This window comes from Streptomyces poonensis (assembly GCF_014650915.1).
GTDB classification, from domain to species: Bacteria; Actinomycetota; Actinomycetes; order Streptomycetales; family Streptomycetaceae; genus Streptomyces; species Streptomyces poonensis.
Window position 1 is genome coordinate 169,964 of sequence record NZ_BMVW01000010.1, and the last position, 56,406, is coordinate 226,369.

Below are 56,406 nucleotides of genomic sequence, written 5' to 3' on the forward strand. Positions count from 1 at the left end.
CCGGGCCTGCCCGGAGGCGGTGGCGTGCTGCGTCACCGCCGGGGCTTCGGGGGTGTACGGGGCCAGTTCGTCAAGCAGCGCCCGGAGTGCTGCTGTCTCCTCGGGATGCGCTACGAGCAATCGCCGCATGCGGCCCTGCCACTCTGCACCCAGTTCGCCGCGCGATTCGAGGTCACCGTCGACCTGTGCAGCCAGTAAGTCTCTCCGAGCTACCTCGAGTTCGGCGGCAATTGCCTCAGCCCGCTCCGGCTCGACACGGCGCCACAACGAAGCAATACCGTCCCTGACGCGTTCCCACGCTTCGGTCGTTAACAAGGTGACCAGGGTTGTACCTGCGGTACCCGCCAGCACAGCCAACTCCGGATCCACGAGCCCGCCCCCCTCTAGCCGGCATTCCCTGTTGCCCCAGACTAGTCAGCGGATCAAGCGACTGCACGCCTCACGGGGTGCCTCGTCATGGGTGATTTCGACGAGGTTGTCCGTAACTAGGCCTGTACGTGCGCTGGTTGGATGCGAGTAACAAGTGATCCTCGGGGGGCTTGGTAGTGACATAAGTGATCAAGTGGGGTCACTATGTCCTCGTGGGAGAGCGAGTGATAGGTCACATAGAGGGCATTGTCCCCGGTGCGGACTTCCATCGCCGGGTGGATGTCAAGCGAGCCAATCTGCACCGCGACACGATGCGAGGCATCTCATGGCTTGCGGACGAAGATGGCAGTGATGTAGCAGACGCCATCGTACTGAATGGGGGGTATGAGGACGACGAAGACGACTGGACTTCGATCCGATACACGGGGGCATCACCCGACAAGGATAAAAGTCCGGATGGTAAGAGGCTCATACGTAGCCAATCTTGGGAGTACCGGGACAATGCTGCGCTGAAGCGTAGCTTTGAGCGGGGTTATCCTGTACGGATAATCCGTGGACCTAATGGTGACCGGCGGTACTCGCTGGCTGATCGCTACAGATACGACGGTCTCTACCGGATCACAGATGTCAGGACCGCTGTATCTCGATCGGCTGCACCAGACGGTTCGCCTATTAAGATATGTCAGTTCGATTTGGAACGCCTCCCTAGCCCCGAACAGGAGTTGACGAGTGCGGAACGCGTTGCTGCCCAGGTCCTGGAGCGGCAGGAAGGCTTTGTACGTGACGAGCTGAAGCATGCCAATGGCGAGCAGGGTGCGGCCTTGGAAGGGGAGAAGTTCCCTAAAATACGCGCTACACGGGTCCAGCGCATCGTGCGTGACGCTGCCGCGGCGCGGCGTATCAAGGACCTCTACAACGATGAGTGTCAGGCTTGTGGTCTGCGAATAGTTGGTTCAGATGCAAAACCGTACAGCGAGGGCGCGCATATAAAGCCTCTCGGTAAGCCGCACGGCGGTCCTGATGTTGAGCGAAACATACTTTGCCTTTGCCCCAACTGTCATGTGCGACTCGATATTGGTGCCATTGTTATAGCTGACGACTGGTCAATCGTTGTGCGTGTGGCAGTGCCTGGTGAGAGAATTCTTCCGAAGCTTAAGATGCACCGGGAACACAAAGTGCATCCCGAATATCTTCAGTACCATCGCGACCTGTGGGAGAAGGGAACAGGCGCTAGCGCGGATCAGTGAGGTAGCAGGTTCAGGCTAGCGACCAAGATTGGGCTTGTTCAGGGCGGGGCTGGCGGTGTGCGTCGTACCGAAGAATCGCTGAGTGCCCGTGAGAGAGGTGGTGGTCCGAAGCGTTGTGGGGCGGCCGGCGGTAAGGCTGGGTGGAAGTGGACGCGGGGCTGTTCACAGGCGGGGCCTGGTAGCGGATCTCGGGTGGGTGGACCGTCGTGCCCTCGCGGCGCGGATTCCGGAGCACCTCGCCCTCCGCACGGAGGCGCGGGCGCCCAGCAGGGACATGCCTCGGCGTACGTGTACGGCCTGGCGTATGACGTGGACGCCAAATGCGAACCATCCCGCCGCCATGAGCAGCACGATGGTCAGTCGGGGCTGTCTCATGGACAGGTTCCGGTGTCTGGCGGCGGGGCACAGGGCTGTTCAGGCAGGATGCGACGTATCCGGGAAAACTGACAGGTGCGGGACTGCTGCTTGCGTTTGCCCTCACTCAGTCAGCGTCGAACCGTGGTGTGATGCCCCCGTGCCCCGCACCACACAAGACACCAACCGCCGCATGCTCCGAGCCCGCGACGCCATGGACCGCGCCTACGCGCAGCCGCTCGACGTGCCCGCGCTGGCCCGGATCGCCCACGTGTCGGAGGCGCACTTCACGCGGACCTTCCGGGCCGTGTTCGGCGAGACGCCGCACCGCTACCTGCAGCGGCGCCGCGTCGAGCGGGCGATGTTCCTGTTGCGGGAGACGGACCACAGCGTGACGGACATCTGCTTCGAGGTGGGCTTCAACAGCACGGGGACCTTCAGCCGGACGTTCCGCGAGATCGTGGGCCGGTCGCCGAGGGAGTACCGCAAGGCGGCGGTGGCCGCGGGGGTGCCCACCTGCTTCACGATGGCGTGGACGCGGCCGAGTGCTTGACCGCGAGCACATCCGCGCCGCCCGTGAGGCCGTCCGGCAGCTGAGCAGTTTCGGATAAGTTTTCGTGGCGCCCGCCCACTAGCGTCTTCCTCATGTTCAACGCCATCACGCAGTCACAGATATACGTCCTCGACCAGGACGAGGCCCTCGACTTCTACGTCGGCAAGCTCGGCCTGGAGGTCACCGCCGACGTCGACATGGGCTTCATGCGCTGGCTGACCGTCAGCGTCCCCGGGCACCCCGAGCGTCAGGTCCTGCTGGAGAAGCCGGGTGCGCCGGCGATGTCCGAGGAGACGGCGGAGCAGGTTCGCGAGCTGGTGACCAAGGGGGCGATGGGCGGCTGGCTCATCTTCAACACGGAGGACTGCCACAAGACGTACGAGACGCTGCTGGAGCGGGGCGTCGAGTTCACCGAGGAGCCCACGGAGCGGCCGTACGGAATCGACTGCGGCCTCCGTGATCCGTTCGGGAACCGCATCCGGTTCACCCAGCCGAAGGCCTGAAGGGCCGAGCCGGGGTGATCCGTCCGGCGGGAGGCTGATCCGGCTGTTCGCGCGCGGGGGCGGGGGTGGATCTCCGATCGGGATCGGGGCCGGCATGCGGGCGCTCCGTGGCCGGAGCGCTCCGGGCGTGGCCCCCGCAACCTATTGAGTCCCGGCTTCCAGCACGCGGAGCGTGGCCGTACGCAGCTGGGCCGCGGCCTCACTCACCGTCATGCGGCCGGCTCCGACCTCGTTGCCCGCGGCGTGCCCCAGGGCTGTCACCGCCGCGACCAGCCAGGCGGCGGGCGGGCCGGGGTCGAACTCCCCCTCGGCCTGGCCCTTTTCCACCAGCCGTGTCAGTCGGGCGGCGACGGGCTCGTGCCGTGCCCGGTCGGCTTCGGCGTGGACGGGGGCCGTGCCGAGCTGGAGCAGCACGGGGTGCCGTTCGAACAGCCGCCACCCGATGTCCTGCAGTCGCAGAAGTGTGTCCAGGGCACGTCCTCCCTCGGCTTCCGCGGCGTCCATCGCCGCCATGGCCTCCTCCGTGACCCGGTCGGCCACGGCGTCCAGCAGCGCGCTACGGGTGCCGAAGTGCGCGTACACGGTCTGACGGGTCACGCCGGCTGCTGCGGCGATGGCCGCCATACCTGCGTCAGGGCGTTCGGCGAGCAGCCCGACCGCGGCGTCGAGTACGGCCTCCCGGCTGCGTACGGCGTCGGCCCGACGGCGACGCCGAGCGGCCGAGGTGTCCTCTGAAGGGGAGGCAGCTGAAGTAGACAACTCTTACAACCTTGTCAGACGTAACTGAGGTGCATATCTTACAGCTCTGTAAGGGATCGTTGGGATCGTAGCGGGGCGCAGCCCTGCCTGCCCGGCCGGAGCGTCATGCAACCTCAGGAAGACTCGAAAGTCCCGGAAACCCTGGAAGCGCTGGAAGGCAAGACACCCGAGCAGTTCATCGCCGACTTCTACACCTCCTTCACCGAAGCCGTCGTCCGCGGTGAGGAGGACCCCGTCGACCTCATGGCGCGGTTCTACACCCGGGACGTCGTACAGATCGCCGACGGCGTACGACTCGACTGGGACCGGCTCGCCGCCCACCTGCGCCCTGTACGCAAGAACCTGATCGACTTCCGGTTCGAGGTGCATGAGGCGCTGGCGGACGGCAAGAGGATCGCGGCCCGGTTCACGATTCACGCCCGGCTGCGCAAGAGCGGGCCGGTCACCACGCAGGTGTGCATGTTCGCCGAGTTCACCGCCGAAGGCCTGATGCGAAGGGCCGATCAGCTCACGCGGACGCTCGACCGAACCGAAGCACAGGACGGGGAGTAGCGCGGATGCGGATACGACTTGCCCGGGGAGTCGCCCTGTTCTCCACCGGGGCCCTCGCGGGAGCCTTCGGCTACGGAGCGGCCAATCTGGTGCCCACCTTTCGTGCCGTGCCGTTGGAGACAAGGCTCTCCTTCCACACGGAACTGATGCAGATGAACGGCATCACCATGCAGGGAGCCATGGGAGTGTCCGCGCTGAGCGCCCTGATGCTCACCGTCATGAGCCGGGGCACCGCGCGGTGGCTCGCCGGCGGGGCGACGCTGCTGGCGGTGTCGTCCTTCCTGATCACCAGGCTCGGCAACGTCCCCATCAACGGCCGGATCAAGGAGTGGGCCGTGACTTCGGCTCCCCCCGATCACGCGGAGATCCTCGCTCGCTGGGAAGCTTTCAACTACGCCCGCACCGGCGCCGCGTTCGCTGCCTTCCTCCTGCTGATCCTTCTGGTACTGCGTCAGGAACGCGTCGGACGGGACGCGGAAGACGGCCGTACGCGTCGACCTGTTGCCGTGCCATGAAGGCAGGCCGACCACCGAGTGCGGTCTGCGCGCCGGGCGGTGGGACACCTGGACGATCGGTCACGCCCGGTCTGCTGAGCCTGCCGAGATCTTCAGAGCCGCACGCCATGCGGGACTGTCGACGTAGTGGTTGTCGAAGCGTTCCGCGGACTCGGCGATCTCCTTCGGGTCGGCCTCGCCGCGCATCACCCGGCCGAGGAGGCGCAGGTAGTCGAAGCGGTTCAGGCCCGGGGCGAACACGAACAGGACGTCCGCCTCGGCGCCGGGCGCCGCCGCGAAGGCGTGCGGGGTGTGCGGCGGTACGGCCAGGAAGTCGCCCGCCTCCAGGACGGTCACCTCCTCGCCCACCAGCACCTGGAGGGAGCCGCTGATCACGAAGAACAGCTCCGTCGCCCTGGTGTGGAAGTGGGCCGGTGCTCCCACGGCCCCCTTGGCGAAGGTGGACCGGTAGCTCGTGAAGCCACTGCCGGGGGTGTCCGAGTCGGCCAGCAGGGTCATCACGCTGCTCGGGTCGGCGCAGGTCTCCGCGTCCGCATGGCGGGTCAGTACCGCCTGGGCGGGCGTCGTGGTCATGGATGCGTCGGGCGTCGTCTGAGTCGTCGTCTGCGTCATGGTCATGACCCTACGGATCCGGGTGACCCGGCAGCAGGGTCATTCCGCTGCCGTGAACGTGGGTCAATTCGGCTGCTGCCATCTGCCAGGCCGGTGTCGCGCCCGTCGGCGATGTCGCTGATCAGTGACGTCCCCTTCATCTCCCGAGGCTTAACTTGCCCCAGTAGGCGACTGTATGCTCACCGAACTCACGTCCAGGGGGGACGTGTTGGGCCGCCGAGCTCGGCGGCCGCACCAACTGAACAAGGGGGGGACGATGCCAATAGGGCACCGTCGGCCGACGCGCTTGGGTAGCGCCGTCGCCACCGTCTCGTCCGTGCTGGCGCTCACGGCGGGCGCCGCACTGTCACTGCCTTCCGACGAAGCACAAGCCGCGCAGGCCACCGCGGGCACCGCCACCGAAGGCGTTCCCACCGCGGGCACCACCGCCGTAGGCAACGACGTCGCCATACCCGTGCCCGACACCGACGTCGACCGGCGGATCAGCGTGCTGGCGAGCACCCGTATCGGCGTGCTCTACCAGGAGGAGGGCACCGACGGCTATGTGTGGAGCCAGACCGGCAAGGTCGTGCCGGCCCTGGACGGTGTGCCGGCGGAGGACATCGTCGACACCCACGACGAGTACGACCGGATCGCCTACCGCACGACAGGGGCCGACGGTCGCACCACCTTCGTCTGGTACTGGCTGAACGACGGGATCAAGCGGACCATGACCGTGCCGAGCGGCTACGAGAACCCGCGGTTGAGCAGCGGTTTCGTCGTGGTCTCGCACCGGCTTGAGGACGGTTCGTACGAGTACCGGGTGCTCAGGGGCAACGGCACGGGAGGCGCGTACGACGTCCTGGTGCGGTTGCCGGAGGGCGCGACCGCCGAGGCCGCGCCGGAGGTCCTGGCGCACGACGGCAACGATCTCGTCATCCGCTACCAGAAGGACGGCCAGGCCGCGTACGGGATCGTCAACGGGATCAGCGGTGCCGTCCAGCCGCTCCAGGCGACCGGCGCGGCGAGCAGTTTCCGGCTGACCGACTCCTGGGTGACGTGGTTCACGCGCGAGGGCGAGGACGGGATACGGATCCGGGCGCGCAGCAGCGCGGGGGGCGCACCCGGGATCCGTGCGGTGCCGACGACGTCCGAGGACAGCGAGGTCCTCACGTTCATGACGGGCGACCACCTGCTGTGGTGGGAGGGGCCCGGGTCGCCGCTGTACACCAAGCCGTTGAGCGGCGGGGAGCCAAAGGTCGCCGTGGCCGAGGCCGAGCGGGTGGCGCAGGCGGGGGAGAACGTGACCGCGGTCGGACGGGCCGTCGCCGGTGGCCCGCGTGCCCTGTACGACCTCTATCCGGACGGCACCGGCGCCCTCTTCGTCTTCGCGGAGCATGAGGTGACCCCCGTCCACCACGACGGCTCGGTGACCGCGCTGGACCTGGACCGCGGCACCGTACGCCTGCTCAACTCCCTCCGGGGCACGCAGACCCTGCACAGCCAGGACATCGGTACCGCCATGGCACCGGCCGGCGGCGCCGCCCTGACCTCCGCCGCCACCTCCGCCACCACCGGCCCGGGCCGCTTCGCCGACGGCGGTGACGAGGGCCTGGCCCAGCTGGCCACCGACCCGGCCACCGGCAAGGACGTCCTGACCACCGCCGACGACCCGGACGGCGCCATCACGCTCCCGGGGAGCGACGGCAGGATCCTCGACGCGTCCCCGCAGTACGTGCTCTACGCGGGGAACGGCGGCACGGGCCGGCAGTACGTGGTCGACATCGCCGCCGGCACCGTCGTCCGCGAGCAGGCCGCGAAGGCCGCCGCGCTCGACCACGCCACCCTGTGGACCCCGTCCACCACCGCCGGCAAGGTCGTCGCCACCAGCCTGCGCACCGGCAAGACGGTCCGCACCCTCGACATCGGCTCCGGCTGCGTCCCTGACGACCTGCGCACCAACGGCACGCTGCTGTACTGGAGCTGCGCCGCCCAGAAGAAGGCCGGCGTCAAGAACCTCGGTGGGATGGGGCAGGCGTACTCCGCACCCGTCGGCGACGTACTGCTCGGTGACGGCTTCTACGGCTACTACAACGCGGCCGAGGGGTCGATCGAGCTGAGGGAGGTCATCAACGACGTCAACCTCCCCCTCGACGAGATCACCGGCGTCGCGCCCACCGAGGCCGCCGACACCCGCGGGGTCACCTGGGCGATCGACCCCCGCTCCAACAAGGTCGCCTACCTGGGCGCGGACGGCACCGTCCACGTCGTCAGGGCGTACATGGGCATCGGGCTGCCCTCCCGGCTGTCCGTGCCCGACTCCACCGTCCCGGCGTCCTTCGCGGCCGACGGCGGTGCCGCCCGGTGGAACAGCCGGTGGTGGCTGTCCAAGCCCGCGGCCTCCTGGAAGGTGACGCTCAAGAGCGCCACCACCAAGGCCGTGGTGCGCACCTGGACGGGCGGCGCGACCCGCGGCTCGGTCGCGGTCTCCTGGGACGGCAAGGCACAGACGGACGGCGCGCTGGTGACCAACGGCTCGTACACCTGGACGCTCACCGCCGTCCCGGCCGACGGGGCCGGCGACCCGCTGTCGTCCTCCGGCACGGTGAAGGTGACCGGGGCCGCGGCCGTCCGCCGGGACCACGCCGGCTCGGACGGCATCGGAGACGTCCTGACCCTCAACTCCAAGGGCGACCTGACCATTCAGCAGGGCAACGGCAAGGGAGCCCTCTCCGGGAAGGTCTCCGGGGCCGGCTGGCCCACCTCGATCACGGCCGCCCCGTTCGGCGACCTCGACGGCGACCGCTGCAACGACGTGCTGGTCCGCTACAGCAGCGGCACGCTGCGCGGGTTCCGGCCCGGCTGCGGCAAGGCGGTGACGCCGAAGACCGCGTACACCACGCTCGGCACGGGCTTCCAGCAGTACAACGTCCTGACCTCGCCCGGCGACGTCACCGGCGACAAGCGCGCGGACCTCATCGCGCGCAACTCCAAGACGGGCGCGGTGTACCTGTACAAGGGGACCAGCTCCGGGAAGCTGTCCTCGCGGGTGAAGCTGTACGCGAACTGGAACGGCTACAAGAAGATCGTCGGTGCCGGCGACCTCAACGGCGACGGCCACGGCGATCTGCTGGTCCAGAACAAGTCCAACGAACTGTGGCGCTACGACGGCACCGGCAAGGGCCCGTTCAAGGCCCGGGTGAAGGTCGCGGGCAACTGGGGCTCGGCCTACAACGCGGTCGTCGGCGCGGGCGACCTCACCGGCGACGGCAAGGCCGACCTCGTCAGTCGTGACACCTCGGGCAACCTGTGGCGCAGCAGCGGCAACGGCAAGGGCTCCTTCGGCGCCCGCACGAAGATCGCGACCGGCTGGAAGGGCTACAAGGGGGTCTTCTAGCGAGAAGACCGGCGAGAGGGCCGGCTGGTGGCGACCCGGTCGCCACCAGCAGCGGCTTCAGCACCGGCTTCAGCACGGGCTTCAGCACGGGCTTCAGCACGGGCGTCAGGCCGTCGGCACCCCGTGGCACCCCTCGTACGCCCGCCCCGACCCGCACCAGCACTCCGTGCCCCGCTGCGGCGGCCACTCCACGGCCCGCCCCCGCGCGGCCAGCGTCGTCGCGTACTGGGGGAGCAGGGTGACGTCCGACGGGGAGGACGCCTCCGAGGCCGCGAACGCCTCGTAGGACGGGACCGTGCCCGAGACGATGCCCAGGTTCGGGGTGCCGGAGGCGGCGAGTTCGCGCAGGCTGTGCTCTATGGTCGCCAGGTGCTCCTCGTGGGAGGGGTACTCGGACGACAGGGACGGGTAGTCCGCCAGCAGCTCCGCCAGTTCGTCCGCCGGCCAGTGCAGGACCGCCACCGGGAAGGGGCGGGAGAGGGCCGTGCGGTAGGCGCCCAGTTCCGCGCGCAGGCGGCTGATCTCCGCCTCCAGTTCGGCCGGGTTGTCCGAGCCCAGGGACCAGACGCGCTTGGGGTCGTGGAGCTCGTCCAGGGACACCGACGCCGAGTGGAGCGTGTCCGCCAGGGCGTCCCACTCGTCGTGCGGCGCGCCCAGCATCCGGCGGACCCGGTGGCGGCCGAAGAGCAGCGGATGGGTGGAGTACGGGGGCTCGGCGACGTCGGTGAGGAGGAGCGTGGCCCCTTCCGTGAACGTCTCCTGCGCCGCCTCCAGTTCGTCGTGGGCCTCCAGGGCCTCCGCCGCGATCACCCAGGGGGCCGGGTCGCGCGGGGCCGAGACGCGGATGCCGTCGATGATCGCCCGCGCCTCCGCCTCATGGCCGTACTCCCACAGGTTGGACGCCTTGAGGGCGCGTACGAGGTGGGGGTGGTCCAGAGAGTCGGGGGAGGAGAGCAGACGGTCGTAGAGGGCGGAGGCGTCGGCGCGGGCGCCGGACAGCTCCAGATGGGCCGCGGCCTGGAGCAGGAGGTGTTCGGCGTCCTCGGGGTACAGACCGGCGGTTCGTTCCAGACGGGCGGCTTCGGCTTTGTGGTCGACGTTCTCGGCGGAGGTGTCGGGGCGCATGCCGACACCGTACTGCCGCCGACCGACAGAGGTGAGATATCCGCAGGCTGGTGGATGCGTGTGCCCGCCGGGCCGGTGTCCGTGCGCGCCCCTCGACCCGCGCGCGATGCGTCACGGGTCCCTACGGCCCCTCGCGCCCGTGCGGCAGTACGCTCCGGCGCCATACCCGCATGGTGCAGACGGAGGAAGGCATCCGGTATATCTGGTAGTCGTACAGGTCCAGTTGTGAGCGAATCGGGAAGGGGGGGGAAGGCAAGTAATGATCGTCTACCAGCTCTTCCACGCTCTCTTCCAGGTTCTCCTCCAAGTCCTTCTCCAGGGACTGCTCCAGGCCGGTGTGCTCGACACCGCAACCGGGACCTTCTCCGCCGCGGTCGCCCTCGCCGCCACCGCCGCGGCCGGTTCGGCCCTCGCCCTCTGCGCGCTGATCGCCTCCCGCTGCGCGCCCGCCGTGGCGCCCACGCGCGTACGGACGGCGATACGGGACCGTGAGCGCCGTACGGCGTTCCTGCCCCAACGCGATCCCGACGCCAAGGGCCGCACCCGGCCCAGGGCGCCCGGTCACGCCCTCCGGACGATCACCGCGTAGGGCATCCGCCACCACGTCACATCGCATGTCCCTGGGTGTGTCCCCGGTTGACTCCGCGCGGGTCGTCATACCGCCACTCACCACACCGGTACGACGAGACCCCCGGAGGGCTCACCCATGTCCGTTCTCCTGTCCGCCTTCGCCACCCTGGTGGAACAGCTCGCCGAGCTGCTCCAGCCGCTCTTCCACGCCTCCGCGGCCGCCGCAGCGATCGTCCTGTTCACCGCGTTCGTACGGCTTCTCGTCCTCCCGCTGTCCCGGGCCGCCGCGCGCGGGCAGCGGGTCCGGACGGCCCTGCAGCCGAAGATCGCCGAGCTCAGGAAGAAGCACGGGCGGAATCCGGAGCGACTGCGCACGGCACTCCTCGAACTGCACGCGAAGGAGAAGGTGTCGCCGCTGGCCGGCATCCTGCCCAGCCTCTGCCAGATCCCGGCGTTCTTCCTGCTCTACCACCTGTTCTCCAGCTCCACGATCGGCGGCGAGAGCAACGATCTGCTGACGCACTCGCTGTTCGCCGCGCCGCTGGGGGACCGGTGGGGCGACGCGCTCGGCGACGGGGGAGTGTTCGGCGCGGCCGGGCTCGTCTACCTCGGGCTGTTCGTGATCGTCGCTGTGGTCGCCGTCTTCAACTACACGCGGACGAAGCGGGCGTTCACCGCGAGCGCCGGAGCCACCGCGCCGGCGGGCGGCGGTGACCAGCTGCCCGGCCTCGCCACCGCCACCAAGGTCATGCCGTTCATGTCGTTCCTGACCCTCGTCACCGTGGCCGTCGTACCGCTCGCCGCCGCCCTGTACATGGTGACCAGCACGACGTGGAGCGCGGTGGAGAGGATGCTGCTGTATCCGTGATCCGTAACCCGTAACCCGTGATCCGTGATCCGTGATCCGTCGTCCGTGAGGGCATGGTTACGGTCCAGTACGTGAACCGGGTATTGCGGACTGGACCGTGACCTTGGAGGATCGTCCAAGATCGCGAGGGCGCGCCAGGCCGAGGTCGAGGGAGATGGGGATCATGAAGCTGCTGCGAGTAGGTACGGCGGGTTCGGAACGGCCCGCGCTGCTCGACGCCGAGGGGGTCCTGCGGGACCTGTCGGGCGTCGTACCGGACATCGACGGGGCGCTGCTCGCGGACGACGACGCGCTCGGGCGGGTCCGGGCGGCGGCGGACTCCGGTGAACTGCCCGTGCTCGACGGTGAGGGGCTGCGGATCGGCCCGCCCCTCGCCCGCATCGGCAAGATCGTCTGCATCGGCCTCAACTACCACGACCACGCGCGCGAGACCGGCGCCGAGCCGCCCGCCGAGCCGGTGATCTTCTTCAAGGCGGCGGACACGGTGGTCGGGCCGAACGACACGGTGCTCGTGCCGCGCGGGTCGGCCAAGACCGACTGGGAGGTCGAGCTCGCCGTCGTCATCGGGCGTACGGCCCGCTACCTCGGCTCGGCGGAGGAGGCGCTCGGGCATGTCGCGGGGTACGCGGTGGCGCACGACGTCTCGGAGCGGGAGTTCCAGATCGAGCGCGGCGGCACCTGGGACAAGGGCAAGAACTGCGAGACGTTCAACCCGCTGGGGCCGTGGCTGGTGACCGCCGACGAGGTCCCCGACCCGCAGGACCTCTCCCTGAAACTGTGGGTCAACGACGAGCTGAAGCAGGACGGCACGACCGCCGAGCAGATCTTCCCGGTCGCCGAAGTGGTGCGGTACGTCAGCCAGTTCATGACCCTGTACCCCGGGGACGTCATCAACACCGGTACGCCCGCCGGTGTCGCCATGGGCCGGCCCGAGCCGAAGCCGTATCTGCGGGCCGGTGACGTGGTCGAGCTGGAGATCGAAGGGCTGGGGCGGCAGCGGCAGCAGCTGAAGGACGCGTGAGCGCTCCGCTCGGGCGCGGTGTCTGACTGCGGGTTCGTCGGGGCTGGTCGCGCAGTTCCCCGCGCCCCTTGAGGGGCGCGGTCGGGGCGCCGCGGATCACCACGGCGCCCCGACCGCTCCGCGGTCCCGCTAGTCCCGCATCCCCTCCACCAGCCGTTCCAGCGCCTCCACCACCAGCGCGTGGTCCTGGAGCTGCGGCAGCCCGGACACCGTCACCGCGCCGATGACGCCCACGCCCTCGACGTCGATCGGGAACGAGCCGCCGTGCGCCGCGTACACGTCGGGGTCGAGGCGCGAGGAGTCCTCGAACGTCGTGCCCTTGGCGCGGAAGCGGGCGCCGACCAGGTAGGAGGCGGAGCCGTAGCGCTCCACGACCCGGCGCTTGCGGTCGATCCAGGCGTCGTTGTCCGGGCTGGAGCCGGGCAGCGCCGCGTGGAAGAGCTGCTGGCCGGCGCGGTGGATGTCGACGGCCACGGGCGCCTGCCGCTCCCGGGCCAGCTCCACCAGCAGCGAGCCGAGCGCCCACGCGTCCTCGTAGGTGAACCGGGGGAGGACGAGACGGCGCTGCTGGGCCTCCAGCTCCTCGATGCTCGGGACGATCTGCGGGGTGTTGTCGGGGGCTTCCATGCTTCCGTTTCCCATCAGAGCTGCACCACCACTCCGTCGCGGGCCGAGCGCCGGGCCGCCTCCAGGACGTCGAGCGCCGCGGCGGCCTCCAGGGCCGTCACCGGGTTGGGCGCGCCGTCGCGCAGGGCGGCGGCCACGGCCGCGTAGTACGCGGGGTAGTCGCCGGGCAGGGTCGGTACGGGCTCGCCGCCGCCGGTCAGCGGGGACTCGCCGGCGCCGACGCGGCCCCACAGCGACTCGTCCTCCACGCCCCAGTCCGGGCCGGGACGCGACCCCTCGCGCAGGGCCGCCTCCTGCGGGTCGAGACCGTACTTGACGTAGCCGGCCTGCGAGCCGAGGACGCGGAAGCGCGGGCCGAGCTGGGCCGTGGTCGCGGTGACGTAGAGGTGGGAGCGGACGCCGTTGGCGTGCGTGATCGCGACGAACGTGTCGTCGTCCGCCTCGGCGCCGGCGCGGCGGACGACCGACTCGGCGTACACCTGGATGGCCGGGCCGAACAGGACCAGCGCCTGGTCCACGACATGGCTGCCGAGGTCGTACAGCAGACCGCCGATCTCCGCCGGGTCGCCGGACTCGCGCCAGCCGCCCTTCGGCTTCGGCCGCCACCGCTCGAAACGTGACTCGAAGCGCCATACGTCGCCCAGCGCGCCCTCGGAGACGAGCTTGCGGACGGTCAGGAAGTCGTTGTCCCAGCGGCGGTTCTGGAAGACGGAGAGGAGCAGGCCGCGCTCGTCGGCGAGGCGGGCCAGCTCGCGGGCCTCGGCCGCCGTACCGGCGATCGGCTTGTCGACCACGACCGCGAGGCCGGCCTCGAGCGCGGCCGTCGCGAGGGGGACGTGCGTCTTGTTCGGCGACGCGATGACGACCAGGTCCAGCTCGCCCGCCCGCTCCCAGAGCTGGTCGGGGGAGTCGGCGAACGTCACGTCCGGGAACTCGGCGCGGGCCTGCTCCCGCCGCTCGGGGCTGGACGTGACCACGGTGTCGAGGACCAGGCCCTCGGTGGCCGCGATCAGCGGTGCGTGGAAGACGGAGCCCGCGAGGCCGTAACCGACGAGGGCCACACGGAGGGGAGCTGTGCCAGTCATGCGTTCCACTTAAGCAACGCTGTTGCCAAAGTGCAAGCGCCACGGACAATGGAAGGGTGAGCAGCGCGAACAGTGGTGGGATCGGAATGACGGGCAGGCAGCACGGCGTGAGCGCGGGGGTGAACCTGGGCGCCCTGCGCACCCACAACACCGCGCTGGTGCTCGATCTGCTGCGCACGGCCGGCCCGTCCGGGATCAGCCGGCTGGAGCTCGCCGAGCGGACCGGGCTGACCCCGCAGGCCGTCAGCAAGATAATCGCGCGGCTCCGCCTGGAGGGTCTCGCGGCGGAGGCCGGGCGCCGCACCTCGACGGGCGGCAAGCCGCGCACCGTGCTGCGCCTCCTGCCCGGGGCCGGGCACGCGGTCGGCCTGCACCTGGACCGCGACGAGCTCACCGCCGTCCTGTGCGATCTGACCGGCACCGTCGTGGCCGAACGGCGGGCGCCGCTGGACCTGGGCGCCGGGGCGGACACGGTGGTCGAGGGCGCGGCCGTCGAGGTGGAGGCGCTGCTGGCCGGGCTCTCCGGCCCCGAGCCCGCACCGGTGCTGGGCGTCGGCGTCGCCCTGCCCGGTCCGCTGGACCACACCCGGGGCGTGCTGCACCGGGTCACCGGCTTCCCCGAGTGGAGCGGGTTCCCGCTGCGGGACGTGCTGGCGCGGCGGCTGGGCACAGCGGTCGTGGTGGACAAGGACACCAACGCGGCCGCACTGGAGGTGGCGGTGCGCGGCGCGGGCCCGTCCGCCTGTCTCGCGTATCTGCACCTCGGTACGGGGCTGGGGGCCGGGCTCGTGATCGGGGGCGGTGTGCACCGGGGCGCACGGACCGGGGCCGGGGAGTTCGGCCACCAGGTCATCCAGCTGGACGGGCCGCCGTGCGAGTGCGGGAACCGGGGGTGCGTCGAGGCGCTGTGCCTCGCGGCCGTGGCCCGGGGCGACGTGGACGGAGCGGCCCGGGTGCTCGGTGCCGCCGCCGGGAACCTCGTCGCGCTGCTCGACATCGACGAGGTGCTGCTCGGTGGCCGTACCGTCGCCGCCCACGAGGAGGCCTTCGTCCGCGGGGTGGGCGCCGTCCTCGACGAGCGCGCCCGGCGCGAGGGCGCCGACCGGGCCGTACCCGTACGGGCCGCCCCCGGCGGGGCGCGCACCGTCGCGGAGGGAGCCGCCCAACTGCTGCTGGCGCCGTTGTTCGGGCGGGGTGAGGGATAGTCCAGGCCGGTCGGGGTGAGTTCAGGGGCGGCCGACGGGTGAGGTGCTCGGCCGATCGAGGGCACTTGGGCGGCCGTACGGGGTACGTGGCGCGTGGCGAGGCCGACGGCGGCGGCCGGATGGCAGGCATGAGTACATGCGACTGTTCCCGCGATCGTCCCCGCGACTGAGACTGCGCATGCCCCCGGCGCTCACCGCTGCCGCCACCGTCGTCACCGCAGCCGCCCTCGCATGCGGCCTCCCGCCCCCCGCCACCGCGGCCCCCGCCCCCACCTGCGCCGGCACCGAGGCCGGCGACTTCCCCCTCCGTGCCCGCATCCACGGCGGCCCCGCCCGCTACGAGGCCGGCGGCGGTTTCCGCACCTGGTCCCTCGCCCTCACCAACACCACGGCCCGCCCCTGCCGCGACATCCACCCGGTGATCGTCCTCGTCGACGAGGAACGCGCGCTGCGGTCCGGTGATCCGCTCCTGGAGTACTACGACGGCGACCGCCCCCACCCGGTCGCCCTCACCCGCACCGACGCGGACGAACTCGTCGGGGTCCTCGACCACAAGGGCTTCCCCGGGTTCACCGTCGCCCCGGGCCGCACGCGCACCGTCAGGCTCCGGCTCGCCGTCACCTCGGCGGCGCGCACCCCGAACGACGTCGTGGCGAACGCGGCTGTCGTCCAGCGGCGGGGCGACGACGGCGACTGGGTGGGCGAGTCGAACGACTACCGGTTCCGGATCGTCGACAGTGACGACAGCGGAGAGAGCGGAGAGAGCGAACAGAGCGGAGAGAGCGAACAAGGGGAAGAGAACGGGGACACCGGCACAAGCGGCACCCATGAGAACCACGAGGACCGCGAGAACCGCGAGAAGCGCCAGGAGTACGAGCAGCAGGAAGAGCGCCCACCCGCCGACGAACTGGCCGCTACCGGAACGACCGTGGTGGCGCACGGAGTCACGGCGCTGCTGCTCATCACCGGCACCCTGCTCATCGTCCTCTTCCGGCGACGCGGGCCCCAGTGATCCACACGAGTCATGATCAGCCCCTCCTGTTCCGGGCCACCCGTCACTAGGGTGGTGACCGTCGGTACAGAGACGTCCGGCGCCCCCTGACATCCCGCGGACGTACGGCAGGAGATCGCACATGGCAGAGCGCAAGCCCATCGAGTCGTGGCTCACCGACATGGACGGCGTGCTGATCCACGAGGGGGTGCCGATCCCGGGTGCCGACGCGTTCCTGAAGAAGCTGCGGGAGTCCGGCAGGCCCTTCCTGGTCCTCACCAACAACTCCATCTACACGCCCCGCGACCTGCACGCCCGGCTGGCCCGCATGGGCCTGGACGTCCCCGTCGAGAACATCTGGACCTCCGCCCTCGCCACCGCGAAGTTCCTCGACGACCAGCGGCCGGGCGGCACGGCGTACGTCCTCGGCGAGGCCGGTCTGACCACCGCGCTGCACGACATCGGGTACGTGCTGACGGACCAGGACCCGGACTACGTCGTGCTCGGCGAGACCCGCACGTACTCCTTCGAGGCCATGACGAAGGCGGTGCGGCTGATCCAGGGCGGTGCGCGGTTCATCGCGACCAACCCGGACGAGACCGGCCCGTCCACGGAAGGCCCGCTGCCCGCCACCGGGGCCGTCGCCGCGCTGATCACCAAGGCGACCGGACGGCAGCCGTACTTCGCGGGCAAGCCGAACCCGCTGATGATGCGCACCGGGCTGAACACGATCGGCGCCCACTCCGAGACCAGCGCGATGATCGGCGACCGCATGGACACCGATGTGCTCGCCGGCATAGAGGCCGGGATGCAGACCTTCCTGGTGCTCACGGGCGTGACCCAGCCGGGCCAGATCGAGAACTTCCCTTACCGCCCCTCCCAGGTCGTCGACTCCATCGCGGACCTGGTCGACGCGATCTGAGGGGTGTCGCACTTCAAACACGCAGCCATCCACTCGACCCGTACGGAGTAGTACCGCCTCTCCCCGGATGCGTCGCGGCGGCCGGAGGGGGAGTCTCCAGATGTCTGGAGGTTCACGATGCGTTCTCTACGGCTCACACTCGGTGCGGGTGCGGTGGTCGCCGGGATCCTGACCCCGGTGACGTACCCGCTGGTCCCGGTGGCGTACGCGGGCGACTCCGGGGCCGTCTCGGTGACGCCGTCACCGCCGGAGCCCGGCAGCGACATCCGGCTGGCCGTCAAAGGGTGCAGGGACGACACGGGCACCGCCGCCTCGGCCGCCTTCGTCGCGGACGCGCAGCTGACCGGAGGCGGCCACGACGGCGGAGGCGGCCACGACGGCAGGGGCGCCCACGACGGCAGAGGCGGTGTGCTCGTCGGGGAGACCCGCGTCCGCTCCGCGCTCAAGCCGGGCAGCTACGAGGTCCAGGTCACCTGTGACGGCCGTGAGGGCAAGGTCCGGGGGACGATCGAGATCGCGAGGAAGGCGGGCGGGGCCCGGCCGCCCGAGCCGGCTCCGGACCCGGACGCGCACCGGAACTCGCACTCGCACTCGGACTCCGGCTCGGACTCCGGCTCGGACTCCGACTCGCACTCCGCCCTTCCACCCGCCGCGCCCGCGTCCCCCGCCGCCCCCGTACGCGCGGGCGGCGGCGGTACCGCGCACCTCGCCGCGAGAGCCCGGGACAACGGTCCCGGGCTGCCGCACGCCGTGATCGGCATCGTCCTGGTGGGGGCCGCCGCGGTGGCCGTCCTGGTGCGCGGCGCGCGCCGGGGCCGCGGCTCGGAGTGACCGACAGGATGTGACCACGATGTCCGACGACCCGGAACACAGAACGCGCGGCACCGGCCGCCTCACGGCGGGCGTCGCCTGGGCCGTACTGATCCTCGGGCTCTGGCTCTGGGGTCGCGAGGTGACCGACGTACGGCGGGGCGTGTCCGCGCCGACCACGGGTGACGTGGCGGCGGTCGGGCGGCCCGCGGGCGTCGAACTGCCCTCTGCGGCCGAGCCGTTGGGCGAGGCCGCACCCCGGCGCCTCGACATCCCGTCCATGGGCGTGCGGGCGCCGGTCGTCGCGCGCGGCCTGGACGGCGACGGGGCCATCGACCCGCCGCCCTTCGACCGGGCGGGAACCGTGGGCTGGTACGCGGCCGGTACGCGACCGGGGGCGGCCGGCGCCGCGCTGTTCGTGGGGCATGTCGACACCGAGACCCGGCCCGCCGTCTTCTACAAGCTGAGCGCGCTGCGGATCGGCGAGACGATCCGGGTGGTCCGCGACGACGGGACGGTCGCCGAGTTCACCGTGGACGACGTCCAGGTGATCGGGCGGGACCGCTTCGACGCCCGGCAGGCGTACGGGGCCCGGGACGCGGAACGGTCCGAGCTCCGGCTCGTCACGTGCGGCGGTACCTACGACCGGAAGAGCCGCAGCTACACGGCGAACGTGATTGTCTCCGCGTACCTCACCGGGAGAACGACGTGACACGCGGCAGATGAACATGACACGTGGCAGATGACCGGGCCCGCCGGGCCGGTCGAACGGTTCCCGGGCGGGGTCCACCTGGCCCGATCGGCGACCCGCTCCCCCCGGAGCCGCCGACCGGGCTGGTCCTCGACCGCGCGCGCTCGGGCCGCGGGAGTAACCCGGCGCCGGCGCGGGAGGCTTGTGGGCCAATCCGGACATCGCGGATGGTGAGTCCGACCGGGGGCTGGGGCCGTCCGAAGCAACTCTAGAACGGATGGCCGCTCCGGCCTAGAGGCTGTTTGACGCCAAGTCCTCATGCGGTGGCTGTCGGTGATACCCGCAGGTGAAAGCGGTTACATTGAACGTTCTACAACTACTCGGGCGTTCGTTCGACGGTCCAGCTCACGGGCTCCGGCGAGGCCCGTCGGGCGGTCCGCCGCCGGACGCCCGGCCTGCCGCCCGTCAGGTCCGGGCACGGTTTCCAGCCACCGCGCGCCAGGCTCGCCACCCGGCGGACGCCACGGTAAGAGCTTCCTGGCAAGCCCCGGAGGGCCTCGTGAGCGAGTGCGCCGTATGTCAGGATTGGGACTTACGACAGTGCACCCAAGGGGGAGTTGGATGTACGGCAGTAGGGGGGCGACGACTCTTTCCGCGGCGGCGCGGGCGACCGTGGCGGTGGCGGGGGCGGCACTGCTGCTCATCGGCTGTTCCGGTGGCGACGGCGACGAGGGCGGCGAGAAGAACGACAACGGCTCGGCCGCGGAGATCACCCAGCAGCCCAGGAACGTCAACCCGTTCTGGGTCAACCCGGACGGCAGCGCGGCGACACAGGTCGCCGCGTACGAGAAGGCCGGCGAGGACGCGGACGCCGAGCAGATCCGCAAGATCGCCGAGCAGCCCACGGCCCAGTGGATCGGCACGGAGAACCCCGAGCAGGAGGCGGAAGGGTACACCGAGGCCGCGCAGCAGGCGGACCGGGACGCCGTTCTGGTCCTCTACAACATCCCGCACCGCGACTGCGGCCAGTACTCGGGCGGCGGCGCCGCCGACGGCGACGCGTACCGGAAGTTCGTCGACGGCGTGGCCCGGGGCATCGGTGACCGGCCGGCCACGGTGATCCTGGAGCCGGACGCGGTGCTGCACCTCGTGGACGGCTGCACCCCGGAAGAGTTCCACGAGGAGCGCTACGACCTGCTGAAGGGCGCGACCGAGAAGCTGGCCGCGCTGAAGAACACGAAGGTGTACCTGGACGCGGGCAACGCGGGCTGGGGACACCCCGAGGAGATCTTCGAACCGTTGCGGCGGGCGGGCATCGACCAGGCCGACGGCTTCGCGGTCAACGTGTCGAACTTCTACACCACCGAGGAATCCATCACCTACGGCAAGGAGCTCTCGGCGAAGGTCGGCGGCAAGCCCTTCGTGATAGACACCAGCCGCAACGGCAACGGCCCGTACACCGGCGGCGACGCGGACGAGCGCTGGTGCAACCCGCCGGGCCGCGCCCTCGGCGAGACCCCGACCACCAAGACCGCCGACCCGCTGGTCGACGCCTATCTGTGGGTCAAGCGCCCGGGTGAGTCGGACGGCGAGTGCAAGGGGGGCCCGAAGGCGGGGCAGTGGTGGCCCGAGTACGCGCTGAAGCTGGCGCAGGCCTCCAAGAACTGAGCACGGGCCCCCGTGCACCGCGCGGGGGCCCCGCCTCGTGCTACGGCACCTTCACCCACTGGGCCTCGGACGGAGTCCCCTGGTCGTCCGTCACGAACAGCATGTACCAGCCCGACTGGACCAGATTGCGGTTCTTCGGGACCGTGACCGTGATGCCGTCCTTCGTCGTCTTCAGGGCCAGGGCGATGGACTTCTGGTCCACGTCGGTGACATGGGTCGAGGCGCTCGGACGGATCAGGCGGGCCGACTCGACGGACGAGGCGTGCTGCGTTGCGAACGTCGCCGACCCGCCCCGCTCGATCGTCTTCGGACCGCCCGACAGGGACGGACGCGCGTCGCGGTACAGGTACGGCGGGGTGTAGATCTCGATGCGCTGCTCGAACTTCCCCGGCTTGGTGTTGGCCTTGTCCGCGTACAGCGAGTCCGAGCCGAAGAACATCACCCGGCCGTCGGGCAGCAGGATGGATCCCGAGTGGTAGTTGCGGCCCACGAGCGGATCGGCCACCCGGCTCATCCGGTCGGTCTTCGCGTCGTAGATCCGTGCCTCGAGGATGTTGGAGTCGCCGCGCCCCCGGTAGTCCTCCGAGCCGCCCGAGATCAGCACGGTGTCGTCGGGGAGGATCGAGGCCTGCGGATAGCGCGTGCCCTTGTCCAGGGACGGCCCGTCCACGAACCGCGGGTCGTCCGCCAGCAGGTCGACGAGACGGGTCTTCGCACTGGACTTCCTGGACTCGCCGACCCCGCCGCCGCCGATCACCATGTACTTCTCGTCCTGCGCGGGCGGCAGCAGCACCGTGGCGGCGGTCTCCAGCCGGTCCTTGTCGCTCATCCCGGGGATCTTGGTGAACCTGTTGGTGTCCAGGTCCCAGATGCCCGGGTCCCGGCCCACGTCGTCCGGGCCGTACCCGGCGTTCGCGCCCGAGTAGAACAGCTCGCCGTTCTGCATCAGGGAGATCGCCGGGTAGGTCGGGAACTGCCGGACCTCCTTGGTGTACGTCCACCTTTTCGTGTCCGGGTCGTACACCTCGTTCTTGCCCGGGACCAGCTGCCCGATCTCGTCGAGGCCGGACAGCGACAGGATCCTGCCGTCGGAGAGCGTGGTCAGCGTCGGGTACCAGCGCGCCTCCTTCATCGGGTCGACCTTGATGTACTTCTCGGCGACCGGATCGAACTCGAAGGCGTCCCTGATCCCCTGGAAGTCCTTCTTGTCCAGGGCGAGCTTCTGCGCGATGCCGTACGTGTTGCGCGCGTCGACGCCCGTCAGGCCCTGGATCCGGTAGTTGTCCTCGGTGCCGGTCTCGTACTTCGCGCCGCTCTTCGCGGCCTCGACGTAGATACGGCCCAGCCCCGGATCGTTGCCGAGGAACTTGCCGGTCGCGGGGTCGAACTTCTTCTCGGCGCGCGGCACCAGCACCGGGTCCTTGGAGACGAACGTCTTGCCGTTCTCCTTGCCGGTGAACTTCGTGCCGGCGGGCAGCGTGATGGGCCTGTCCGGGTTCTCGTTGTGGACGATCATCAGGCCGCCGGCCTTGGTGACGTCGCCCTTGAGCTTCTCGTACCGCTTGGTGCCGCCCGCGATCAGCAGATTGCCGTTCGCCAGCTGGGTGTGGCCGGTGCAGAACAGATCCTTGGGTGTCGGGACCTTCTTGACCGTGCCCTTCACCGGGTCCCAGATCCGGGTGTCGAACCGCTTCGCGTCGAAGTTGTCCTGGTTGTTGCCCGAACCCGCGATCAGCAGCACCTTCCCCGTGCGCAGCAGGGCCGCGTGGATGGTGTTCTGCCGGTACTCCTCGGGGAAGTCGACGATCTCCCAGTGCCCGTTCTCGGCCTTGTACTCCGGCCTGTTGATCGCGTACTGGTGGTACTGCTCCGTCCCGAAGCGGTACAGCCACGGTCCGTTCATCCCGGCCAGCGCCAGGACCACCGCCGAGCCGATCGCCAGACGACGGGCACGACGGCGGCCTGCACGGTTGGTCATTTCTTACGTCCCCCAAGGGCGATCTGCATGGTCTGGTCGGTGCCTCCGTCCGCGGACGCCCAGCTCGGTTTCTGCTGCGGCGCGTGCCCGGTGTGCGGTGCGTGCGGTGCGGCACCCGCGTGCTGGACGGGCAGCGGCTGGGTCGTCGGCACGGCGTCCTGCGGGAGCCGTGCGCCCGCCGCGTGCGCCGCCGGTTTCCTCTTCTCCTGCCGCATCATGTGACGCCAGGCGAAGATCGGGGACGCCGTGATCAGCGTGGCGAACGTGGCCCAGGTGATCATCGCGGGGTGCGAGTTGCCGAGCACGAACCCGGCGACGATCGACGCCACGAAGACCGCGATGAAGAACCAGTGGATCCGGAAGGTCCCGAACAGCGTGTCCGGGCTGGCCGAGTCGCCCTTGGGCGTGACCACGAACTTGCTCTTGCGACGCAGGACGGAGTCGATGAGGGCACGCGCGTACAGCGGTGCCGACAGCGCCGACATCACCATGCCGGCCACGCCGCCGGAGCCCTCGGGCTCGTGCGGGGAGACGTTGTGGCGGCGGTTCCAGACGTACAGGCCGATCTGCAGCGCCGAGGCGTTGCCGTACAGCATCAGCCACACCGTCGGGTCGATGTTCACACCCGAGGCGCCCATGCCCAGGAAGAGCGCACAGCTGAGCGCCGCCAGGATCCAGTTCAGGGCCGACATCGGATAGAAGATGATCATCATCGTGTAGTTGAAGAGCTTGCCCGGGGGCAGCGAGTACCAGCCCTTCCAGTACTGCTTGAGGATCGTCTCGTACGTCCCCCGCGACCAGCGCAGCTGCTGGGTGAAGAAGTCCGTCCAGGCGCTCGGGCCCTCTCCGACGGCGAGCACGTCCGGGGTGTAGACCGACTTCCACTTCTTCCCCGTCATCGGGTTCCTGTGGCGGTGGATCTCGAACCCGGTCGCCATGTCCTCGGTGATCGAGTCGTACAGACCGCCGATCTGCTTCAGCGCCTTGATCCGTACGGCGTTGGAGGTGCCGACGAACATCGGGGCGCCGTAGCGGTTGCCGGCGCGCTGGATCAGCGCGTGGAAGAGGAACTGCTGCGACTCGGCGGCCTTGGTGATCGGGTTGTCGTAGTTGCCGTAGACCTGCGGGCCGATGACGAAGCCGACGTCCGGGTCGCGGAAGAAGCCGAGCATCCGCTCCAGGTAGTTGGGCAGCGGCACGTGGTCGGTGTCGACGGAGGCGAAGTAGTCGTAGGCGTCGCCGTGGGCGTCCAGCCAGGCGTTGTAGTTGCCGTGCTTGGTCTTGGCGCGGTGCGGGCCCTTGGCCTGGTTCCACTTGGCGACGCCCTTGCGGGAGAAGTGGTGCACCCCGAGGCGCTCGCAGACCGTCTTGACCTCCGGGTCGTCGCCCTCGTCCAGCAGCCAGACGTGCATGAGGCCACGGTGGCGGATCTTCACCGCGGCCTCCAGCGTCTTCGTCACCATCTCCAGCGGCTCCTTGCCGGGCACGAAGGAGGTGAGGAAGGCGACTCTGGTGCCGGTCTCGGGCACCACCGGGACCGGGTCACGGGCGACCAGCGTGGCGTGCGCGTTGGACAGCACGTTCATACAGCGGAAGAACTCGATCAGGCCGATCGAGACCAGCATCACGACGTCGAGGGCCGGCAGGAAGTCGTACGCCGGGTAGTCGCGCTCGGTCCAGTGCTCCGGCTGGAGCAGCCAGAACAGCAGCACCAGGGACAGCACCGGGGCCGCGGCCAGCATCAGGGCGACCCGGACGCGGTGCGGCTCCTGCGAGATCAGGGAGCGGTACTGCACCGTGTAGGGCCGGCCGGGTTCGGGCTGGGTGAGCGGGCCGGCCAGCCGGCTGTAGTGCTCGTAGTCGTATCTCGGCAGCGTCCTCTTGATCCTGCGGAAGCTGCCCGTCCGGTGTGACATCATCCTGAGCTGGGTGGTTTCGGACGGGTCGAAGTCCTGCCGGGCGCCTGACGGCGTCGACGTCATGAGTCATCCCCCCGCACGCACGCGAGTGCGTGTTCGTCGGTCGTCGCCCGCGCGGTCCCCCTAGACCGTCCCCGGGCGCATCAGTGGCGGGTCGGCGTCGCCATGTCATCACTTATGGAGACATAGGACGGCGACCTTCCGGTTGCATGATGCCCCCCTAGGCATCCGTTCATGGGCTGGATCCCCTGCTCCCCGCGGTGACCGGATCCGGCCCAAGCCCCCCAACTGCGCAGCATCCACAGTCCCTTACGGCCCAGGGTTCTATGGCGTTCAGCATGATCGCAAGGTGGGATACGAGGTGTTTACCGGTCATACGCGCACATTGGGGTACCGGAGCGTGCACTTTCGGACAAGAGTGCGCTCGAATGGTCGCGCCGCTCGGATCCGAAGGGATCACCTGTTCTGGCGCCGAACCATGAATGCGGAGAGGCCCCCCGCTCCCGCGGGGGGCCTCTCCGTGTCGTGCGCCGCCAGGGACTCGAACCCCGGACCCGCTGATTAAGAGTCAGCTGCTCTAACCAACTGAGCTAGCGGCGCCTGCTGACGGAAGAAACTCTACCTGACGTCGGAGGGTGCTCTCGACCGCGGCCCCGCGCGGCCGCCGGCGCCGACCTGCCGCGTACCCGCCGCGACGGTTCGGTTACATCATTCGGACCGTCAGCATGCGACATCTGCGCACAGTTGAGAAACTGGCGACCGTGCAGAGGCGCGGACATTCTCATTCGGGGACACAGTCGGGACACGAGGGCAATCGCATGGACACTCCGGCATTCGAGGAATTCGATCCTCCGAATGACTGCGAATGCCCCGGATGTGTGCGGCGGCCACACCTCCCGCCCCGGTCCACGGGGTCCGGGGGAGCCGGCCGTCCGGCGGCCCAGGGCGCCCTGGTGCTGGCCGCGGCGGCGGGTGCGGCGCTCGGCGCGGGCCCCTGCGGGACCGTCGCCGCGGCCGCGCACGCTCCCGTCAGACCGGGCGTTGTCGCAGATGAGGAGCCTGATGCACCTCAGGGGGGCGAGGCACCGCTGCACGGTCCGGCCGGCCGTCAGGCCTCCGGTGCCGAGCTCCGGCCGCCGGTCGCGCCGCCCGCCACCACCCGCGCGGAGATCATCAACCGGGCCAAGACCTGGGTCGCCGCACGGGTCCCGTACAGCATGACCGCGTTCTGGTCGGACGGGTACCGGCAGGACTGCTCGGGTTATGTGTCGATGGCCTGGAACCTCGGCCGGAACGAATGGACAGGGTCCCTCGCCACCTATGGGGACAGGATTTCCAAGGAGGAACTCCAGCCCGGTGACATTCTGCTCTTCCATAATCCGGAGGATCCCCTGGAAGGGTCGCACGTCGTCATTTTCGGCGGCTGGACGGACTACACGCACACGCATTACATCGCCTACGAACAGACACGTCCGCACACCCGGAAGCAGGCCACCCCATACGCGTACTGGAGCAATTCGGAGCGTTATGTGGCGTACCGCTACAAGGGGCTGGCCGGGGATGCCGGAGGGGGCGCAGAGGGTGCTGAGGAAGGAGCGCAGGAGTGGGCGGGCGCGGGGGGCGCCCGCTTCCCGGGAGTCTCGGCCTTCGGCTCCGGCGCGCGGAACGGTCATGTGACGAGACTGGGGCGCATGCTCGTCGAGCGGGGCGGGGCACGCTTCTACACCACCGGCCCGGGACCGCGCTGGACGGCCGCGGACCGCAGGGCCACCCAGGCCTTCCAGCGGGCCCAGGGGTGGACCGGCTCGGCGGCGGACGGGCTGCCGGGCCCTGTGACGTGGGCGTATCTGGCCGGCGGCGCGGGCCGGGACATCCCGCCGGGGCGCCTGCCCCGCTATCCGGGGCGCGGGACGTTCCGGCCGGGCGCGGACAACGAGTACGTCACCCGGCTGGGGAGGCGGCTGATCGAGAAGGGGTTCGGCACGTACTACGCCTCGGGTCCGGGGCCGTGCTGGACCGAGGCCGACCGGCGGAGCGTGGAGGCGTTCCAGCGGGCGCAGGGGTGGCGGGGCAGAGCGGCGGACGGCTATCCGGGACCGGAGACCTGGCGGCGGCTCTTCTTGTGACGGCACGTTTCCGCACCGGCTTCTTCCGCACTTCGCCCGACGTTCTCTTCTCCCACCGCAAGTCATGTTTCTTCCCGTTTCTCAACCGCATAACGGCACGAACAACGACACGTTTCTTCTTGCGCGGAGGCATGGAGGCACGGATGAGTACGACGACTGCGCAGACGCCGGAGCCGGAGGGCGCCGCCCGCCCGGCACGGCTCATCCACACCGAGGGGACGACCGAGATCCCCCTGCATCTGCTCTTCCGCGACGAGCCCGACCCGGTGTCCGTGCCGCTCGCTCCTGCGGTGGTGGGGCGGCGGCGGGGCACGGGCGAGCAGCCGCGCGTCCGGCGCCGGCTGCCCGGGCCGGCGCCGGCGCGCCCCGTGCCCGAGATCGACCCGGATCTGGTGGAGCGCCCGGCCCGGGTGCTGCCGGGTGTGGCGGGAGTGCTGGGAGGTGTCTGCGGAATGGCCGGATGTGCGCTCACCTCCTGGTGGGCGGGGGTGCTGCCGGGGCTCGCCGTGGCGGCGGCCGGGCTGCCCGCGCAGCCGGGTGCCGGGCTGGGGCCGGTCCAGTGGGCCGCGTACGCCGGGTCCGGGGCGCTCGGCCTGTTCGGCTTCGGCGGGCTGGCGCGGGGACGGGCCGGCCGGGCCTGGGTGCTCGGACTGTTCGGGCGGTACCGCGGGACCGTGCGGCGCACGGGGCTGATGTGGGTGAACCCGCTGGTCCTGCGCCGCCGGGTCGACGTACGGCTGCGGCACTGGCGCAGCGAGCCGATGCCGGCCGTCGACGCCAACGGGGTCGAGCTGCGGGTCGTCGTACTGGTCGCCTGGCGGGTGCGGGACACCGCGCGGGCCGTGCTCGGGATCGAGGACCACGAGCGGTATCTGCGCGAGTGTGTGGAGGCCGCTCTGTCCCGGGTGCTCGCGCAGCTGCCGGCCGATGTGTCGCCGGCCGCCCTCGTGAAGGACGTGACCCTGCGCAACACGGAGGCGGTCGGCGAGCGGCTGACCCGGCTGGTGGCGGCGGACGCGGCCGCGGCCGGCCTGGAGGTGTTCTCCGTGCAGCCGACCCGGATCGCGTACGCGCCCGAGGTGGCCGCCGTCATGCAGCGGCGCCGGATCGCCGCGCTCGACGCCCAGCACCGGGACACCGTGCTCACCTCGGTCCTCGACTCGGTGGAGGACACCGTGACCCGGCTCACCATGCGGGGGCTGGTGGAGCTGGACGACTACGAACGCAAGGCGCTGGTGAAGGACCTCACGGTGGCGTTCTGGACGGGGCGGAGGGAGTCGTCCTCCTGACGGCCGGGGGCCGTGCAGCGGGGTTCCACGACCCACGCAACCGCGTTCCACGATTGGTATGGACATGTTCAACTGCCGGTAATACGGTGAGCCTTGGTCTAGACCTACGGACGCCCATGCGTCCCTCCCCGCATCGCGATGCAGGCACGGCTCAGGCAACCCCCACATGTTCAGGAGCGCAGCATGCGTCAGAAGACCAAGTGGTACGCAGCCGCGGTCGGCCTCGCCACCACGGGAGCCCTTGTGCTCTCCAGCGGTGGTGCCACCGGCCACGGCTACACGGACCTGCCCATCAGCCGGCAGAAGCTCTGTCAGAACGGCACGGTGACCAACTGCGGATCCATACAGTGGGAGCCGCAGAGCGTGGAGGGCCCCAAGGGCTTCCCGGCCTCCGGCCCCGCCGACGGCCAGCTCTGCTCCGCGGGGAACGGCCAGTTCAACCAGCTCAACTCGCCCACCACGCCCAATGGCGGCGCCTGGCCCACGACCAAGGTGACCGGCGGGCAGAGCTACACGTTCCGCTGGCAGTTCACCGCGCGGCACTCGACGAGCGACTTCAAGTACTACGTCACCAAGAACGGCTGGAACCAGAACCGCGCGCTCACCCGCGCCGACCTGGAGCTGACGCCGTTCCTCACCGTCCCCTACAGCGGCCAGCCGCCGGCGACGCTCTCGCACAGCGGCAAGCTGCCCACGGGCAAGAGCGGTCACCACGTGATCCTCGCGGTGTGGACGGTCGCGGACACGGCGAACGCGTTCTACGCCTGCTCCGACGTCACGTTCTGACAGAGAAGCGCGAAGGGCTCCTCACTCAGGTGAGGAGCCCTTCTTCAGGTGCGCCGCCAGGGACTCGAACCCCGGACCCGCTGATTAAGAGTCAGCTGCTCTAACCAACTGAGCTAGCGGCGCATGACTCTCGCTTCCCGCTCTCGCGTTCGGCGACAAAAGAAATACTACCTGGTCCGGAGGGGTGCTCCCGACCACCGCCCGATCGGCTCCCGGGGGAGGGGCGGCGGGCTAGAGCGTCAGGGACAGCAGGACCGGCGCGGCCCCGCGGTTCAGCGTGTCCGCGGCCTGGCGCAGCCGGTGGGCGTGCTCGACCGGCAGGGACAGGGCGAGGCAGCCGACGGAGGAGCCGGCCGTGAGGGGGACGGCCGCGCAGACCGTGCCGACCGCGTACTCCTGGAGATCGAGGACCGGGACCGTGGGCCGCTGGGCGTCCAGTGTGTTGAGCAGGAGCCGCTCGCTGGTGATCGTGCGGGAGGTGAGGCGGGCCGGCCGGTGGCGGGAGAGGTGGTCGCGGCGGGCGTTCAGGTCCAGCTGTCCCAGCAGGCTCTTGCCGATCGCGCTGGCGTGGGCGGCCGAGCGGAAGTCGAACCACTCGTGGACCGCCGGGGCCGCCGGGCTCTGGACGCAGCTCGTGACGCTGATCTCACCGTCGACGTAGCGGCTGAGGTAGACGGCGGCCCCGACCGAGTCGCGCAGCCGGGCGAGGGTGTGCTGGAGCCCGTCCCGCAGGGCACGGTCCCGGTCGCGGGCGGAACCGAGCCGGTCGAGGATCTCCCCGGCGACGTACGCGCCCTCGGCGGTCTGCTCGACGTATCCCTCGCGCCGCAGCATCCGCAGGAGGGGGGTCAGCCGCTCGCCGCCTATGCCGGTCCGGCGGAGGAGTTCGGCGTCCGTGATGCCGGTGGAGCGCTGTGCCACCGTCTCCAGGACGCGCAGGGCGTCCTGGGCCGAGTGGTACGGCGCGGTCGGCTCGTGCTTCAGCGCCACGGTTTCCCCCTGCGCTTCTCTGGCCGTTTTCGGACAGCTTGCCGTCCTCCACCATACGGGCCGAGAGGCATGCGGGGAGAGGGTGTCGGCAAGAAACACGGAGGGTCACCAGGGCCCCCAGCAGGGGCGAAAACCCTCTGACATATGCCTGCGTCATGAGCCGACGCGTCCACCTCGGGCGTTTCGGGAGCGGACCGGAGCGATCAGAGCACCGCGCCGAGGAATTCCCGCGTCCGCTCCTGCTCCGGGTCGCTGAAGATCTTCTCGGGCGGACCCGACTCGACCACCCGGCCGGAATCGAACATCAGCACCTGGTCGGAGATGTCCCGGGCGAAGTTCATCTCATGGGTCACGCAGAGCATCGTGATGTCGGTGGTGCGGGCGATGTCGCGCAGCACGTCGAGCACGCCCGCGACGAGCTCCGGGTCCAGCGCGGAGGTCACCTCGTCCAGCAGCAGCACCTGCGGCCGCATCGCCAGGGCCCGCGCGATCGCCACCCGCTGCTGCTGGCCGCCGGACAGCTGGGCGGGGCGGGCGTCGCACTTGTCCGCCAGGCCCACCAGGTCCAGCAGTTCCCTGGCCCGCTCCGCCGCCTCGTCCTTGGACATGCCGAGCACGGTGACGGGCGCCTCGGTGATGTTGCGCAGCACGGACATGTTCGGGAACAGGTTGAACTGCTGGAACACCATCCCGATGTTCTTGCGGACCTCGCGGACCTGCTTCTCGCTCGCCGGGTAGAGCTGCCGCCCGCCGACGGTGATCGTGCCCTCGTCGGGCTTCATCAACGTCATCAGCAGCCGCAGGATCGTCGTCTTGCCCGACCCCGAGGGGCCGATGAGCGTGACGTGTCTGCCCGCGTCCACGGAGAAGCTGAGCCGGTCGAGGACCGTGTTGCCGCCGAACCGTTTGGTGACCTCCTCCAGGCGGATCAGTTCGGAGGCGGACTTCTCGATGTTCGTCTCGGGGGTGGGTCGGGTCTCAATGGACAAGGCGACGCTCCAGGGCTCGCAGGAGAAGGGAGGCCAGGTAGGAGATGACGACGAAGGCGACGCCGATCACCGTCAGGGGCTCGGTGAACTGGAAGTTCGCTTGGGAGAACAGCCGCGCCTCGCCGAGCATCTCCAGCACGGTGATCGCCATCAGCAGCGGAGTGTCCTTCAGCATGGAGATCACGTAGTTGCCGAGGGCGGGCACCACCCGGCGGATCGCCTGCGGCAGGATCACCGCCGTCCAGGTCCTCCCGAGCGGCAGGTTCAGCGCCGTCGCGGCCTCCCACTGACCGACGGGCACGGCCTCGATGCCGGCGCGGTAGACCTGCATCGTGTACGTCGAGTAGTGCAGCCCGATGCCGATCACACCCGTGGTCAGCGGCGAGAAGGTCAGGCCCCACTCGGGCAGCACGTAGAACAGGAAGAACAGCTGCACCAGCAGCGGGGTGTTCCGCACGAACTCGGTGACCGCCCCGACCGGCCAGGTCATCCACCGGCTCGGCACCCGCATCAGCAGCGCCCACACCAGGCCCAGCACGAACGAGATCAGCGAGCCGATCACCAGCACCTGCAGGGTGACCAGCAGGCCCTCCCAGAAGTGCGGCATGAAGTCGGAGACCGCGCTCCAGTCCCACTTCATCGGACAGCACCCCCCACGCCGGCCACCTCAGGCCGTTCGAGCTCCGCCTCGGGCCCGCGCTCCGGTGCCTTGCCGGTGACGCCCGCCTTCAGCTTCTTCTCCAGCCCCCGCATCACCCGGGTGAGCAGGAAGGCGATCACGAAGTAGATGAGCAGGAGGTACGTGTAGATCTCCGCGCTCTCCTGGAGCGCCAGGCGCACCAGGTTGCCGCTGAACGCCAGGTCGCCCATGCCCATGACCGACACCAGCGCGGTGCCCTTGAGCAGCTCGACCAGCAGATTGCTGAACGGCGGGATCATCTCCGGCACCGCCTGCGGCAGCAGGACCAACCGCAGCCGCTGCCAGGGCGTGAAGCTCAGCGCGATCCCCGCCTCGCGCTGCGCCGGGCTCACCGCGTTCAGGCCGCCGCGCACGATCTCCGCGCCGTACGCCCCGTAGGTCAGCCCGAGCGCCAGCGTGCCCGCCCACAGCGGCACCAGCTGCCAGCCGAAGGCGGGGGGCAGCACGAAGAAGACCCAGAAGATCATGACCAGGGCGGAGGTGCCCCGGAACACCTCGGTGTAGAAGCCCGCGAGGAAGCGGACGATCCACAGCCGGTGGGTGCGGGCGACGCCGACCACGAAGGACACCGCCGTCGCCAGCAGCGCGCTGAGCACGAGGAGCTGGATCGTGACCCAGACGCCCTGGAGTACGAGTTCCCACAGTCCTGAGGTCATCCGCCGCACAGCTCCTTCGCGGTGAGGTCGGTCATCTCGTTCTCCGTGAAACCGAAGGGTTTGAGGATGCGGTGGACCTCGCCGCTCTTCTTCATCTTCCGCAGCTCGGCGTTGAAGGCGTCCCGCAGCCTGGTCTCGTTCGACCGGAACGCGAAGCCGCCGCCGTCCACCTGCTTCTCGCCGTCGACGACGGTCGCGAAGGCATCGGTGGCCTCGGTGGTACGGGACTTCCTGACGACCTCGCGCACGGTGAGCGCGGTTCCGGCGAAGACGTCGGCGCGCCCCGACTCCACCGCGTTCAGCCCGGCGACCTGGTCGGGCACGATCAGGATGTCGCCCCGCGGGTAGCCCGCCCGCACGGCGTGGTCGATCTGGGCGTATCCCGTTCCGGTGGCGAACTTCGCCTTCTTCCGGACGATGTCCTCGTAGTCGTGCAGACCCTTGGGATTCCCCTTCCGCACGACGAACGCGTCGAGCATCTGGTAGTCGGGGTCGGAGAAGATGACTTGCGCGCAGCGCTCCGGGGTGAGGTACATCCCGGCGGACACGATGTCGAACTGCTGGGAGTTGAGCCCCGGGATCAGGGAACCGAACTCGGTGGGCACGGGCTGCACCCGCCGCACGCCGAGCCGCTTGAAGATGACCTTGGCGAGTTCGGGGCCCTCGCCGGTCACCTCGCCGTTCTTGTCGATGTAGCCGTGGGGGATCTCGCCGGCGATACCGAGCCGCACCACGCCCTGGGCCCGGAGCCGGTCGAGAAGGTCACCGCCCTCCGCGCCGGACGCGCTCGCGGCGACCCGCGAGCATCCGGTGGCGCCGAGCGCACCGAATGCCGCCGCACCGGCCAGCAAGGACCGGCGACTTGGGCGTCTTATCGGCGCGCGTGCGTCTGTTTCGTTCCCATGTGGTGGAGCCATGGGCGCGCGGCTACCCGACTCCATGCCATCCATGCGGACGTTTTTTCGCCCTCTTCGAAGGGGCGTTCCCGGCCGTGGCGCGACCACGCGGCGCACGACCGCTCACCCGATCGCGATCTTCGCTGGTCAGGCAGGGCGCGCACGCCGTGGTCGAACTACCGGGCGATCACGCCCCGCGCGCCCGCATAACGATTTGGCACGCGCTGGTCACCGGGCTCCGGCCGACGGCTCCACTCCGGCCACTCCCGCCTCGTACAGCGCGTGCGCCACCCGCAGCACGAGAGCGTCCCGGTGCCGGGCGGCGACCACCTGCAGTCCCACCGGCAGCCCGTCCCCGTCCACCCCGACGGGGACGCTCGCCGCCGGCTGCTGGGTCATGTTGAACGGGTACGTGAACGGGGTCCACCCCGTCCAGCGGCGGAGCCCCGCGCCCCTCGGCACCTCGGCGCCCGCCTCGAACGCGGTGAGCGGCAGCGTCGGCGTCACCAGCACGTCGTACGCCTCGTGGAAGCGGCCCATGCGGCGCCCGAGGTTCGCGCGGACGTCCACGGCCGCCAGGTGGTCGAGTGCCGTCAGACGCGCCCCGATGCCGGCGATCTCCCGAAGCCCCGGGTCCAGCAGCTCCCGCCGGCGCGGTCCGAGCCGCCGGACCACCCCGGCCGCCCCGCTGAACCACAGCACGTGGAACGCCTCCACCGGATCCGTGAGGTCGGGGTCCGTCTCGGAGACGTGCGCACCGAGCGCGGCCAGCCCCGTGACGGCCCGCCGCACCGCCGCCGCGACCGCGGGCCGCACGGCGACCTGGCCGCCGAGCGAGGGCGAGTACGCCACCCGCAGCCCGCGCACCCCGCCCTCCAGCGCGTCCACGAAGGACCCGGGCGGGGGAGGGAGCGCGGACCAGTCCCGGGCGTCCGGCCCGCTGATCACGTCCAGCAGCAGCGCGGCATCGGCGGCGTCCCGTGTCAGCGGCCCGACATGGGAGAGGCTGCCGAAGGGGCTCGCGGGGTACAGGGGCACGCGGCCGTACGTCGGCTTCAGCCCGAACACCCCGCAGAACGCGGCCGGGACGCGCACGCTGCCGCCCCCGTCCGTGCCGAGCGCCAGCGGCCCGGCACCGAGGGCCACGGCCGCCGCCGCGCCCCCGCTGGAGCCGCCCGCGGTGCGGGAGGGGTCGTACGGGTTGCGCGTCACCCCGGTCAGGGGCGAGTCCGTGACGGCCTTCCAGCCGTACTCCGGTGTCGTCGTCCGGCCGAGGAGGACCGCGCCGTGCTCGCGCAGCCGGGCCACGGACGGCGCGTCCTCCGCCCAGCGGCCCTCCGGGGAGACCGTGCGGGAGCCCTTGAGCGTGGGCCCGCCCCTCATCAGCAGGAGGTCCTTCACCGTCACCGGCACCCCGTCGAGCAGACCCGCAGGGCGCCCGCGCCGCCACCGCTCCTCGGACGCGCGCGCCCCGGCCAGGGCACCGTCCGCGTCGAGCCGCACGAACGCGTTCACGGTGCTCTGGGCGTACTCGGCCCGTTCCAGGATCGCCCGGGTGACCTCCACGGGGCCGAACTCGCCCGTGCGGTAGCCCTCGACGAGCCGTACGGCCGTGAACTCCGCGAGCCCGGTCATCCGCCCTCCCCCTTCCCGGGGCCGTCGCGGCTCAGTGCCCGGGTACGTATCCGAGCTTCTTGTCGACCACGTTCGGCAGGGGCTCGCCCGCCTCCCACCGGTCGTACAGCCGTACGAACTGGGCGGCGAGCGCGTCGTGCCGGCCCACCGTGTCCCCGCTCATGTGGGGCGACACCAGCAGGTTCGGGACCTCCCACAGCGGGTCCTCCCGATGCAGCGGCTCGCGCTCGGGGACGTCCACCGCCGCACCCGCGATCCACCGCTTCGACAGCGCCTCCACCAGCGCCTCCTCGACGACCAGCCGGCCGCGCCCGACATTGATGAACCGGGCCGACGGCTGCATGATCCCGAACCGCCGGGCGTCGAACATGCCCTCCGTCGCCTCCGTCAGCGGCGCCGCCGCGACCACCCAGTCGGCGCGCGACAGCAGCCGGTCCAGCTCGTCGGGGCCGTGGACGCCGGGGCCCGGGACACGGCCCACCACGGCCGCGGTGATCCCCAGCGTGCGCAGGGTGGTGGCGACCGCCCGGCCGATGGGCCCGGAGCCGACCACGCACGCCCGGGTCCCCGCCACCCGCAGCGTCTCCCGGTGCCGCCACGCCCGCGCCTCCTGCGCCCGCACCGTGCGCGGCAGGTCCTTCGCCATCGCCAGCACGAGCGCGGCGACGTACTCGGCGACCGGCTGGTCGAAGATCCCGCGCGCGTTGGTCACCAGGGTGTCGGAGGCGGCCAGCTCGGGACACAGCAGATGGTCCACGCCCGCGCTCGCCGTGTGCACCCAGGCCGGCCTCGGACCCCGGCCCGGCCAGGCCTCGCGCACCGCGTGCGAGGCGAGGTCCCAGACGAGCAGCACATCGGCGTCCGGCAGCCGGGCGGCGAGCGAGGCCGCGTCCGTGTGCACGATCCGTGCCCGCCCGGTGAGCCGGCCCAGCCGGGGCGGCGGCTCGGCGTCCAGGACGAGCAGGGTGGTGGTACCGGGCATCGTCGGGTGAACCCTCTCGCAGTACGCGTCCGCTCCCCCGGAAAGGTGAGGGGGGACAAACGTCTTGGCAGACGTCGGCCGGGCTGTCTGAAGTGCGCGGATCCCCCCACGCTCGCACTCGAACCCCCCTTCGTCAACACGGCCTGAACAGGGCCGGTCACGTGACGATGTGGGCGGCACCGCGTCACCTGGGTACACGGGCAGCGGGCCCCTACCGGCACCGCCGCACGACACGCCGCACCCGGGCCCCGCGGCGCCGGAGACGGAACAGCAGGAACAGCAGGTACACAGCACAAGCAGAGCAGCAGGAAGGCTGGACATGACAGCACTCGGTTTCCTCTACCCGGGCCACTTCGCCGAGGACGACTACCCGCGCATGGAGCAGCTCCTGGGCAGCGACATCCGCCTTCCCCTGGTCCACACGGACGTCGGCGAGGACGCGCAGCACGAGGACGCGCTGCGGGAGCTGGGCTCGCCCCGGCGCCTCGCCACAGGAGTGGAGGAACTGCGCCTGTCGGGCGCGGAGGCGGTCGTCTGGGCCTGTACGTCCGGCAGCTTCGCGTACGGCTGGGAGGGCGCCCACGAGCAGGTCCGCACCCTCGCCCGCACGGCCGGCCTGCCCGCGTCCTCGACCTCGTTCGCCTTCGTCCACGCGGTGCGGGAGATCGGCGCCCGGCGGATCGCGATCGCGGCCACGTACCCGGACGACGTGGCGGCCCTGTTCGCCGCGTTCCTGAAGGACGCCGGACTGGAACCGGTGGCGGTCCACGCGGCCGGCGTGACCACGGCGGCCGAGGCCGCGGCCTGGGACGGCGACCGGATCCTCGCCCTGGCCCGCGCGGGCGACCACCTCGACGCGGACGCGCTCCTGGTCCCGAACACGGCCCTGCACACGGTCTCCCACCTCAAGACCCTGGAGTCCACCCTCGGCAAGCCCGTCCTCACCGCCAACCAGGTCTCGGTCTGGGAGTCCCTGCGCCTGGCCGACCGGCGGGTGAACGCGCCGCAGCTCGGCACGCTGTTCACCCGGGAGCCGGTGGTGCAGGTGTGAGGAGTACGGCCCCGGCGCCCCCGGGGCCGCCGGGGGACGGGGAATAAACGGAGCCAGCCTCCTGTTCGACGAAGCCGAGCACGGCAACGAGACACAGGAGGCACCGTGGCGGCAGACGAGAAGGCCGACGAGATACGAGGCACAGCGCAGGGCAGCGCCCCCGTACCCCTCTCGGTCCTGGACCTGGTCACCGTCGGCGCCGGCCGCACCGCCACCGACGCGCTGCGCACCGCCGTGGACCTCTCCCGCCTCGCGGAGTCCCGCGGCTTCCACCGCTACTGGGTCGCCGAGCACCACTCCATGCCGGGCGTGGCCTCCTCCTCGCCCGCCGTGATCCTCGCCCATCTCGCCGCCCACACCGAGCGCATCCGCCTCGGCTCGGGCGGCGTGATGCTGCCCAACCACGCCCCCCTGGTGATCGCGGAGCAGTTCGGCACCCTGGAGGCCCTGGCGCCCGAACGCGTCGACCTCGGCCTCGGCCGCGCCCCCGGCACGGACGGCGCCACCGCCGCGGCCCTGCGCCGCACCGAACGGCTGCACGAGGGCGCGGACGACTTCCCCCAGCAGCTCGTCGAGCTGATCCGCTTCCTGGACGACAGCTTCCCCGACGGCCACCCCTACCGCCGCATCCACGCCGTGCCGGGGCCGGTCCAGGGCACCTCGCCCGGCGGCGTCCAGTCCCCGCACCGGCCGCCGATCTGGCTGCTGGGTTCCTCCGGCTTCAGCGCCCGCCTGGCCGCCGAACTCGGCCTGCCCTTCGCCTTCGCCCACCACTTCTCGGCGCGCAACACCATCCCGGCGCTCGACCTGTACCGCGAGTCGTTCCGCCCCTCGGAGGTGCTGTCCGAGCCGTACGCCCTCATCGGCGTCTCCGCTCTCGCCACGGACGACGAGAAGGAGGCCCGCCGCCAGATCATGGCCGCCGCGCTCAACATGCTCCGGCTGCGCACGGGCCGCCCCGGCCTGGTGCCCACCCCGGAGGAGGCCGAGGCGTACGACTTCAGCCCGGCGGAGCAGGACTTCATCGCCTCCTGGAACTCCGACGTCATCCACGGCACCGCCGACGAGGTCCGGGCCGGTCTGGACGACCTCCAGAAGCGCACCGGCGCCGACGAGCTGATGATCACGAGCCATGCCCACGGGGCCGAGCTGCGCCTGCGCTCGTACGAGCTGATCGCGGACGCGTACGGGCTGCCGAGGGCCTAGGGTTCGTCGGCGCCGACCGGTGAGTGGTGACCCGCTCCGCCCTGGGAGCGGGCCGCCGCCAGCAGTTCGGCGATCCGGTCGGGGGACACGGGCCGCGAGTACAGCCACCCCTGGCCGGTGTCGCAGCCGATGCGGCGCAGCCGGGTGGCCTGGTCGGTGGTCTCCACGCACTCGGCGGTGACCGTGAGGCCCAGCCGGTGGGCGAGCTGGACGAGCGCCTCGACGATGACCTCGTCGGCGGGGTTCGGCTCGGGCGCGGTCTCCGCGCGGTTGTCGTACTGGAAGCCGCGGACGAAGGCGCCGTCCAGCTTCAGCACGGAGACCGGGAGCCGGCTGAGGTAGGCGAGGTTGGAGTAGCCGGTGCCGAAGTCGTCGATGGCGATGCGGACGCCCATGTCGCTCAGCGCCTGCAGGGCCTGGAGGGGACGGCCCGCCGAGCCCATGACGGCCGACTCGGTGAGCTCCAGCTGGAGCAGGTGCGGGGCCAGGCCGGTCTCGCTGAGGATCTCCGCCACGTCGGCGACCAGGTCGGAGTCCCACACCTGGCGCACCGCCACATTCACGCTGACGAACAGCGGGGCCCGGTCCGGGTGGTCCAGCTGCCACCGCCGGGCCTGCCGGCAGGCCGTGGCCAGCGCCCACCGCCCCAGCGGAACGATCGAACCGTCCTCCTCCGCCAGTCCGATGAACCGATTCGGCGTCAGTGTGCCGAACTGAGGATGGTTCCATCGCACCAGCGCCTCGACCCCGCGCACCTCACCGCCCTCCATGTCGACGAGCGGCTGGTACTCCAGGGTGAACTCACCGCGTTCCACGGCCGGCCGGAGCGTGGAGGACAGGGCCTGGCGGGTCATGCGGTGGGCGTTGCGCTCGGGGTCGAAGAGCGTCCAGCGGGCCTTGCCGTCGGCCTTCGCCCAGTACAGCGTGGTGTCGGCGGCCTGCATCAGCCCGGTCGCGGTCGTGCTCGCCGCGTGCCGCTCCACGACCCCGATCGACGCCGACACCGACAGCCGCTGGCCTGACAGGTCGAAGGGCGCCTGCACGGCCTTCAGCACGGCCTCCGCGAGGTCCGCGAGCTGCTCGGTGCCCGTGGAGTCCTCCACGAGCAGCGCGAACTCGTCCCCGCCGAGCCGGGCCACCAGGGGCGAGGCGGCTCTCCCGAACCCGGCCTCGTCGGCGCAGCGCGTCAGCCTCGCGGCGACGGCCGCGAGGAGCCGGTCGCCGACCCGGTGCCCCAGCGTGTCGTTGATCGCCTTGAAGCCGTCCAGGTCCAGGTAGCACAGCCCGATCCGGCCGGTGCCGCCCTCGTCGTACGACTCCGCCTCCAGCGCGGCCGACAGCCGCTCGAAGAACAGCGTGCGGTTGGGCAGCCGGGTCACCGGGTCGTGCATCTGCAGGTGCCGCAGCCGGGCCTGGAGCTCCCGGCGGGCGCTGATGTCGTGGAGGGAGAGCAGCACGGCCGGCTCCGCGTCGTGGTCCGCGGGCACGTTCAGGTCGACCAGGGCCTCGGGGGACAGGGCCGCGGTGAGCTGCTCCTCCGTCGGGCCGGGTCCCGCGATCGCCTCCTCTGCCCCGGGTGTTTCGGGCGACGGGGCCAACGGAGCCGTGGGAGGCAACGGAGCCGTGGGAGGCAACGTAGCCGTCGGAGGCAAGGAAGCCGTGGGAGGCAATGCATCCGTGGGAGTCAGCGGAGCTGAGGGCCCCGGCGGACCCGTCGGGGTCAGCGGCGTCACCATCACCTGGACCCAGAGGGACCGCCCGTCGGGATGTTTGAGCCGGCGCGCGCACCGCAGCCGCGCCTGCCGGCCGCGCAGAACCTCGCGATAGGCGTGCCAGGTACGGGCGTCCGACGCCAGATCCACCAGTTCGGCGGCGACCCGTCCGGCCAGCCTCTCCGTGCCGCCCCCGAGCAGGGCGCCCATCGCCTCGTTGGCAGTGACGATCCGCCCCTGCCGGTCGACCACGGCCATGGCGAGGGGCGCGCCCGAGAAGGCGGCCTGGTACATCTGGGGCTCGCGTGACGCCGTGGGTGCCATGAGAGGCGTCAACACCTGGCGTGAACTGTCGATGTCACGCTCCGTGACGACCGGCCGGACGAGGTCCACCGCGGGCGCCGGCCCCTTGGACATTCCGCTCACCGTTCGCTCCCGCAGTGCACTCGTTCTTCGTACGGATCTCGTGATGTCTCGTCGGAGCGGCAGTCCGGGGCGGGCGACCGCTCAAGCCGTGTCCGTGCAGGAAATTGTGCCGATCATAGAGGCTGGCCCCAGGCCCTTCCAGCCATTGTCCAGTGTCCCTGAACCACCTCCGTCCCTGACAGATCGTTTCTGCCACTCCCTGGTCGGCTTCCTTGCCTGGCAGGACCAGTTGTGACGTTCCGTGAATGGCCGGACTGTCGCCTCATGGGTGGTCTCACTCGTCCGGAGGAGACTAACGAGGCAAAGTACTACAAGCTCACACAGTCTGGGTGCGGTGTCCCCGAAGCCGCGTCCGGAGGTCGATGTGCCGCGCCCGCTGCCCAGGAAGGGTCGCGCCCGGAAGGTTTCCGCACGGAAGGGAGCCGGGTGGAAGGGTTCCGTCCGGGCCGTGCGGCCCCTCGCCGACGGCCGGGTGCCGACCCTGCGCGGCACGGCCGCCGTGTTCACCTCGCTGACCGCCATGGCCGCCACCTCCCTGGTCGCGGCCCCGTCGGTCGCCGTACCGCTGTCGGCCGCGTGCGTCCTGAAGCGGACCGGGGCCCACCACTCCGAGGGCGTCGACACCTGGAACCGCTCCTATCCGCGGCCCACCCGGCCCCTCGACGCGGTGCTGGTCTTCCTGTCGTTCCCGGACGCGGCCCCGCTGACCACCCCCGCCGAGCTGGCCTCCGACCACTTCCCGGCGACCAGCGACTTCTTCGAGCGCGCCTCCTACGGGAGGTTCACGGTGCGCGCGCATCCGCAGCCGGAGTGGATCGAGATGCCGCGGCCCTCCACGGCGTACGCCATAGAGCGCGACTGGGACGCCGCGCACCGCGCCGCCTACCTGCGGGACGCGATGACCGCGGCGGACCCGCGCGTCGACTTCTCCCGGTACGACATCGTGTACTTCGTCGCCGATCCGGACGCGCCGGGCGTCGACTCGGACGCGACGAAGGTGGTGAACCTGGACCATCCCCTGCGGGCCGACGGCACGGCCGTCCGCCGGGTCGTCACCGTCTTCGAGAAACACCCGCCGGACCGCCTGGTCCTGGCCCACGAGACCGGCCACGTCTTCGACCTGCCCGACCTGTACCACCGCCCGGCCGACGGCAAGGGCGACTGGGACACGTACGTCGGCGACTGGGACCTCATGGGCAGCCAGTTCGGCCTGGCCCCGGACCTGTTCGGGTGGCACAAGTGGAAGCTCGGCTGGCTGGAAACGCGGCAGGTGGCCTGCGTACGGGGCCCGGGGACCACCCGTCTGACGCTGGAGCCGCTGGGGGCGGGACCGGCGGCGCCGCCGGCACCGGGCGGGGCCGGCGCCGGACGACGGGGCGAAGGCCCGGACGAGGTGGAGGCGGAGCAGGGCGGGGGCGCGGACGCGGCCGGAGGCGGGACCTGGAGCGCGGGCGCGGGGAGGGAGTGGGGCGCGGGCACGGACTGGACGGCGGGTCTGGGCAGGGACTGGACGGCGAACGCGAGCAGGGACTGGACGACGGGTGTGAGCGGGGACTGGACGACGGGCGCGAGCGGGCACTGGTCCGCGGGTGAGGACAGCGGGCGGGACGGCAGTGACGGAGGTGTGGGCGGTGTGGGCGGTGGCGGCGCCGCGGGCGGAGGCCAGGCCTTCGGTGCCGCGGGCGGGGCCCAGGCCTTCGGCGCCGGGGGCGGCACGAAGCTGGCGGTCGTCCGCACCGGCCCCGACAGCGCGCTCGGCTTCGAGGCCCGTGGCCCGGTGGGCAACGACGCCTCCGTCTGCTCCCAGGGCATCCTCGTCTACCGGATCCGCAGCGAGGCCGAGTCCGGTGAGGGACCGATCGAGGTCGTGGACGCCCATCCGCGCACCGAGGCCTGCTGGGACGACTCGGTCTATCCGCCGCTCGCCGACGCGCCGGTGGGACTGGGAGAGACCTTCACGGTGCCGGAGGAGAAGGTGCGGGTGGAGGTGGAGGGCCGTACGCCGACCGGGGCCTGGACGGTGAAGATCGTCACGGGCTGAGCGCCGGGGAGCATACGCCGGAGTACAACGACGGCGGGGCAGATCCGCGTGTTCCGCGTCTCTGCCCCGCCGTCGTCACTGTGCGCCGCCAGGGACTCGAACCCCGGACCCGCTGATTAAGAGTCAGCTGCTCTAACCAACTGAGCTAGCGGCGCCTGCTGACGTCGTAGACATTAGCACCCTGATCGGCGGGAGGAGAAATCGATATTCGTACGGCGGCGGATGCGGCGGCGCGGGCCGCGCGGACCGCGGCCCAGAGCAGAACCTCAGGTCCGGGCAGCCACGGCTGCCGGGTGTCGGGGGCGACGAGCCAGCGTGAGGCCGATCGGCCGGAGGGGTCGGTGCCGGGCGTGGAGCGCAGGGCCGGGACGGTCACCGCGTCCCCGGTGCCGTGGCACAGGATCGGCGGGACGGCGCCCGTCCGTCCGGGGGAGCCCCACTCCTCCCACTCCATGAGGGAGGGCAGTCGCTGGGCGGTGCCGGGGGCCGCGAAGAGCAGCATGCGGCCCCGGTACGTGGCGACGGGCCCGGAGCCCGGCCCCTCGGCCCAGAGCCGGTCCAGCATCCGGCGCCCGAAGATCGCGGGAACGTTGACGATGTCGAAGGCCGTGCCGCAGGGCAGGACGACGGGCGCGGTGGGCTGCTCCCGCCACAGGGCGAGAGTGCCGCGCGGATACGTTCCCGCAGAGGCGAGCCAGGCGGCTCCCTCCGCGGTGACGTCCGAGACCGCGGTGTCGGGGGCGTCGAAGCGGTCGTGGGTGCGCGTGCTCACGGAAGAAGTCTGCTGCCTCATGGCACCTACATTTACCGCCCGTGAGTGCTCCGCTCCCGTGGGTTGCCGGAATCTGGGACAGGTGTTGCTGGTGTGAACTGTTTTCCGAAATTGGTATATGCCGGGGGGTGATGCAACGGTTGTTCGAGCAAAATATCGCCCACGTGTTCGACCCGGTCGACCCTCAGATCAGGTCGGGCCCGTGCCCGTCGCGGCCCCGCATCAGATCGCGGCCGAACTCGACCATCTTGCGTGCGTAGTCCTCGGTCCACTCGGCCCGCTCGGCGATGTCCGCGGCGGTGAGCCGGTCGAACCGGCGCGGGTCGGCGAGCTGGGCCGCGGCGATGGCCTGGTACTCCACCGCCCGGTCGGCCGCCGCACGGAACGCGTGGGTCAGCTCGGTCGCCCGGGAGAGCAGCGCCCGGGGGTCGTCGATCGATTCCAGGTCGAAGAAGTGCTCCGGGTCGGCGGCCGCCTCGGCGGGCTCGAAAAGCAGGGGCGCGGGGCGTCGCCGCGGTTCGTTCGGACCCGGCGTGGGCTCCGCCATGTCTACTCCCTCTCGTGAACGTGCGATGGCTCTCTGTCCTGACAACAGGCCACCGTCCATTCTCTCGCGCCCGCGCAAGTGGGCCCGAGGGCGCCAGGCGAGGGCGCTCACGACGTGCCCAGTGCGCCTGTGCGCTGCGCCGAGCACCGGTGTCGCCCGGAACACCCCCGCCACCGTGCGCCCGCCACCGTGTGCCCACCACCGCGCCCCCGGCGACGCGCGCTCTACGGCCGCCACGCCACCCGGTGCTCGGACAGCCGGTCCAGCACCGCGTGGTTGGCCTCCCAGCCGTCCGGGAACTTCACCGTGACCCCCAGCTGCACCGGTTCCGTCGACGGATGGTCGTCCAGCAGCTCCGCCACGCCTTCCCGGCACACCACGATGCACGCGTGCCGGTGCCGGGACGCCAGCACGCACAGCCGGCCCGTCTCCAGATGGAACGCGGTCGCGTCCGGCCGGCCGGAGAGGGGGTGCAGGACCACCGTCACGTCGTACTCGCGTCCCTGCAGCCGGTTCGCGGTGTCCACGACCACATCGGTGATCCCGAAGCCGGCCAGCGCCGCCCGCACCGAGGCCGCCTGGTCGCGGTGGGCCGTGCCGACGGCGATTCGGTCGGCGGTCAGCGGCACGGGGTCGTCCGACCGCTCCGAGACCGCCGCGCCGCCCCGCTCCAGCAGCCGCCGTACGACCTGCGCGACCGCGTGGACGGCCTCCGGGTCCGTACGGGGGGTGTGCCGGGGCGGGAGTTCGAGCAGCCCCCAGCCCGCGCCGGCCGCCTCGTCGATGACCCGGTCCGGGCCCGAACCGTCCGACGGGACCGCGAAGGAGAGCCGCCGGTCGCCGTGGTCCGTGCCGCTGCGGAACGGCGTGTACGGGTAGAAGGCGCCCGAGACCAGGGGCGCCGCGGAGGCCGGGAGCCGCCAGGAGACGGGCAGCCGGTGCTGCGGCAGCTCGGGGTTGTGGGCCAGCAGGGTCGTCACCGCCGAGGCCGACGGGTCGTACGACAGGCCCGCCCACTGCTCGCCGCCCACGATGGAGAAGGGGTCCAGCTGGCCCGGATCGCCCACGAACAGCGCCCGCTCGAACAGGCCCGCCACGGCCAGCAGCGCGTCCGACCGCATCTGGTACGCCTCGTCGACGATCGCGTGCCGCCACGGCTCGTCGACCTTGACGTGCGCCCACTTGGCTGCCGTCGAGACGACGATGCCGAGACCGGCGAGATCGGCGGCCTTCGTCGACTTGCGGACGTTCGGCCGGGCGTCGAGGGCCTTGTCGTACGGGTCGGTGTCACTGCTGTGCAGACGGCCGACCGGCAGCTCGGCGTCCTTCTCCGCGAGCCGCAGGACCAGGTCGTCCACCTGTGCGTTCGTCTGCGCGACGATCATCAGCGGGCGTCCGGCGGCGGCGAGCTCCAGCGCGGCGCGGACGACGAGCGTCGACTTCCCGGCGCCCGGCGGGGAGTCCACCACGACACCGCGGTGCGTGCCGTGCAGTGTGTCGCGCAGGATCGCGTCGGTGGCCCGGCCGGCGGCGGCACCGGGGTCGAGGACCCCGCCTCCGGCGTGCGGGTCGAGCGCGGCTGTCACAGGACGTCCTCCTCCGTCAGGGGATCCGGCTGCGGTACGGCGTCCGGGTCGCCCGGCGGGCCGCCGTGGGTCCAGGGGGTCTCCTCGGGGTCGGGCAGCTTCGGCCCGCCGCGCTGGTCGTGCTCGAAGAGCGTGAAGCAGACGCGGTCGCCCTTCTCGGGCACCGAGCCGGGCTCCGGCTCCTTGCCGCGGCCCATCTTGTCCAGGACGCGCAGCACGAGGAGAGCGCCGCCGTCCCCGTCGCCCTCCTGCGCCACGAACTCGGCCGCCTGCGGCTTGCCCTCCAGCGAGCGGTAGACCTTCGTGCGCTCCCCGAGGTGCGGCAGGTCCTCCGTGCGCACGGTGACGAGCGGGCGCGGGCTCGGGCGCCTGCCCTCGCTGTAGGCCATCACCACATCGGTGACCTCGCCCGCGAAGGCCTCGCCGGCGAGGCGGCGGCCGGCCATGACCAGCGGGTCGTCCAGGGCCTCCTGGGCGTCCAGCCGGGCCTGCTCGCGCTCGCGCGCGGCGAGCTTGTTGGCGGCGGTGACCGCGTCGTCGACCCGCGGCTGCGGGGGCTCGCCGGCGGTGATCCGGTCCCGGTGGGCGGTGAACGACCAGCGGTCGCGGGTCCACCGGTCGGGCACGTGGGCACCCTCGGGCAGGGCCCGCAGCAGGTCGATCCCGTGCCAGACGGCGTCCCAGGTGGGCCGGGTGCGGCTCTCCACGAGGTCGCGGATGCGCTGCTCGGCCGCGGTGAGGGCACCGAACCGGTCGTCGGCCTCCGCGCCGTCCTCGGCGGCGGCGAGCGCGGTCCGCGCGCGGTCGTACGCCTCGATCGCGGGGGCCAGGAGCTTGTTGTCGAAGGCGGGGTCGGTGGCGGGTCCGGCGGGCGGGCACAGCAGCTGGCCGTCGGCGTCCCGGGCCAGCTCCGCGCGGCGCGCGGCCGCGTCGCCGGACTCGCCCGCCGGCGGGTCGATCCATGCGAGCAGCGAGCCGAGGTGCTGGTCCTCCACACCGGACTGGCCAGTGGCCCAGTGCCGCGACAGCAGATCGGTGAGGGCGAGCAGCAGCGAGGAACCCGGTACCCGGGCGCGCTCCCCGAAGTGCGTGAGCCAGCGGCCGAGCAGCGGGACGCGCGGCGGCGCCGGATGGGGGGTCCCGGGATCCTGTTCGGCGGTGCGCCGGAACCGCATCGAGCGTCCCAGCAGCCGTACGAAGTCGGCACCCGCGCGGCTCGGCACGATCAGCTGCGGGGCGTCCGCGCACAGGTCGACCTCGACCTTGACCCGCTTTCCGGTCTCCGGGTCGGTCTCGGTGCGCTCGGCGGCCTCGACGGCGTCCGCGTACGCCTCCACGTACGGCAGGACGACGTCCGCCAGCTCGGCGAGGAACGCGAACCGCAGGTCCCGGTCGCGCGGCTGCGGTACGACGAGCAGGCGGGGGGCGTCCCGGTCGGTGCCCACGAGGGCGCCGAGCGGCGCGCCCGCCTCACCGGCGGTGGTGAGCGGCACGAACACGAGCGGGCGCTCGGACAGGTGCCGGTGGCGCACGGTGGCGGTGGGCCGGGCGCGGCCGGTGCTCACGGCCTCCAGCCGGGCGAGGGTGGTGATCAGCGACACGGGGCCCCCTCCGGGACGGCGCCGGCCCGGTCGGGAAGCGCGGCACCCGCGCCGTACCCGGCGGCCGACAGGGCCTCCGCCCGCAGCCGCGCCGCCCTGCGCAGCGCCGCCACCGCCGGGTCGTCCGGGTCACCGGCCGTGCCGTGGGCCGCCGCCAGCACGTCGTCCACCGTCGTCAGCCCGCCCAGCTCGGCCCGCGCCGACCGGCCCAGCGATGTCACCGCGCCCTCGCGGCGGGCGCGGGCGCGGCAGTGGAAGGCCAGCTCGCAGGCGGCGAGGCACTCCGGGGCGTACGTCGCCGGAAGGAGCTCGACGGCGGCGGTCAGCTGTTCCGGGGGGAGGTCCGGGGCGAAACAGGTGCCCGGGGGGAGCGCGTCGGCGATCTCCTCGATGCGGGTGAGCCGGGTCAGCTGGCGGCGGGTGACCGCGCGCTGCTTGCGGACGTCGACCACGGCGGCCGTCGGGAGGTTGGTGAAGTCCTTGGGGCACACCAGCAGCACCCGGTGGCGTACCCGCGGCACCTGGTCGAGGCGGGCGGCCACGTCCTCCAGTGCCAGCACGTACACCGCGGACTGCCGGGCGGCGGCGCCCACCTTCGCCGGGTCGGCCGAGCCGTCCAGCATCGGGAAGGACTTGATCTCGACGACCGTCCACGTGCCGTCCGGGTGCACCACCACCGCGTCCGGCTCCAGGAAGGCGGGGGAGCCGGCGACCTCCAGCGCGAGCATCGGGTGGTCCAGCAGGGCCCAGCCGCCGCCCTCCGTGGCCTCGCGCAGCGCCAGCGCCGTACGGGCCGCGCGTCCCTCGGGGCCCATCGCGGCGAGGTCGGGGACGGCCGCGCCGGACGGCGGCTCGGCGGACGGGTCCAGTCTCTCGTGCACCAGCCGCAGCAGCTCGGCGCCGCCGTCCGCCTTGACCCGCGCCTCGAAGGCGTTGCCCCGCATGAAGGCGAACTGGGACTGGCCGAAGGCGGAGGGCGAGCCGAGCGCGTCCGCCAGCACCGTCTTGTTCACGCCCGCCCCGTCCAGGAGCGCGCGTCGCTTGCACCCGGGGTTGGCGGCGAGGGCCGCGAGGGCGCGGGCGTCCAGCGCCTTCGCGGGGACGTCGGGACCCCGCAGCTCAGCGAGCCGGTGCCGGAGCGCCGACGTCGTCTCCCGCGTCCGCGGGGGCGGCACCCGGTTCGGCCGTGGACTCGCGCTGCCGTGGAATTCGCTCACCCGCGGAAGTCTGGCATCCGCCACTGACAATCGGGGACCGAGCGTCCGGCGAGGCGTCCGCGACGGGAGTGCCCGGGCCGCCGGCCCGCCCCTCGGGCCGTGTGCGCAGCAGCGCCCAGGACCGGTCCGCGAGCCGCATGACCTGCGGGGTCAGCAGCAGTCCGAGGCCCATCACGGCGGCGCCCGCCACCGCGTCGAGGAAGTAGTGGTTCGCGGTGCCCATCACGACGACCGTGGTGATCAGCGGGTAGGCGACCCCCGCGATCCGGGTCGCGCGCGTGCCGCCGTACCGCCAGAGGATCACCCCGCACCACAGCGCCCAGCCGACGTGCAGGCTCGGCATCGCCGCGTACTGGTTCGTCATGCCGCCCAGGCCGCGCGGCGCGCTGGCCTCGCCGGCCCACCAGCCGTACGCGCTGTAGTGGGCCATCGTGTCCACGAAGCCGTGGCTCGCGGCCAGCAGACGGGGCGGGCAGGTCGGCAGGAAGGTGAAGCCGACCAGCCCGACGAGGGTGGACGTCATCAGCCAGGTGCGGGCCGCCCGGTACAGGTGGGCGCGGCGCTGGAAGAGCCACACCAGGAGCACGGGCGTGACCAGGTAGTGCAGGGACGCGTACCAGAAGTCGGCGGGGACGCCGAGCCAGGGCTCGCGGGTGAAGAGACGGTTCAGCGGGTGCTCGGCGTTCAGTCCCAGCGCCTGCTCGGCGCGCAGGATGGCGAGACCGTGCGCGACGGCGTCGGTGACGTCGCCGCGGACGAGGAGCCGGCCCGCCGAGTACAAGGCGTACACCACCAGGACGAGCGGCAGTTCGGTCCACCAGCGGAGCCGGGTGTGCGATGCCGTCCCGGTGCGCGGCGTCTCCGTCTGCGGCATCCAGCCCCCTCCAGTCGTTTGCGGCTCATGGCCCGTCGCCACGGCGTCCGGTGGCACGTCTCCTCCACGGTGTGGCTGAGCACCCGCCCCGGTGGTCCCGTCTCCCCACGGACACCACCTGACGGCCCCGGTTGACCAAGACGCAGAGATCGCCCCCCGGGTTGCCCTGTGCAAGCGTGCGCGATGATGGCAGGGTCCGCCTCCGTTTTTCCCCTTCTCCCGGAAGGTTCCTCACGCACATGGCACCGCGCATCCTGCTGGCCCGGCACGGCCAGACCGAGTGGTCCCTGCTCGGAAGGCACACCGGCAGGACCGACATCCCGCTCCTGGACGAAGGGCGGCGCGGCGCCAAACTGCTCGGTGAGCGCCTGCACCGGGCCCCCCTGGACGGCCTCCCGGACGCCGAGATCCGTACGAGCCCGCTCTCCCGCGCGCGGGAGACGTGCGAGCTCGCCGGCTTCGGCGACCGCGCCACCCCCTGGGACGCGCTCATGGAGGTCGACTACGGCGCGTACGAGGGCCTGACGCCGAAGGAGATCCAGGACATCCGGCCCGGCTGGCTCATGTGGCGCGACGGAGTCCCCGAGGGCGAGACCCTGGAGCAGCTCGCCGTGCGCGCGGACGAGGTCGTCGACTGGGCCCGCTCCGCCGACCGCGACGTGCTGGTCTTCGCGCACGGCCACATCCTGCGGTCCATAGCCGCCCGCTGGCTGGGCTTCGATCTCGGCTTCGCCGCCCGCGTCCGCCTCAACCCCACGTCGCTGTCCGTGCTCGGGTGGGCCTACGGGGAGCCCGCCTTCGAGTCCTGGAACGACACCGGGCACCTGACGCTTTAGGCACGTGCCCGATGCCCGTCCCTGCGGGCGCCGGCCCCTATAAGCACTTGCCCCTATAGGCGCCGGCCTCTGCAGGCGCCGGCCTCTGCAGGCACCGGTCCGCGGGCCCCCTCAGGCGGGGCGCGGGAGTGTGGCGTGCCGCTCGAGGAACGCCGACACCCCGGACGCCCGGCGGTGCGGCAGCAACACTCTCGCCGTGCCCGCCAGCATCGTCTGGATACGGGAGGACTGGACCTCGTTCAGCAGGTCCAGCACCTCCATGCCGGTCGCGGCGGCCTCGTCGGGACAGCCCCCGCGCGCGAGGTCGTCGGCCAGCTCGGCCTTGTAGAGGGCGATGTTGCGGGTGAAGTGCGGATCCTGGAGACCGGCGGCGCGCCGGGCGTGCCGGGCCGCGCGCGTCCAGTCGCCCAGTGTCGACCAGCACTGCGCCTCCAGGCCCTCCAGCTCCGCCTCCCCGTAGAAGGTCATCCACTCCGGGTCGACGTCCGCGGAGCCGCGTTCGTACAGGGCCTGCGCGCGTGCCAGGGCCTGTTCGCAGCCCGCGCGGTCGGCGAGTCCCGCCCAGCCGCCCGCCTCCCGCAGCGCGAGCAGCGACATCAGCCGCGCCGAGCCCAGCGGCCGGGCCGCGCGCTGGGCCGCCTGCGCCGTCCGTACGGCCTCGCGCGGCCGGCCCGCGTCGCGCGCGAGGAACGCCGTGTTGCAGAACGCATGCGCCTCCAGCGCCGCGTCGCAGGTCATCCGGGCCGTCGCGAGCGCCTCCGCGTAGTGCGAGCGCGCGTCGTCGTACCGCCCCGAGTCGTGCGCCAGCCAGCCCACCGAGATGGCGAGCTCCCCCGCACCCGAGTACAGCCGGTCGGTCGCCGTCTGCCGGGTCGCCCCCGCGTCCAGCAGCGCGTACGCCGTGCGCAGGGGCGCCGCCGCTCTCCGGTACAGCCCGTCCGCCCCGTGCCGGTCGTCGAGCAGCCGGATCTTGCGCACGGCCTCCTCCAGCGCCCCCGCCTCCGACATGCCAGGCCGGTGGCCGGTCCGCTCCGCCGCCTGAGCGGTTCCGCCGAGCGCGAGGGGGCTCAGCGAGACGGCCGCCATCGTGGCGGTACCGCCGGTCATGAATGCGCGACGCCGCACGTCGCTCTCCTCGTGGTTCTGATACATCTCTTGCGTGTCGTACGGCGCGCACGCCCCGTCCGTCCCTTCTGGGGTGTGCGCGTGGATCTCGGTGTGAGCGGGGAGCGCCTCCTCGGTGGTGCGTGCGCCCCGGCCTCGCACCGCCGAGCGAGGAACGAACCCCAGGTCGGTCAGCGTGCAGCCGGGGAACATGTGCAGGAACACCCGTTCGTAGGCGTAGTTGGGACAGCGGATCTCACCCGACTCCACCCGTCCGATGTACCGGGCGTCGCAGCTGACCCGCTCGCCGATCTCCCGCGCGGCCCGTCGCACCGCCGCGGCGAACTCGGCCGGCGAACGCTGTCCGCGCAGTTTCCGGAAGGCGAGGTTCGGCCGCGGGGGCGGCGGGGACTGGGACGGGGTCACCGATGACGACGCCATGGGCGGGCCCTCTCTCACGTACCGTCGAACGGTGCCGGTCAGGTGGGGGGTTTGTCCGTGTGGAGCACGGCTCGTTCCCTGTGTCCGGCGAGGCAAGAACGTACCCGTCCCGTCGGCGCCACCACGCGAGGTTTGGCTACAAACCGGATATCTCATCCGCGATTTGCCATGAACTGCCATCCTGTGCAAAGCGATCCCGCCGTAGCCGATGACGCAGGGGCGCGTTGGGCAGGGTGCACCGGGAACCGTCCGGAATCCCGGACGCCGCTCGCCGGACGAGCCGGATGAGCCGGACGAAGGGGATGTTTGGTGGAGTCCGTCACGAAGGGCAGCGAACCGCGCATGCCGGCCTCCTGTACCGTCACGCCGGCCGCCCGCCCCTGGCCCGCCCCCGCGTACGGCTCGTCGTCCGCACAGCCCGCCTCCGCCTGTGATCTGGTGACGGTTCCGGTCCGGCAGGGGCTGGAGGCGGTCGACATCCTCCGCCGCGGCGCCGTCGACGCCCTGGGCGCCGATCCGCTGGCCGTGGGACCCGTCCTGCACGACGACGGCTGCGACACCCTCGGATTCCTCGTCCCGCCCGGTACCGCCGACGCGTGGGACGTGCCCGGCAGCACCTGCGTCCAGTCCGATGGACGCGGCGCGGTCCTCGTCCCCCAGGAGGGCGCCGACTGGCTGCTCCCACCCGGCGAGGCCGACCTCGCCACCGACCCGGCGGTCCTGCGCGCCGCTCTCGGTGAGGCGGCGCGGCTGATCGAGGCGGCGGACAACTGCCGGTAGCCGCCCCCGCCGCCTACGCCGGGCCCGGCGGGCCGCGGCGGCGCGGTCCCCGTGCCGGAGACCGATAATGGCGAGATGGGCAGAACGGGCAGGGGGCACAGGGCGCGGCGCGGACAGGCGGCCGCGGAGGCCGTCGTCGAGACGGTCGACGGAGGACTCGCCGAGCTGATACCCGACCGGGACCGGGCGCGCGCCTGGACCCTGCTGATCGACGGCGCCCCGCAGTCGCACGTCGACCTCGACGACCCGGCGTACCTCTCCTTCGAGTACCAGCGCCGCCTCGGCCACGTCATCGACCTCGCCGCCCCGCCCGGGCGGCCGGTGCACGCCGTCCATCTCGGCGGGGGCGCCCTCACGCTCGCCCGGTACGTCGCCGCCACCCGCCCCCGCTCCACCCAGCAGGCCGTCGAACGCGACGCCGCCCTCGTGCGGTTCGTCCGCCGCGAACTGCCGCTGGACCCGAACGCCCGCATCCGGGTACGGGCCACCGACGCCCGTGAAGGGCTCGCCAAGGTGCCGGACGGCTGGGCCGACCTGATCCTCGCGGACGTGTTCAGCGGGGCGCGCACGCCGGCGCACCTGACGTCGACGGAGTTCCTCACCGAGGTACGGCGCGCGATGCGGCCCGGCGGGGTGTACGCGGCCAACATCGCCGACGGCCCGCCGCTCGCCCATCTGCGCGGCCAGATCGCCACCGCCGCGGCCCTCTTCGCCGAGTCGGCACTGATCGCCGATGCGGCCCTGCTACGGGGCAAACGTTTCGGCAACGCCGTTCTCGTCAGCTCCGACGGGCCGCTGCCGATCGCCGAACTCACCCGCCGGTCCGCCTCCGACCCGTATCCCGCGCGCGTGGAACACGGTAGGTCCCTCACCGACTTCGCGGGCGGGGCGGTGCCCGTGACGGACGCGGCCGCGGTGGCCTCACCGGCACCGCCGCCGTCCGTCTTCCACTGACGGCGGTGGTTGCGGGGGCCTCGAGGCTCAGTGGCCGTCAGTAGTCGTTGATCTCCACGCGCGGCGCGGTGTCGTGCCAGGTGCAGAACACCGACACCCGGTCCGCGCCCGAGACGAACTCCACGCGGATCCACGTCTCCGTCTTCCACACCTGCATCGACCAGCCGGCGGCGGGAGTGGCGGAGACCAGGGTCGCGTACGTCCCGGCGAGCGAGAAGACCACCCGGCCGCCCTCGGTGTCGTAGCCCTCGACCTGGCCGGACGCGGCCGGAGCGGCTGCGGGGGCGGGCTTCTCGGCCGCGGGCGAGGACGAGGACGGGGAAGGGGGCGGCGCGGAGGGCGAACTCGGCGGCGGGGTGCTCGCGCGGTTCCGGGCGGGTTTCTCCGTGCTGGGCGAGGGCGCCGGACTGGCCGTCGCGGTACCCAGTTCGGAGTCCTGGGCCGTCGCGTCGCCCGCCGCGATGGGCAGGGCGCGCGGCGGGTCGTACGCGGTGCCGGACATCACCGTGTGGACGCCCCACCACGACAGCGTGACCGCCGCGCCCGTGGCGAGCAGCCAGGCGAGTACGTGTACGAATCCTCTGCGCATCGCGGCCATATTGCCTCACGAGTCACACCAGTGTCCTCCGTCGCCCACCGGTCGCCGCAGGTACCGAAGTTGTCCACAGGCTCCGACCGGTGTCGCCCGTATGGCGTACGGTGCCGCCCATGGCAAGTGTGCTCGTGGTCGAGGACGACCAGTTCGTACGCTCGGCGCTCATCCGGCAGCTGACAGACGCCTCGCACACCGTGCGCAGTGTCGGCACGGCCCTGGAAGCGCTGCGCGAGGTCGCCCACTTCTCCTTCGACGTGGTCGTCCTCGACCTCGGGCTGCCCGATCTCGATGGGTCGGAGGCGCTGAAGATGCTGCGCGGGATCACCGACGTCCCGGTGATCGTCGCCACCGCGCGGGACGACGAGACGGAGATCGTCCGGCTGCTCAACGCGGGCGCGGACGACTATCTGACCAAGCCGTTCTCGGTCGAGCACCTGTCCGCGCGCATGGCCGCCGTGCTGCGCAGGGCCCGGGCGGGCGGCGGCGAAGCGCCCCCGTCGACGGTGATACGGGTCGGCGGTCTCGCCATCGACCCGCTGCGCCGCGAGGCGGAACTGGACGGCGTACGACTCGACCTGACCCGGCGTGAGTTCGACCTGCTCGCCTTCCTCGCCGGGCGGCCCGGTGTGGTCGTCCCGCGCCGGGAGCTGCTCGCCGAGGTGTGGCGGCAGTCGTACGGGGACGACCAGACCATCGACGTCCATCTGTCCTGGCTGCGGCGGAAGCTGGGCGAGACGGCCGCGCGCCCGCGCTATCTGCACACCCTGCGGGGCGTCGGCGTGAAGCTGGAGCCGCCGAGAGCGGAGCCGCTGCCATGAGGTGGGCGCTGGTCAAGGTGTGCGTGGCGGTCACGACGATGGTCGTGGTCGCGTTCGCGGTACCGCTGGGGCTGGTCATCAAGGAGATGGCGCGCGACCGTGCCTTCGCAGGCGCCGAGCGCGAGGCCGCCGCCGTCGCCCCCGCGCTCTCCATCACCACCGACCGGGACGAGCTGGAGCGGGTCGTCGCCGCCGCGGGCTCGGACGGGGACGAGGGGATGGCCGTGCACATACCGGAGGGTGGCGGCCAGCAGGCCCTCGACATCGGCCCGCAGCGCGCGTCGGACGAGGACATAGCCACCGTGCGCGAACTCGGGCGCGCCTCCACCACGGAGGTGCCCGGCGGTTCCACGCTGCTCCAGCCGACCGCGCTCAGCTCCGGGGAGATCGCGGTCGTCGAGGTCTACGTCCCGGAGTCCGAGGTCAGCAATGGCGTCGGCACGGCCTGGGCGGTGCTCGCCGCGGTGGGTGCCGGGCTGATCGTCGGCTCCGTCGCGGTGGCCGACCGGCTCGGTGTGCGCATGGTGCGGCCCGCGCAGCGCCTGGTCGAGGGCGCCCGCGAACTGGGGGAGGGGAAGCTCGGGTCACGGGTGCCCGAGGAGGGGCCCAAGGAACTCCGGCTGGCCGCGGTCTCGTTCAACTCCATGGCCGACCAGGTGGTGCAGCTGCTCGCCAACGAACGGGAGCTGGCGGCCGACCTGTCGCACCGGCTGCGGACACCGCTCACGGTGCTGCGGCTGAACGCGGCCTCGCTGGGCGAGGGCCCGGCCGCCGAGCAGACCCGGGCCGCCGTCGAACAGCTGGAGCGCGAGGTCGACACCATCATCCGTACGGCGCGGGAGGCCAAGCCGCAGACGGCGGCGCCCGGACCCGGGGCCGGCTGCGACGCGGCCGAGGTCGTCCGCGAGCGCATGGCGTTCTGGTCGGCGCTCGCGGAGGACGAGGACCGCAAGGTGCGCGTCGCCGGTGTGGACCGGCCGGTGCGCATACCCGTGGCCCGAGCCGATCTCGCCGCCGCGCTCGACGCCCTGCTCGGCAACGTCTTCCGGCACACCCCCGAGGGCACGGCCTTCGCCGTGGACGTGCACAACGGGGAGGACGCGGTGATCGTGCTGGTCTCGGACGCGGGCCCCGGGATAGCCGACCCCGAGGCGGCCATGGCGCGCGGGCGCGGCTCGGGCAGCGACGGCTCGACCGGACTGGGCCTCGACATCGTGCGGCGGCTCGCCGAGTCGACGGGCGGTGACGTACGGATCGGGTCCTCGGTGCTGGGCGGCACGGAGGTGCGGATCTGGATACAGCTCGACGGCCGGGCGGGGACGCCGGGCCGGCGCGGGCACCGGGGGGCGGTGCGGCGGCGTGGTCGCAGCGGCGCCCTGGCCCGACAGCTTTAACCGCTTCCGATCCCTCCCTTAAGCGCGCCCTAAGATCACCGACGGCCGCCCGGAACAAGCGAATTGCCCGGTTCCGGATCGCTAGCGTGCTGCCGCAATCCCCAGGAACAGCGGCAACGGCGAGGACGGGCAGACACGCGATGAGTACGCACCGGCGCAGGATCAGTGGCAGGAACAAGGTGATCGGCACGCTCGTCGCCGCGGTCGTGGCGGGCGGCGCGGCCGTCGCGTTCACCGGGAGCGCGCAGGCGGCGGGGGTCGGTGCGGCGTACACGCGGACCAGTGACTGGTCGACGGGCTACACCGCGCAGTACGTGATCACCAATGACGGTGACGCGGTGAAGGGTGACTGGAGGCTGGAGTTCGACCTGCCGTCCGGCTCCACGCTGAGCTCGCTGTGGAACGGCGAGTCGAGCGTGAGCGGGCAGCACGTCACCGTGCAGGCGCCCGCCTGGGACAAGGACGGGCTCGCGGCCGGCGAGTCGGTGACCGTCGGCTTCGTGGTGAACGGCACCGGAGACCCCTCGGGCTGCCGTATCGACGGGGCGAGCTGCTCCGTGGACGAGGGGGCGACGCCCGAGCCGAGCGGCCGCCCGACGGACCCGGCACCGGAGCCGACCGGGAGCACCGAGCCGACGGCCGCGCCCACCGAGGAGCCCACCGAGGAGCCCACCGCGGAACCCACCGGGAACCCGGGCGAAGGCACCACCACCGGCGCCGGCTTCGCGCCCTACGTCGACACCTCCCTCTACCCCGCGTACGACCTCCTCGCGAGCGCGCGGGCGACCGGCGTGAAGGAGTACAACCTGGCCTTCGTCACCGACGGCGGCGGCTGCACCCCCAAGTGGGGCGGCGTGACCGACCTCGGAAGTGACGCGGTCGCGGCCCAGATCGGGGACCTCAGGGCGCAGGGCGGCGACGTCCGGGTGTCCTTCGGCGGTGCCGCGGGCTCGGAGCTGGCGCTGAACTGCTCGTCGGCGGACGCGCTCGCGGCGGCGTACGAGAAGGTCGTCAGCGCGTACGGCCTCACGAAGGTCGACTTCGACGTGGAGGGCGGCGCGCTGCCGAACACGGCGGCCAAC

The 56,406-nt window shown here is 71.7% G+C and carries 50 protein-coding genes, 3 tRNA genes and 1 pseudogene (2 of these 54 only partly in view); 27 read left to right on the forward strand and 27 right to left on the reverse strand.

Annotated elements, in window-relative coordinates; all coding sequences use genetic code 11:
• A protein-coding gene (locus IE242_RS23690) for a hypothetical protein (protein ID WP_189862487.1) crosses the window boundary here: on the reverse strand, positions 1-369 show its 5' portion. It extends 42 nt beyond the left edge of the window; 369 of the gene's 411 nt are visible here — the first part of the coding sequence; its start codon is at positions 367-369; its stop codon lies off the left edge, out of view.
• A 212-nt stretch (positions 370-581) separates the two neighbouring features.
• Between IE242_RS23690 and IE242_RS23695 the strand changes: the two genes are divergently transcribed.
• From IE242_RS23695 to IE242_RS23705, 3 genes are all read left to right on the forward strand, one after another.
• Positions 582-1,616, forward strand: a complete 1,035-nt coding sequence (locus IE242_RS23695) for a YDG/SRA domain-containing protein (RefSeq protein WP_189862494.1) — start codon at positions 582-584, stop codon at positions 1,614-1,616.
• 547 nt (positions 1,617-2,163) lie between these two features.
• On the forward strand, positions 2,164-2,523 hold the full coding sequence (locus IE242_RS23700; RefSeq protein WP_373299573.1) for a helix-turn-helix domain-containing protein: 360 nt from the start codon (positions 2,164-2,166) through the stop codon (positions 2,521-2,523).
• Between the two features lie 92 nt (positions 2,524-2,615).
• Positions 2,616-3,026, forward strand: a complete 411-nt coding sequence (locus IE242_RS23705; RefSeq protein WP_189862498.1) for a VOC family protein — start codon at positions 2,616-2,618, stop codon at positions 3,024-3,026.
• A gap of 141 nt (positions 3,027-3,167) precedes the next feature.
• Here IE242_RS23705 and IE242_RS23710 read toward each other — a convergent pair whose 3' ends face one another.
• Positions 3,168-3,785 (reverse strand): TetR/AcrR family transcriptional regulator, encoded by a 618-nt coding sequence (locus IE242_RS23710; RefSeq protein WP_189862500.1) that lies wholly within the window; start codon positions 3,783-3,785, stop codon positions 3,168-3,170.
• Positions 3,786-3,890: 105 nt separating this feature from the next.
• Between IE242_RS23710 and IE242_RS23715 the strand changes: the two genes are divergently transcribed.
• On the forward strand, positions 3,891-4,337 hold the full coding sequence (locus IE242_RS23715; protein WP_189862502.1) for a nuclear transport factor 2 family protein: 447 nt from the start codon (positions 3,891-3,893) through the stop codon (positions 4,335-4,337).
• Positions 4,338-4,342: 5 nt separating this feature from the next.
• A complete protein-coding gene (locus IE242_RS23720) occupies positions 4,343-4,852 on the forward strand; it encodes an anthrone oxygenase family protein (protein WP_189862504.1) in 510 nt (169 codons plus the stop codon).
• A gap of 60 nt (positions 4,853-4,912) precedes the next feature.
• Here the strand turns inward: IE242_RS23720 and IE242_RS23725 are convergent, their stop codons facing one another.
• Positions 4,913-5,464 (reverse strand): cupin domain-containing protein, encoded by a 552-nt coding sequence (locus IE242_RS23725; protein WP_373299574.1) that lies wholly within the window; start codon positions 5,462-5,464, stop codon positions 4,913-4,915.
• A gap of 286 nt (positions 5,465-5,750) precedes the next feature.
• Between IE242_RS23725 and IE242_RS38620 the strand changes: the two genes are divergently transcribed.
• Positions 5,751-8,840 carry an FG-GAP-like repeat-containing protein gene (locus tag IE242_RS38620; RefSeq protein WP_268249484.1) on the forward strand — a complete coding sequence of 1,030 codons (3,090 nt, stop codon included), beginning with the start codon at positions 5,751-5,753 and terminating at the stop codon, positions 8,838-8,840.
• Between the two features lie 105 nt (positions 8,841-8,945).
• Here IE242_RS38620 and IE242_RS23735 read toward each other — a convergent pair whose 3' ends face one another.
• Entirely contained in the window at positions 8,946-9,965 is a 1,020-nt protein-coding gene (locus IE242_RS23735) for an SEC-C domain-containing protein (protein ID WP_189862508.1), read from the reverse strand.
• 259 nt (positions 9,966-10,224) lie between these two features.
• Here IE242_RS23735 and IE242_RS23740 point away from each other — a divergent pair, with 259 nt between their 5' ends.
• From IE242_RS23740 to IE242_RS23750, 3 genes are all read left to right on the forward strand, one after another.
• Positions 10,225-10,554 (forward strand): DUF6412 domain-containing protein, encoded by a 330-nt coding sequence (locus tag IE242_RS23740; RefSeq protein WP_189862510.1) that lies wholly within the window; start codon positions 10,225-10,227, stop codon positions 10,552-10,554.
• Between the two features lie 129 nt (positions 10,555-10,683).
• A complete protein-coding gene (locus IE242_RS23745) occupies positions 10,684-11,403 on the forward strand; it encodes a YidC/Oxa1 family membrane protein insertase (protein WP_189862673.1) in 720 nt (239 codons plus the stop codon).
• Between the two features lie 163 nt (positions 11,404-11,566).
• Positions 11,567-12,424, forward strand: coding sequence for a fumarylacetoacetate hydrolase family protein (locus IE242_RS23750; protein ID WP_189862511.1), 858 nt, complete (start codon positions 11,567-11,569; stop codon positions 12,422-12,424).
• A gap of 129 nt (positions 12,425-12,553) precedes the next feature.
• Here IE242_RS23750 and IE242_RS23755 read toward each other — a convergent pair whose 3' ends face one another.
• A complete protein-coding gene (locus IE242_RS23755; protein ID WP_189862513.1) occupies positions 12,554-13,051 on the reverse strand; it encodes a heme-degrading domain-containing protein in 498 nt (165 codons plus the stop codon).
• Positions 13,052-13,065: 14 nt separating this feature from the next.
• On the reverse strand, positions 13,066-14,136 hold the full coding sequence (locus IE242_RS23760) for a Gfo/Idh/MocA family oxidoreductase (RefSeq protein ID WP_189862516.1): 1,071 nt from the start codon (positions 14,134-14,136) through the stop codon (positions 13,066-13,068).
• Between the two features lie 86 nt (positions 14,137-14,222).
• Here IE242_RS23760 and IE242_RS23765 point away from each other — a divergent pair, with 86 nt between their 5' ends.
• From IE242_RS23765 to IE242_RS23790, 6 genes are all read left to right on the forward strand, one after another.
• The gene (locus IE242_RS23765) at positions 14,223-15,341 is read left to right on the forward strand and encodes an ROK family transcriptional regulator (protein ID WP_189862675.1); all 1,119 of its coding nucleotides are present in this window, start codon (positions 14,223-14,225) and stop codon (positions 15,339-15,341) included.
• Positions 15,342-15,519: 178 nt separating this feature from the next.
• Positions 15,520-16,353 carry a cell wall protein gene (locus IE242_RS23770; RefSeq protein WP_189862518.1) on the forward strand — a complete coding sequence of 278 codons (834 nt, stop codon included), beginning with the start codon at positions 15,520-15,522 and terminating at the stop codon, positions 16,351-16,353.
• A gap of 121 nt (positions 16,354-16,474) precedes the next feature.
• Complete coding sequence (locus tag IE242_RS23775) at positions 16,475-17,254, forward strand: HAD-IIA family hydrolase (RefSeq protein ID WP_189862520.1); 780 nt, start codon at positions 16,475-16,477, stop codon at positions 17,252-17,254.
• A 117-nt stretch (positions 17,255-17,371) separates the two neighbouring features.
• Positions 17,372-18,085 (forward strand): hypothetical protein, encoded by a 714-nt coding sequence (locus tag IE242_RS23780; RefSeq protein WP_189862522.1) that lies wholly within the window; start codon positions 17,372-17,374, stop codon positions 18,083-18,085.
• Between the two features lie 19 nt (positions 18,086-18,104).
• Positions 18,105-18,776, forward strand: coding sequence for a class F sortase (locus IE242_RS23785; RefSeq protein WP_189862524.1), 672 nt, complete (start codon positions 18,105-18,107; stop codon positions 18,774-18,776).
• Between the two features lie 600 nt (positions 18,777-19,376).
• Positions 19,377-20,423 carry a glycoside hydrolase family 6 protein gene (locus IE242_RS23790; protein ID WP_189862526.1) on the forward strand — a complete coding sequence of 349 codons (1,047 nt, stop codon included), beginning with the start codon at positions 19,377-19,379 and terminating at the stop codon, positions 20,421-20,423.
• Between the two features lie 40 nt (positions 20,424-20,463).
• Here IE242_RS23790 and glxA read toward each other — a convergent pair whose 3' ends face one another.
• The 3 genes from glxA to IE242_RS23805 all read right to left on the reverse strand — a co-directional run bounded on the left by glxA (position 20,464) and on the right by IE242_RS23805 (position 24,920).
• A complete protein-coding gene (gene glxA / locus IE242_RS23795; RefSeq protein WP_189862528.1) occupies positions 20,464-22,401 on the reverse strand; it encodes a radical copper oxidase GlxA in 1,938 nt (645 codons plus the stop codon).
• Positions 22,398-24,383 carry a glycosyltransferase family 2 protein gene (locus IE242_RS23800; protein WP_189862530.1) on the reverse strand — a complete coding sequence of 662 codons (1,986 nt, stop codon included), beginning with the start codon at positions 24,381-24,383 and terminating at the stop codon, positions 22,398-22,400. Before IE242_RS23800 ends, glxA begins: the two co-directional genes overlap by 4 nt.
• A 463-nt stretch (positions 24,384-24,846) precedes the next feature.
• A tRNA-Lys gene (locus IE242_RS23805) sits at positions 24,847-24,920 on the reverse strand.
• A gap of 218 nt (positions 24,921-25,138) precedes the next feature.
• On the opposite strand from IE242_RS23805, the gene IE242_RS23810 reads away from it, so the two are divergent.
• The 3 genes from IE242_RS23810 (at position 25,139) to IE242_RS23820 (ending at position 28,521) form a co-directional block, all read left to right on the forward strand.
• Positions 25,139-26,446, forward strand: coding sequence for a peptidoglycan-binding protein (locus IE242_RS23810; RefSeq protein ID WP_189862532.1), 1,308 nt, complete (start codon positions 25,139-25,141; stop codon positions 26,444-26,446).
• Between the two features lie 143 nt (positions 26,447-26,589).
• Entirely contained in the window at positions 26,590-27,735 is a 1,146-nt protein-coding gene (locus IE242_RS23815; protein WP_189862534.1) for an SPFH domain-containing protein, read from the forward strand.
• A gap of 183 nt (positions 27,736-27,918) precedes the next feature.
• Positions 27,919-28,521 carry a lytic polysaccharide monooxygenase auxiliary activity family 9 protein gene (locus IE242_RS23820; protein WP_189862535.1) on the forward strand — a complete coding sequence of 201 codons (603 nt, stop codon included), beginning with the start codon at positions 27,919-27,921 and terminating at the stop codon, positions 28,519-28,521.
• Positions 28,522-28,570: 49 nt separating this feature from the next.
• Here IE242_RS23820 and IE242_RS23825 read toward each other — a convergent pair.
• From IE242_RS23825 to IE242_RS23860, 8 genes are all read right to left on the reverse strand, one after another.
• Positions 28,571-28,644 (reverse strand) — tRNA-Lys (locus IE242_RS23825).
• 108 nt (positions 28,645-28,752) lie between these two features.
• Positions 28,753-29,511: an IclR family transcriptional regulator domain-containing protein gene (locus IE242_RS23830; RefSeq protein ID WP_189862537.1), complete on the reverse strand. Its 759-nt coding sequence runs from the start codon at positions 29,509-29,511 to the stop codon at positions 28,753-28,755.
• 203 nt (positions 29,512-29,714) lie between these two features.
• Positions 29,715-30,500 carry an ectoine/hydroxyectoine ABC transporter ATP-binding protein EhuA gene (gene ehuA, locus IE242_RS23835; protein ID WP_189862539.1) on the reverse strand — a complete coding sequence of 262 codons (786 nt, stop codon included), beginning with the start codon at positions 30,498-30,500 and terminating at the stop codon, positions 29,715-29,717.
• Positions 30,490-31,140 carry an ectoine/hydroxyectoine ABC transporter permease subunit EhuD gene (ehuD, locus tag IE242_RS23840; protein WP_189862540.1) on the reverse strand — a complete coding sequence of 217 codons (651 nt, stop codon included), beginning with the start codon at positions 31,138-31,140 and terminating at the stop codon, positions 30,490-30,492. Before ehuD ends, ehuA begins: the two co-directional genes overlap by 11 nt.
• Entirely contained in the window at positions 31,137-31,856 is a 720-nt protein-coding gene (gene ehuC, locus IE242_RS23845) for an ectoine/hydroxyectoine ABC transporter permease subunit EhuC (protein ID WP_189862542.1), read from the reverse strand. Before ehuC ends, ehuD begins: the two co-directional genes overlap by 4 nt.
• Positions 31,853-32,773 (reverse strand): ectoine/hydroxyectoine ABC transporter substrate-binding protein EhuB, encoded by a 921-nt coding sequence (gene ehuB / locus IE242_RS23850; protein WP_229859344.1) that lies wholly within the window; start codon positions 32,771-32,773, stop codon positions 31,853-31,855. Before ehuB ends, ehuC begins: the two co-directional genes overlap by 4 nt.
• A gap of 207 nt (positions 32,774-32,980) precedes the next feature.
• Positions 32,981-34,387 (reverse strand): amidase, encoded by a 1,407-nt coding sequence (locus tag IE242_RS23855; protein ID WP_189862546.1) that lies wholly within the window; start codon positions 34,385-34,387, stop codon positions 32,981-32,983.
• Between the two features lie 31 nt (positions 34,388-34,418).
• The gene (locus IE242_RS23860) at positions 34,419-35,369 is read right to left on the reverse strand and encodes a D-2-hydroxyacid dehydrogenase (protein ID WP_189862548.1); all 951 of its coding nucleotides are present in this window, start codon (positions 35,367-35,369) and stop codon (positions 34,419-34,421) included.
• 319 nt (positions 35,370-35,688) lie between these two features.
• On the opposite strand from IE242_RS23860, the gene IE242_RS23865 reads away from it, so the two are divergent.
• Both IE242_RS23865 and IE242_RS23870 read left to right on the forward strand, forming a co-directional pair.
• Positions 35,689-36,420, forward strand: coding sequence for a maleate cis-trans isomerase family protein (locus IE242_RS23865; protein WP_189862550.1), 732 nt, complete (start codon positions 35,689-35,691; stop codon positions 36,418-36,420).
• Positions 36,421-36,525: 105 nt separating this feature from the next.
• Complete coding sequence (locus IE242_RS23870; protein ID WP_189862552.1) at positions 36,526-37,626, forward strand: LLM class flavin-dependent oxidoreductase; 1,101 nt, start codon at positions 36,526-36,528, stop codon at positions 37,624-37,626.
• On the opposite strand, the gene IE242_RS23875 is transcribed toward IE242_RS23870, so the two are convergent.
• Positions 37,623-39,596, reverse strand: a complete 1,974-nt coding sequence (locus IE242_RS23875; protein WP_373299576.1) for a putative bifunctional diguanylate cyclase/phosphodiesterase — start codon at positions 39,594-39,596, stop codon at positions 37,623-37,625. The genes IE242_RS23870 and IE242_RS23875 overlap by 4 nt on opposite strands.
• 616 nt (positions 39,597-40,212) lie before the next feature.
• On the opposite strand from IE242_RS23875, the gene IE242_RS37955 reads away from it, so the two are divergent.
• The gene (locus tag IE242_RS37955) at positions 40,213-41,805 is read left to right on the forward strand and encodes a M6 family metalloprotease domain-containing protein (protein ID WP_229859347.1); all 1,593 of its coding nucleotides are present in this window, start codon (positions 40,213-40,215) and stop codon (positions 41,803-41,805) included.
• An 81-nt stretch (positions 41,806-41,886) separates the two neighbouring features.
• Here IE242_RS37955 and IE242_RS23895 read toward each other — a convergent pair.
• The 7 genes from IE242_RS23895 to IE242_RS23925 form a co-directional block, all read right to left on the reverse strand.
• Positions 41,887-41,960, reverse strand: a tRNA-Lys gene (locus IE242_RS23895).
• Positions 41,951-42,598 carry a bifunctional DNA primase/polymerase gene (locus IE242_RS23900; protein WP_189862554.1) on the reverse strand — a complete coding sequence of 216 codons (648 nt, stop codon included), beginning with the start codon at positions 42,596-42,598 and terminating at the stop codon, positions 41,951-41,953. Before IE242_RS23900 ends, IE242_RS23895 begins: the two co-directional genes overlap by 10 nt.
• A 163-nt stretch (positions 42,599-42,761) precedes the next feature.
• The gene (locus IE242_RS23905) at positions 42,762-43,124 is read right to left on the reverse strand and encodes a DUF8844 domain-containing protein (RefSeq protein ID WP_189862556.1); all 363 of its coding nucleotides are present in this window, start codon (positions 43,122-43,124) and stop codon (positions 42,762-42,764) included.
• 224 nt (positions 43,125-43,348) lie between these two features.
• Positions 43,349-44,710: an AAA domain-containing protein gene (locus IE242_RS23910; RefSeq protein ID WP_189862558.1), complete on the reverse strand. Its 1,362-nt coding sequence runs from the start codon at positions 44,708-44,710 to the stop codon at positions 43,349-43,351.
• Entirely contained in the window at positions 44,707-46,311 is a 1,605-nt protein-coding gene (locus IE242_RS23915) for a hypothetical protein (protein WP_189862560.1), read from the reverse strand. The genes IE242_RS23910 and IE242_RS23915 overlap by 4 nt, the downstream gene beginning before the upstream one ends.
• The gene (locus IE242_RS23920; protein ID WP_229859374.1) at positions 46,302-47,486 is read right to left on the reverse strand and encodes a hypothetical protein; all 1,185 of its coding nucleotides are present in this window, start codon (positions 47,484-47,486) and stop codon (positions 46,302-46,304) included. Before IE242_RS23920 ends, IE242_RS23915 begins: the two co-directional genes overlap by 10 nt.
• Positions 47,431-48,402, reverse strand: a complete 972-nt coding sequence (locus tag IE242_RS23925) for a phosphatase PAP2 family protein (RefSeq protein ID WP_189862564.1) — start codon at positions 48,400-48,402, stop codon at positions 47,431-47,433. Before IE242_RS23925 ends, IE242_RS23920 begins: the two co-directional genes overlap by 56 nt.
• Before the next feature lie 239 nt (positions 48,403-48,641).
• Between IE242_RS23925 and IE242_RS23930 the strand changes: the two genes are divergently transcribed.
• Positions 48,642-49,238 carry a histidine phosphatase family protein gene (locus IE242_RS23930; protein WP_189862565.1) on the forward strand — a complete coding sequence of 199 codons (597 nt, stop codon included), beginning with the start codon at positions 48,642-48,644 and terminating at the stop codon, positions 49,236-49,238.
• A gap of 111 nt (positions 49,239-49,349) precedes the next feature.
• On the opposite strand, the gene IE242_RS23935 is transcribed toward IE242_RS23930, so the two are convergent.
• Positions 49,350-50,783: an NsdA family TPR-like regulatory protein gene (locus IE242_RS23935; RefSeq protein WP_189862567.1), complete on the reverse strand. Its 1,434-nt coding sequence runs from the start codon at positions 50,781-50,783 to the stop codon at positions 49,350-49,352.
• Between the two features lie 342 nt (positions 50,784-51,125).
• Between IE242_RS23935 and IE242_RS23940 the strand changes: the two genes are divergently transcribed.
• Together IE242_RS23940 and IE242_RS23945 are read left to right on the forward strand one after the other, a co-directional pair.
• Positions 51,126-51,563, forward strand: a complete 438-nt coding sequence (locus IE242_RS23940) for a hypothetical protein (protein WP_229859376.1) — start codon at positions 51,126-51,128, stop codon at positions 51,561-51,563.
• A 75-nt stretch (positions 51,564-51,638) separates the two neighbouring features.
• Positions 51,639-52,517 carry a spermidine synthase gene (locus IE242_RS23945; protein WP_189862569.1) on the forward strand — a complete coding sequence of 293 codons (879 nt, stop codon included), beginning with the start codon at positions 51,639-51,641 and terminating at the stop codon, positions 52,515-52,517.
• Positions 52,518-52,554: 37 nt separating this feature from the next.
• Here IE242_RS23945 and IE242_RS23950 read toward each other — a convergent pair whose 3' ends face one another.
• On the reverse strand, positions 52,555-53,106 hold the full coding sequence (locus IE242_RS23950; protein WP_373299575.1) for a hypothetical protein: 552 nt from the start codon (positions 53,104-53,106) through the stop codon (positions 52,555-52,557).
• Between the two features lie 119 nt (positions 53,107-53,225).
• Here IE242_RS23950 and IE242_RS23955 point away from each other — a divergent pair, with 119 nt between their 5' ends.
• The 3 genes and pseudogenes from IE242_RS23955 to IE242_RS23965 all read left to right on the forward strand — a co-directional run.
• Positions 53,226-53,930 carry a response regulator transcription factor gene (locus IE242_RS23955; protein WP_189862573.1) on the forward strand — a complete coding sequence of 235 codons (705 nt, stop codon included), beginning with the start codon at positions 53,226-53,228 and terminating at the stop codon, positions 53,928-53,930.
• Positions 53,927-55,346, forward strand: a pseudogene (locus tag IE242_RS23960) (HAMP domain-containing sensor histidine kinase). Before IE242_RS23955 ends, IE242_RS23960 begins: the two are co-directional and overlap by 4 nt.
• Before the next feature lie 118 nt (positions 55,347-55,464).
• A protein-coding gene (locus IE242_RS23965; protein WP_189862577.1) for a glycoside hydrolase family 18 protein crosses the window boundary here: on the forward strand, positions 55,465-56,406 show its 5' portion. The gene runs 522 nt beyond the window's last position; 942 of the gene's 1,464 nt are visible here — the first part of the coding sequence; it begins with the start codon at positions 55,465-55,467; its stop codon lies beyond the right edge, outside the window.

Excerpts from the sequence above, each read along its gene's own strand:
- IE242_RS23700 (WP_373299573.1), top strand. The coding sequence starts at position 2,164 with ATGCTCCGAGCCCGCGACGCCATGGACCGCGCCTACGCGCAGCCGCTC.
- IE242_RS23705 (WP_189862498.1), top strand. The coding sequence starts at position 2,616 with ATGTTCAACGCCATCACGCAGTCACAGATATACGTCCTCGACCAGGAC.
- IE242_RS23715 (WP_189862502.1), top strand. The coding sequence starts at position 3,891 with ATGCAACCTCAGGAAGACTCGAAAGTCCCGGAAACCCTGGAAGCGCTG.
- IE242_RS23720 (WP_189862504.1), top strand. The coding sequence starts at position 4,343 with ATGCGGATACGACTTGCCCGGGGAGTCGCCCTGTTCTCCACCGGGGCC.
- IE242_RS23725 (WP_373299574.1), bottom strand. The coding sequence starts at position 5,464 with ATGACGCAGACGACGACTCAGACGACGCCCGACGCATCCATGACCACG.
- IE242_RS23735 (WP_189862508.1), bottom strand. The coding sequence starts at position 9,965 with ATGCGCCCCGACACCTCCGCCGAGAACGTCGACCACAAAGCCGAAGCC.
- IE242_RS23740 (WP_189862510.1), top strand. The coding sequence starts at position 10,225 with ATGATCGTCTACCAGCTCTTCCACGCTCTCTTCCAGGTTCTCCTCCAA.
- IE242_RS23750 (WP_189862511.1), top strand. The coding sequence starts at position 11,567 with ATGAAGCTGCTGCGAGTAGGTACGGCGGGTTCGGAACGGCCCGCGCTG.
- IE242_RS23755 (WP_189862513.1), bottom strand. The coding sequence starts at position 13,051 with ATGGAAGCCCCCGACAACACCCCGCAGATCGTCCCGAGCATCGAGGAG.
- IE242_RS23760 (WP_189862516.1), bottom strand. The coding sequence starts at position 14,136 with ATGACTGGCACAGCTCCCCTCCGTGTGGCCCTCGTCGGTTACGGCCTC.
- IE242_RS23765 (WP_189862675.1), top strand. The coding sequence starts at position 14,223 with ATGACGGGCAGGCAGCACGGCGTGAGCGCGGGGGTGAACCTGGGCGCC.
- IE242_RS23770 (WP_189862518.1), top strand. The coding sequence starts at position 15,520 with ATGCCCCCGGCGCTCACCGCTGCCGCCACCGTCGTCACCGCAGCCGCC.
- IE242_RS23775 (WP_189862520.1), top strand. The coding sequence starts at position 16,475 with ATGGCAGAGCGCAAGCCCATCGAGTCGTGGCTCACCGACATGGACGGC.
- IE242_RS23780 (WP_189862522.1), top strand. The coding sequence starts at position 17,372 with ATGCGTTCTCTACGGCTCACACTCGGTGCGGGTGCGGTGGTCGCCGGG.
- IE242_RS23785 (WP_189862524.1), top strand. The coding sequence starts at position 18,105 with ATGTCCGACGACCCGGAACACAGAACGCGCGGCACCGGCCGCCTCACG.
- IE242_RS23790 (WP_189862526.1), top strand. The coding sequence starts at position 19,377 with ATGTACGGCAGTAGGGGGGCGACGACTCTTTCCGCGGCGGCGCGGGCG.
- glxA (WP_189862528.1), bottom strand. The coding sequence starts at position 22,401 with ATGACCAACCGTGCAGGCCGCCGTCGTGCCCGTCGTCTGGCGATCGGC.
- IE242_RS23800 (WP_189862530.1), bottom strand. The coding sequence starts at position 24,383 with ATGACGTCGACGCCGTCAGGCGCCCGGCAGGACTTCGACCCGTCCGAA.
- IE242_RS23810 (WP_189862532.1), top strand. The coding sequence starts at position 25,139 with ATGGACACTCCGGCATTCGAGGAATTCGATCCTCCGAATGACTGCGAA.
- IE242_RS23815 (WP_189862534.1), top strand. The coding sequence starts at position 26,590 with ATGAGTACGACGACTGCGCAGACGCCGGAGCCGGAGGGCGCCGCCCGC.
- IE242_RS23820 (WP_189862535.1), top strand. The coding sequence starts at position 27,919 with ATGCGTCAGAAGACCAAGTGGTACGCAGCCGCGGTCGGCCTCGCCACC.
- ehuD (WP_189862540.1), bottom strand. The coding sequence starts at position 31,140 with ATGAAGTGGGACTGGAGCGCGGTCTCCGACTTCATGCCGCACTTCTGG.
- ehuC (WP_189862542.1), bottom strand. The coding sequence starts at position 31,856 with ATGACCTCAGGACTGTGGGAACTCGTACTCCAGGGCGTCTGGGTCACG.
- ehuB (WP_229859344.1), bottom strand. The coding sequence starts at position 32,773 with ATGGCTCCACCACATGGGAACGAAACAGACGCACGCGCGCCGATAAGA.
- IE242_RS23855 (WP_189862546.1), bottom strand. The coding sequence starts at position 34,387 with ATGACCGGGCTCGCGGAGTTCACGGCCGTACGGCTCGTCGAGGGCTAC.
- IE242_RS23860 (WP_189862548.1), bottom strand. The coding sequence starts at position 35,369 with ATGCCCGGTACCACCACCCTGCTCGTCCTGGACGCCGAGCCGCCGCCC.
- IE242_RS23865 (WP_189862550.1), top strand. The coding sequence starts at position 35,689 with ATGACAGCACTCGGTTTCCTCTACCCGGGCCACTTCGCCGAGGACGAC.
- IE242_RS23875 (WP_373299576.1), bottom strand. The coding sequence starts at position 39,596 with ATGGCCGTGGTCGACCGGCAGGGGCGGATCGTCACTGCCAACGAGGCG.
- IE242_RS23900 (WP_189862554.1), bottom strand. The coding sequence starts at position 42,598 with ATGAGGCAGCAGACTTCTTCCGTGAGCACGCGCACCCACGACCGCTTC.
- IE242_RS23905 (WP_189862556.1), bottom strand. The coding sequence starts at position 43,124 with ATGGCGGAGCCCACGCCGGGTCCGAACGAACCGCGGCGACGCCCCGCG.
- IE242_RS23925 (WP_189862564.1), bottom strand. The coding sequence starts at position 48,402 with ATGCCGCAGACGGAGACGCCGCGCACCGGGACGGCATCGCACACCCGG.
- IE242_RS23930 (WP_189862565.1), top strand. The coding sequence starts at position 48,642 with ATGGCACCGCGCATCCTGCTGGCCCGGCACGGCCAGACCGAGTGGTCC.
- IE242_RS23935 (WP_189862567.1), bottom strand. The coding sequence starts at position 50,783 with ATGGCGTCGTCATCGGTGACCCCGTCCCAGTCCCCGCCGCCCCCGCGG.
- IE242_RS23940 (WP_229859376.1), top strand. The coding sequence starts at position 51,126 with ATGCCGGCCTCCTGTACCGTCACGCCGGCCGCCCGCCCCTGGCCCGCC.
- IE242_RS23945 (WP_189862569.1), top strand. The coding sequence starts at position 51,639 with ATGGGCAGAACGGGCAGGGGGCACAGGGCGCGGCGCGGACAGGCGGCC.
- IE242_RS23950 (WP_373299575.1), bottom strand. The coding sequence starts at position 53,106 with ATGCGCAGAGGATTCGTACACGTACTCGCCTGGCTGCTCGCCACGGGC.
- IE242_RS23955 (WP_189862573.1), top strand. The coding sequence starts at position 53,226 with ATGGCAAGTGTGCTCGTGGTCGAGGACGACCAGTTCGTACGCTCGGCG.